The sequence below is a fragment of the Variovorax sp. P4_B10 genome, assembly GCF_056402375.1.
Genome location: NZ_JBFUHN010000015.1, coordinates 1 through 55,482 on the forward strand (window position 1 = coordinate 1; position 55,482 = coordinate 55,482).

51 protein-coding genes (1 of these 51 only partly in view) are annotated in these 55,482 nt (G+C 67.3%); 25 read left to right on the forward strand and 26 right to left on the reverse strand.

The features are described 5' to 3' along the window. From AC1DXX_RS09720 to cydX, 4 genes are all read left to right on the forward strand, one after another. Positions 1-924, forward strand: a 924-nt coding sequence (locus tag AC1DXX_RS09720; protein ID WP_478133973.1) for an ATP-binding cassette domain-containing protein, incomplete at its 5' end; no start/stop codon positions are given. Positions 925-961: 37 nt separating this feature from the next. Next, positions 962-2,578: a cytochrome ubiquinol oxidase subunit I gene (locus AC1DXX_RS09725; RefSeq protein WP_478133974.1), complete on the forward strand. Its 1,617-nt coding sequence runs from the start codon at positions 962-964 to the stop codon at positions 2,576-2,578. Continuing rightward, positions 2,575-3,729: a cytochrome d ubiquinol oxidase subunit II gene (gene cydB, locus AC1DXX_RS09730; protein WP_478133975.1), complete on the forward strand. Its 1,155-nt coding sequence runs from the start codon at positions 2,575-2,577 to the stop codon at positions 3,727-3,729. The genes AC1DXX_RS09725 and cydB overlap by 4 nt, the downstream gene beginning before the upstream one ends. A 14-nt stretch (positions 3,730-3,743) precedes the next feature. Beyond that, a complete protein-coding gene (gene cydX, locus AC1DXX_RS09735; RefSeq protein WP_478133976.1) occupies positions 3,744-3,893 on the forward strand; it encodes a cytochrome bd-I oxidase subunit CydX in 150 nt (49 codons plus the stop codon). Between the two features lie 303 nt (positions 3,894-4,196). Here cydX and AC1DXX_RS09740 read toward each other — a convergent pair whose 3' ends face one another. From AC1DXX_RS09740 to AC1DXX_RS09750, 3 genes are read right to left on the reverse strand one after another with little or no spacing between them, the layout of a single operon-like run. Continuing rightward, the gene (locus tag AC1DXX_RS09740) at positions 4,197-4,781 is read right to left on the reverse strand and encodes a GbsR/MarR family transcriptional regulator (RefSeq protein ID WP_478133977.1); all 585 of its coding nucleotides are present in this window, start codon (positions 4,779-4,781) and stop codon (positions 4,197-4,199) included. Positions 4,782-4,834: 53 nt separating this feature from the next. After that, positions 4,835-5,566 (reverse strand): site-2 protease family protein, encoded by a 732-nt coding sequence (locus AC1DXX_RS09745; RefSeq protein ID WP_478133978.1) that lies wholly within the window; start codon positions 5,564-5,566, stop codon positions 4,835-4,837. A gap of 28 nt (positions 5,567-5,594) precedes the next feature. Next, positions 5,595-6,524 carry a DUF2167 domain-containing protein gene (locus AC1DXX_RS09750; RefSeq protein ID WP_478133979.1) on the reverse strand — a complete coding sequence of 310 codons (930 nt, stop codon included), beginning with the start codon at positions 6,522-6,524 and terminating at the stop codon, positions 5,595-5,597. A 160-nt stretch (positions 6,525-6,684) separates the two neighbouring features. On the opposite strand from AC1DXX_RS09750, the gene AC1DXX_RS09755 reads away from it, so the two are divergent. The 4 genes from AC1DXX_RS09755 (at position 6,685) to AC1DXX_RS09770 (ending at position 13,180) form a co-directional block, all read left to right on the forward strand. After that, the gene (locus AC1DXX_RS09755) at positions 6,685-7,827 is read left to right on the forward strand and encodes an AAA family ATPase (RefSeq protein ID WP_478133980.1); all 1,143 of its coding nucleotides are present in this window, start codon (positions 6,685-6,687) and stop codon (positions 7,825-7,827) included. After that, a complete protein-coding gene (locus AC1DXX_RS09760; RefSeq protein WP_478133981.1) occupies positions 7,824-8,270 on the forward strand; it encodes a bpX5 domain-containing protein in 447 nt (148 codons plus the stop codon). Before AC1DXX_RS09755 ends, AC1DXX_RS09760 begins: the two co-directional genes overlap by 4 nt. A 61-nt stretch (positions 8,271-8,331) precedes the next feature. Next, positions 8,332-10,212 carry a hypothetical protein gene (locus AC1DXX_RS09765; RefSeq protein ID WP_478133982.1) on the forward strand — a complete coding sequence of 627 codons (1,881 nt, stop codon included), beginning with the start codon at positions 8,332-8,334 and terminating at the stop codon, positions 10,210-10,212. Between the two features lie 16 nt (positions 10,213-10,228). Beyond that, complete coding sequence (locus tag AC1DXX_RS09770) at positions 10,229-13,180, forward strand: bpX6 domain-containing protein (protein ID WP_478133983.1); 2,952 nt, start codon at positions 10,229-10,231, stop codon at positions 13,178-13,180. Positions 13,181-13,187: 7 nt separating this feature from the next. Here AC1DXX_RS09770 and AC1DXX_RS09775 read toward each other — a convergent pair whose 3' ends face one another. Further along, positions 13,188-13,610, reverse strand: coding sequence for a cupin domain-containing protein (locus AC1DXX_RS09775; RefSeq protein ID WP_478133984.1), 423 nt, complete (start codon positions 13,608-13,610; stop codon positions 13,188-13,190). 87 nt (positions 13,611-13,697) lie between these two features. Here AC1DXX_RS09775 and AC1DXX_RS09780 point away from each other — a divergent pair, with 87 nt between their 5' ends. The 3 genes from AC1DXX_RS09780 to AC1DXX_RS09790 all read left to right on the forward strand — a co-directional run bounded on the left by AC1DXX_RS09780 (position 13,698) and on the right by AC1DXX_RS09790 (position 14,762). Then, positions 13,698-14,144 (forward strand): ArsR/SmtB family transcription factor, encoded by a 447-nt coding sequence (locus AC1DXX_RS09780; protein WP_478133985.1) that lies wholly within the window; start codon positions 13,698-13,700, stop codon positions 14,142-14,144. Next, complete coding sequence (locus AC1DXX_RS09785) at positions 14,033-14,497, forward strand: SRPBCC family protein (protein ID WP_478133986.1); 465 nt, start codon at positions 14,033-14,035, stop codon at positions 14,495-14,497. The genes AC1DXX_RS09780 and AC1DXX_RS09785 overlap by 112 nt, the downstream gene beginning before the upstream one ends. Positions 14,498-14,576: 79 nt before the next feature. Further along, the gene (locus AC1DXX_RS09790) at positions 14,577-14,762 is read left to right on the forward strand and encodes a hypothetical protein (protein WP_093017646.1); all 186 of its coding nucleotides are present in this window, start codon (positions 14,577-14,579) and stop codon (positions 14,760-14,762) included. Positions 14,763-14,922: 160 nt separating this feature from the next. Here the strand turns inward: AC1DXX_RS09790 and AC1DXX_RS09795 are convergent, their stop codons facing one another. The 3 genes from AC1DXX_RS09795 to AC1DXX_RS09805 are packed head-to-tail and all read right to left on the reverse strand — an operon-like array spanning position 14,923 to position 18,680. Continuing rightward, a complete protein-coding gene (locus AC1DXX_RS09795; protein WP_478133987.1) occupies positions 14,923-17,775 on the reverse strand; it encodes a hypothetical protein in 2,853 nt (950 codons plus the stop codon). A 15-nt stretch (positions 17,776-17,790) separates the two neighbouring features. Then, positions 17,791-18,411, reverse strand: coding sequence for a hypothetical protein (locus AC1DXX_RS09800; RefSeq protein ID WP_478133988.1), 621 nt, complete (start codon positions 18,409-18,411; stop codon positions 17,791-17,793). 53 nt (positions 18,412-18,464) lie between these two features. Then, on the reverse strand, positions 18,465-18,680 hold the full coding sequence (locus tag AC1DXX_RS09805) for a zeta toxin family protein (protein WP_478133989.1): 216 nt from the start codon (positions 18,678-18,680) through the stop codon (positions 18,465-18,467). Positions 18,681-18,772: 92 nt separating this feature from the next. On the opposite strand from AC1DXX_RS09805, the gene AC1DXX_RS09810 reads away from it, so the two are divergent. The 5 genes from AC1DXX_RS09810 to AC1DXX_RS09830 all read left to right on the forward strand — a co-directional run bounded on the left by AC1DXX_RS09810 (position 18,773) and on the right by AC1DXX_RS09830 (position 23,459). Next, positions 18,773-19,474, forward strand: coding sequence for a GntR family transcriptional regulator (locus AC1DXX_RS09810; protein ID WP_478133990.1), 702 nt, complete (start codon positions 18,773-18,775; stop codon positions 19,472-19,474). After that, the gene (locus tag AC1DXX_RS09815) at positions 19,471-20,346 is read left to right on the forward strand and encodes a phytanoyl-CoA dioxygenase family protein (protein WP_478133991.1); all 876 of its coding nucleotides are present in this window, start codon (positions 19,471-19,473) and stop codon (positions 20,344-20,346) included. The genes AC1DXX_RS09810 and AC1DXX_RS09815 overlap by 4 nt, the downstream gene beginning before the upstream one ends. Positions 20,347-20,349: 3 nt before the next feature. Continuing rightward, a complete protein-coding gene (locus AC1DXX_RS09820) occupies positions 20,350-21,711 on the forward strand; it encodes an NAD(P)H-dependent oxidoreductase (RefSeq protein WP_478133992.1) in 1,362 nt (453 codons plus the stop codon). Between the two features lie 141 nt (positions 21,712-21,852). Next, on the forward strand, positions 21,853-22,230 hold the full coding sequence (locus tag AC1DXX_RS09825; protein ID WP_478133993.1) for a YciI family protein: 378 nt from the start codon (positions 21,853-21,855) through the stop codon (positions 22,228-22,230). Next, positions 22,227-23,459 (forward strand): RNA polymerase sigma factor, encoded by a 1,233-nt coding sequence (locus tag AC1DXX_RS09830; protein WP_478133994.1) that lies wholly within the window; start codon positions 22,227-22,229, stop codon positions 23,457-23,459. Before AC1DXX_RS09825 ends, AC1DXX_RS09830 begins: the two co-directional genes overlap by 4 nt. 9 nt (positions 23,460-23,468) lie before the next feature. Here the strand turns inward: AC1DXX_RS09830 and AC1DXX_RS09835 are convergent, their stop codons facing one another. Beyond that, on the reverse strand, positions 23,469-24,122 hold the full coding sequence (locus AC1DXX_RS09835) for an NUDIX hydrolase (protein ID WP_478134056.1): 654 nt from the start codon (positions 24,120-24,122) through the stop codon (positions 23,469-23,471). 189 nt (positions 24,123-24,311) lie between these two features. Between AC1DXX_RS09835 and AC1DXX_RS09840 the strand changes: the two genes are divergently transcribed. Genes AC1DXX_RS09840 through AC1DXX_RS09855 form a run of 4 tightly spaced genes read left to right on the forward strand, consistent with a single transcriptional unit; the run spans position 24,312 to position 27,224 of the window. Next, positions 24,312-25,139 carry a TIGR02452 family protein gene (locus AC1DXX_RS09840; RefSeq protein ID WP_478134057.1) on the forward strand — a complete coding sequence of 276 codons (828 nt, stop codon included), beginning with the start codon at positions 24,312-24,314 and terminating at the stop codon, positions 25,137-25,139. Continuing rightward, positions 25,136-25,747, forward strand: a complete 612-nt coding sequence (locus AC1DXX_RS09845; RefSeq protein ID WP_478133995.1) for a DUF4291 domain-containing protein — start codon at positions 25,136-25,138, stop codon at positions 25,745-25,747. The genes AC1DXX_RS09840 and AC1DXX_RS09845 overlap by 4 nt, the downstream gene beginning before the upstream one ends. A gap of 11 nt (positions 25,748-25,758) precedes the next feature. Next, complete coding sequence (locus tag AC1DXX_RS09850; RefSeq protein WP_478133996.1) at positions 25,759-26,331, forward strand: NADAR family protein; 573 nt, start codon at positions 25,759-25,761, stop codon at positions 26,329-26,331. Next, positions 26,328-27,224, forward strand: coding sequence for an ADP-ribosylglycohydrolase family protein (locus tag AC1DXX_RS09855; RefSeq protein ID WP_478133997.1), 897 nt, complete (start codon positions 26,328-26,330; stop codon positions 27,222-27,224). The genes AC1DXX_RS09850 and AC1DXX_RS09855 overlap by 4 nt, the downstream gene beginning before the upstream one ends. A 15-nt stretch (positions 27,225-27,239) precedes the next feature. Here AC1DXX_RS09855 and AC1DXX_RS09860 read toward each other — a convergent pair whose 3' ends face one another. After that, positions 27,240-28,658 (reverse strand): serine hydrolase domain-containing protein, encoded by a 1,419-nt coding sequence (locus tag AC1DXX_RS09860; protein WP_478133998.1) that lies wholly within the window; start codon positions 28,656-28,658, stop codon positions 27,240-27,242. Positions 28,659-28,742: 84 nt separating this feature from the next. Here AC1DXX_RS09860 and AC1DXX_RS09865 point away from each other — a divergent pair, with 84 nt between their 5' ends. After that, on the forward strand, positions 28,743-31,349 hold the full coding sequence (locus AC1DXX_RS09865) for an FtsX-like permease family protein (RefSeq protein WP_478133999.1): 2,607 nt from the start codon (positions 28,743-28,745) through the stop codon (positions 31,347-31,349). A gap of 10 nt (positions 31,350-31,359) precedes the next feature. Here AC1DXX_RS09865 and AC1DXX_RS09870 read toward each other — a convergent pair whose 3' ends face one another. Next, positions 31,360-33,903, reverse strand: a complete 2,544-nt coding sequence (locus AC1DXX_RS09870) for a penicillin acylase family protein (RefSeq protein WP_478134000.1) — start codon at positions 33,901-33,903, stop codon at positions 31,360-31,362. Between the two features lie 92 nt (positions 33,904-33,995). Here AC1DXX_RS09870 and AC1DXX_RS09875 point away from each other — a divergent pair, with 92 nt between their 5' ends. The 3 genes from AC1DXX_RS09875 to AC1DXX_RS09885 all read left to right on the forward strand — a co-directional run bounded on the left by AC1DXX_RS09875 (position 33,996) and on the right by AC1DXX_RS09885 (position 37,066). Beyond that, on the forward strand, positions 33,996-35,072 hold the full coding sequence (locus AC1DXX_RS09875) for a PLP-dependent cysteine synthase family protein (RefSeq protein ID WP_478134001.1): 1,077 nt from the start codon (positions 33,996-33,998) through the stop codon (positions 35,070-35,072). Continuing rightward, the gene (locus AC1DXX_RS09880; RefSeq protein WP_478134002.1) at positions 35,072-36,139 is read left to right on the forward strand and encodes a lipocalin-like domain-containing protein; all 1,068 of its coding nucleotides are present in this window, start codon (positions 35,072-35,074) and stop codon (positions 36,137-36,139) included. The genes AC1DXX_RS09875 and AC1DXX_RS09880 overlap by 1 nt, the downstream gene beginning before the upstream one ends. Before the next feature lie 384 nt (positions 36,140-36,523). Further along, complete coding sequence (locus AC1DXX_RS09885; protein WP_478134003.1) at positions 36,524-37,066, forward strand: DUF4399 domain-containing protein; 543 nt, start codon at positions 36,524-36,526, stop codon at positions 37,064-37,066. Positions 37,067-37,087: 21 nt separating this feature from the next. Here the strand turns inward: AC1DXX_RS09885 and AC1DXX_RS09890 are convergent, their stop codons facing one another. From AC1DXX_RS09890 to AC1DXX_RS09935, 10 genes are all read right to left on the reverse strand, one after another. Continuing rightward, positions 37,088-38,092, reverse strand: a complete 1,005-nt coding sequence (locus AC1DXX_RS09890) for a branched-chain amino acid ABC transporter permease (RefSeq protein WP_478134004.1) — start codon at positions 38,090-38,092, stop codon at positions 37,088-37,090. 10 nt (positions 38,093-38,102) lie between these two features. Then, positions 38,103-38,978: a branched-chain amino acid ABC transporter permease gene (locus AC1DXX_RS09895; RefSeq protein WP_478134005.1), complete on the reverse strand. Its 876-nt coding sequence runs from the start codon at positions 38,976-38,978 to the stop codon at positions 38,103-38,105. 42 nt (positions 38,979-39,020) lie between these two features. Continuing rightward, a complete protein-coding gene (locus AC1DXX_RS09900; protein ID WP_478134006.1) occupies positions 39,021-40,214 on the reverse strand; it encodes an ABC transporter substrate-binding protein in 1,194 nt (397 codons plus the stop codon). 28 nt (positions 40,215-40,242) lie between these two features. After that, positions 40,243-41,442, reverse strand: coding sequence for an ABC transporter substrate-binding protein (locus AC1DXX_RS09905; RefSeq protein ID WP_478134007.1), 1,200 nt, complete (start codon positions 41,440-41,442; stop codon positions 40,243-40,245). A 37-nt stretch (positions 41,443-41,479) separates the two neighbouring features. Next, positions 41,480-42,199: an ABC transporter ATP-binding protein gene (locus AC1DXX_RS09910; protein WP_478134008.1), complete on the reverse strand. Its 720-nt coding sequence runs from the start codon at positions 42,197-42,199 to the stop codon at positions 41,480-41,482. Continuing rightward, positions 42,199-42,969: an ABC transporter ATP-binding protein gene (locus AC1DXX_RS09915; RefSeq protein WP_478134009.1), complete on the reverse strand. Its 771-nt coding sequence runs from the start codon at positions 42,967-42,969 to the stop codon at positions 42,199-42,201. Before AC1DXX_RS09915 ends, AC1DXX_RS09910 begins: the two co-directional genes overlap by 1 nt. Before the next feature lie 267 nt (positions 42,970-43,236). Next, positions 43,237-44,799: a DHA2 family efflux MFS transporter permease subunit gene (locus tag AC1DXX_RS09920; protein ID WP_478134010.1), complete on the reverse strand. Its 1,563-nt coding sequence runs from the start codon at positions 44,797-44,799 to the stop codon at positions 43,237-43,239. A 29-nt stretch (positions 44,800-44,828) separates the two neighbouring features. Continuing rightward, positions 44,829-46,163 carry an EmrA/EmrK family multidrug efflux transporter periplasmic adaptor subunit gene (locus AC1DXX_RS09925; protein ID WP_478134011.1) on the reverse strand — a complete coding sequence of 445 codons (1,335 nt, stop codon included), beginning with the start codon at positions 46,161-46,163 and terminating at the stop codon, positions 44,829-44,831. Between the two features lie 48 nt (positions 46,164-46,211). Then, the gene (locus AC1DXX_RS09930) at positions 46,212-47,687 is read right to left on the reverse strand and encodes an efflux transporter outer membrane subunit (protein WP_478134012.1); all 1,476 of its coding nucleotides are present in this window, start codon (positions 47,685-47,687) and stop codon (positions 46,212-46,214) included. Next, positions 47,680-48,216: a MarR family winged helix-turn-helix transcriptional regulator gene (locus tag AC1DXX_RS09935; RefSeq protein ID WP_478134013.1), complete on the reverse strand. Its 537-nt coding sequence runs from the start codon at positions 48,214-48,216 to the stop codon at positions 47,680-47,682. The genes AC1DXX_RS09930 and AC1DXX_RS09935 overlap by 8 nt, the downstream gene beginning before the upstream one ends. A 78-nt stretch (positions 48,217-48,294) precedes the next feature. Between AC1DXX_RS09935 and AC1DXX_RS09940 the strand changes: the two genes are divergently transcribed. Continuing rightward, positions 48,295-50,079 (forward strand): ABC transporter transmembrane domain-containing protein, encoded by a 1,785-nt coding sequence (locus AC1DXX_RS09940; RefSeq protein WP_478134014.1) that lies wholly within the window; start codon positions 48,295-48,297, stop codon positions 50,077-50,079. A gap of 40 nt (positions 50,080-50,119) precedes the next feature. Here the strand turns inward: AC1DXX_RS09940 and AC1DXX_RS09945 are convergent, their stop codons facing one another. The 6 genes in view from AC1DXX_RS09945 to nuoL are tightly spaced (at most 27 nt apart) and all read right to left on the reverse strand, a layout consistent with a single transcriptional unit that may run on beyond the window. Further along, positions 50,120-50,569: a DUF1178 family protein gene (locus tag AC1DXX_RS09945; protein WP_478134015.1), complete on the reverse strand. Its 450-nt coding sequence runs from the start codon at positions 50,567-50,569 to the stop codon at positions 50,120-50,122. A gap of 7 nt (positions 50,570-50,576) precedes the next feature. Beyond that, entirely contained in the window at positions 50,577-51,182 is a 606-nt protein-coding gene (locus AC1DXX_RS09950) for an NUDIX domain-containing protein (protein ID WP_478134016.1), read from the reverse strand. A 5-nt stretch (positions 51,183-51,187) separates the two neighbouring features. After that, entirely contained in the window at positions 51,188-51,493 is a 306-nt protein-coding gene (locus AC1DXX_RS09955) for a DUF2818 family protein (protein ID WP_478134017.1), read from the reverse strand. Between the two features lie 15 nt (positions 51,494-51,508). Beyond that, a complete protein-coding gene (gene nuoN / locus AC1DXX_RS09960) occupies positions 51,509-52,996 on the reverse strand; it encodes an NADH-quinone oxidoreductase subunit NuoN (protein WP_478134018.1) in 1,488 nt (495 codons plus the stop codon). Between the two features lie 26 nt (positions 52,997-53,022). Next, positions 53,023-54,501, reverse strand: a complete 1,479-nt coding sequence (locus AC1DXX_RS09965; protein ID WP_478134019.1) for an NADH-quinone oxidoreductase subunit M — start codon at positions 54,499-54,501, stop codon at positions 53,023-53,025. A gap of 27 nt (positions 54,502-54,528) precedes the next feature. Then, positions 54,529-55,482, reverse strand: partial view of an NADH-quinone oxidoreductase subunit L gene (gene nuoL / locus AC1DXX_RS09970; RefSeq protein ID WP_478134020.1) — the 3' end only. The gene runs 1,080 nt beyond the window's last position; the window shows 954 of its 2,034 coding nt (coding positions 1,081-2,034); its start codon lies off the right edge, out of view; the stop codon is at positions 54,529-54,531.

A 55,482-nucleotide genomic window follows, 5' to 3' on the forward strand; every position in this document is an offset into this window, starting at 1 on the left:
GCCTATGGCAGCGCGGGCACCTTGACCCTGGTCGGCGTGTTGCTGGCCGTGGGCGTGCTGGTGGGCGAGGGCGCGATCGGTGCGCCCGCGGCCGCGCTTGCGCTGCTGGTGGCGCTGACGGCCACCGAACCTTTCGCGGCCTTGCGGCGAGGCGCACTCGACGCGGGGCGCACCTGGCTCGCAGTGCGGCGCCTCGCCCCGCGAATGGCGGTGGAAGACGCGCTGCCGGCGACGACCAGGGCCGAAGCGTCCGTCGCAGTGCGCCTGAGCCATGTCACGGTCATGCACCCCGGCAGCCGGATCCCGGTCCTGAGCGATGTCTCGCTGACCCTGGCCGCGGGCGAGCGGGTCGCGTTGATCGGAGCGAGCGGCGCCGGCAAGTCGACCTTGCTCTCGGTGGTCGCCGGAGAAATCGCACCGCAGTCCGGCAACGCGAGCGCGCAGCCACCCTGCCTGCTGACCCAGCGCACCGAGCTCTTCCAGGACAGCCTGCGCGACAACCTCCGGCTCGCCAACCCGGATGCCACCGACGAGCAGCTTTGGGGCGCACTGCGAGCCGCGGGTCTTGAAAGCGATGTGCTCGCGCTGGCAGCAGGCCTCGGCGCCCGCCTCGGCGAAGGCGGCCTCGGCCTCTCCGGCGGGCAATCGCGCCGCCTCGCGCTCGCGCGCCTGCTGCTGCGCCCCGTGCCGCTCTGGCTGCTGGACGAACCCACGGAAGCGCTGGACGCTGCCGTTGCGCACGACGTGCTGCAGCGCCTTGTTCAACAGGCCGGCAGCCGCACGCTGCTCGTCGCCACGCACCTGCGCCGCGAAGCCGCGCTCGCCGACCGCCTGGTGTGCATGCGGCAGGGCCGCATCGTCGCCGACCTGCGGCGCGGCAGCACCGCCTTCGACGCCGCACTGCGCACATTGCGCCCCGATTGAGCCCCACAGAAGAACAGGGAACACAAAGGAAGAACCCATGGACCTCGACATCGTTGCGCTCTCGCGCCTGCAGTTCGCCGTCACGGCGCTCTATCACTTTCTCTTCGTGCCGCTGACGCTCGGGCTGTCGATCATTCTCGCGATCATGGAGACCGTCTACGTCATGACGGGCCGCGTGATCTGGCGCGACATGACGAAGTTCTGGGGCGTTCTCTTCGGCATCAACTTCGCGATGGGCGTGGCGACCGGCGTGGTGATGGAGTTCCAGTTCGGCATGAACTGGAGCTACTACAGCCACTACGTCGGCGACATCTTCGGCGCGCCGCTGGCCATCGAGGGGCTCATGGCCTTCTTCATGGAAGCGACCTTCGTGGGGCTCTTCTTCTTCGGCTGGGACAAGCTCTCGAAGGTGGGCCACCTGGTCACGACCTGGGCCGTGGCTATCGGTTCCAATTTCTCGGCGCTGTGGATCCTGATCGCCAACGGCTGGATGCAGAACCCCGTGGGCGCAGCCTTCAATCCGCAGACCATGCGCATGGAAGTGACAGACTTCTTCGCCGTGCTGACCAACCCGGTGGCGCAGGCCAAGTTCGTGCACACCGTCTCGGCAGGCTATGTGTGCGCGGCCGTGTTCGTGCTCGGCGTGTCGGCCTGGTATGTGCTGAAGGGGCGGCACCTCGAACTCGCCAAGCGCTCGATGACGGTCGCGGCTTCCTTCGGCCTGGCCGCCGCGCTGTCGGTGGCCGTGCTCGGCGACGAAAGCGGCTACCTCTCCGGCGAGCACCAGAAGATGAAGCTGGCCGCCATCGAAGCCATGTGGGAGACGCAGCCCGCACCCGCCGCCTTCACCGTGATCGGCTTCCCCGACCAGGCGGCGCGCGAGACGCACTACGCCATCCACATCCCGGGCGTGATGGGGCTCATCGGCACCCGCTCGCTCGACACGGTGATGCCCGGCATCGACGAACTCGTGAAGCGGGCCGAGGCGCGCATCCGCGAGGGGCTCAAGGCCTACGACGCCTTGCAGAAGATCCGCGAGGCCGGCGGCACCGGCAAGGTGACGCAGGGCGTGCGCGGCGACTTCGAGGACAACGGCATCAACATGGGCTATGCGCTGCTGCTCAAGCGCTACGTCGACGACCCGCGCACTGCGACGGACGAGCAGATCACCAAGGCCGCATGGGACACCGTGCCGCAGGTGGCGCCGCTGTTCTGGCTGTTCCGCGTGATGGTGGGCATCGGCATGCTGCTCATCCTGCTGACCGGCACCTTCTTCGTGCTGTCGGCGCGCCGCAAGCTCGACAGGCACCGCTGGCTGCTCAAGGCCGCGGTGTTCGCGATACCGCTGCCGTGGATCGCCATCGAGGCCGGCTGGCTGGTGGCGGAGTTCGGCCGCCAGCCCTGGGTGATCGAGGGCGTGCTGCCGACGGCGGTGGCCGTGTCGAACCTCGGCGTGAAGACGCTGCTGCTCACGCTCGCAGGCTTCATCGCGATCTACACCACGCTGCTGATCATCGAGATGAAGCTGATGCTCAAGGCCATCCGCAAGGGGCCCGAAGCCGAGCACGCGCCCGACGAGGGCGATGCGCGCTCGCACGTTCCGCCGGCGCACGCCGCCGTTTCTCCTTCTTCCTCGACCGGGAGTGCCGCATGATCCTCCACACACTCCTCGACTACGACACCTTGCGCTTCATCTGGTGGCTCTTGATCGGCGTGCTGCTGGTCGGCTTTGCGGTCACCGACGGCTTCGACCTGGGCAGCGGCATGCTGCTGCCCTTCGTGGCGCGCAACGACATCGAACGCCGCGTCGTCATCAACAGCGTGGGCCCGGTGTGGGAGGGCAACCAGGTGTGGCTGATCCTTGGCGGCGGGGCCATCTTCGCGGCCTGGCCGCAGCTGTACGCGGTGTCGTTCTCGGGCTTCTACCTGGCGATGTTCGTGATCCTTACCGCGCTGATCCTGCGGCCGGTGGCCTTCAAGTTCCGCAGCAAGCGCGAGTCGCCGCAATGGCGCGCGCGCTGGGACGGGGTGCTGTTCTTCAGCGGCTTCGTGCCTGCGCTGATCTTCGGCGTGGCCGTGGGCAACGTGTTGCAGGGCGTGCCGTTCCGCTTCGGGACCGACATGCACATCTTCTACGACGGCAGCTTCTTCGGCCTGCTGAATCCGTTCGCCATTCTCTGCGGGCTGGTGTCGGTGGCGATGCTCGTGATGCACGGTGCGGCGTGGCTGCTGCTCAAGACGGCCGGGCCGGTGGCCGAGCGGGCGCGCACGTACGGCATCGTCGCGGCCGTGCTCACCATCGGGCTGTATGCGCTGGCTGGCGTGCTGCTGGCGACGAGCATCGGCGGCTACCGCATCAGCAGCGCGGTCGACGCGGTGGGGCCGTCGAACCCGATGCTGAAGACGGTCGAGCTGCATGCGGGCGCATGGACCGTCAACTATGCGGCGCACCCGTGGACGCTCGCCGCACCGGTGGCCGGTTTCGTCGGCGCGCTGGGTGCGTTGCTCGGCCTCGTGCTGCGCCGCCCCGTGCTTGCGCTGCTGACGGCGGCGCTCGCCATCGCAGGCATCATCCTGAGCGTAGGCGCGTCGATGTTCCCGTTCATCCTGCCCTCGTCGATCGATCCGCGCGCCAGCCTCACGGTGTGGGATTCGTCGTCGAGCCACCTCACGCTCTTCATCATGCTGGTGGTCACGGGGATCTTCATTCCCCTCATCGTGGCCTACACCACCTGGGTCTACCACGTGCTGTGGGGCAAGGTCGACGAGAAAGCCATCCGCGAAGAGAGCGGACACGCCTACTGAAGGGAGCAAGAAACATGTGGTACTTCGCCTGGATCCTCGGCCTGCCGCTGGCAGCCGCTTTCGCCGTACTCAATGCGATGTGGTACGAACTCATGGACGACGACGCCATCCGCAAGGAGAAGCTCGGGATGCCCGAAGGCCCGGAGGGGCAGGAGCGGCTCTGATTCAATTCGAGGCGCTGTTGTTCAGGGCGCGTGCACAGGCCACCGGGTACTCCCCTCCGCGAATGTCCCCCGCTGCGCTCCTCCTTTATTTCGCTGCGGGGAGCACCCGGTGCCCTGTGCACGAGAGGCGCGGCTGTCGTGCTGGCCGATCAACGACTGCTCTGAGCGATCACGCTGGCGGTGTGCTCTGCGCAGCGAAATAAAGGAGGAGGCCTGCGGCCCTAGGCCGCGCCGGGGGACATTCGCGGAGCAGAGCACACCGTCGGCGGGATCGCGCCCTGAACAGCAGCGCCTCGAACAAAGTCACCCAGCCGCAGGCTTTTTCTTCTTCGCGGCACCGCCCGTGATCCGGTCCTTGAGCGTCAGCACCTTCGTCACCGTCGCGCCCATGCCCATGAGCTGCATCGCGGTTTCGGGGGCGAGCCGCTGCACGTCGTCGAACCACTTCATCAGCCGGTCTATCAGGTCGTGCATCTCGCGCATGCGCTCCTGCGCGTGACGCTCGGCATCGCTGGTGGGTGACTCGAGCAGGGCGTTGCGCAGCATCGAGAGCGTGGGCTCGATCTCGCGGCGGCGCCGTTCCTCGGCCAGCACGCGAAAGATTTCCCACACGTCCGAAGGCGCTTCGAAGTACTCGCGCCTGTCGCCGGCGTGATGCCGCAGCCGCACCAGCCGCCAGGCCTGCAACTCCTTCAATCCCATGCTCACGTTGGAGCGCGAGAACTCCAGCAGCTCGGCGATCTCGTCGGCATTGAGCGCGCGCTCCGACAAAAAGATCAGCGCGTAGATCTGACCGACGGTGCGGTTGATGCCCCACTTGCTGCCCATCTCGCCGAAGTGGGCGACGAACTGGCGGTTGAGGGGGGGGAGGTCGGGTGCGGTGGCCATGCGCGAATTGTCGCGCGAGTTTGCTGGAGTTTCGGTAGCTTCTGAAAACTCGCTCAGTTGCCGCCCAGGCTGCGCGCCGCGCCCAGCATCTCGTGCGTGTCGTGCGCCATCACGGCCAGGAAGGCCAGCAGGCCGATGTAGTACACGCTGTAGGTCACGCGCGTCTCGGTGGACACCGCGTAGTACTGCTGGTTGGCCGGGTCCTTCGGGTCGTACTTCCAGGCTCGCATCACCTGCGGCGCGGCGAGCAGCGCCACCAGGATCAGCATCGGGCTCGGCCGCCAGAAGAACAGGCCCGCGAGCACCGGCACGCCCACGAGCCAGACGCGCGGCGTGAGCACCGCGGTGATCCGCCCGCCGTCGAAGGGCGAGAGCGGGATCAGGTTGAAGAGGTTGATGAAGAAGCCCGCATAGGCCAGCGCCAGCAGCAGCCGGCTGTCCGATTCGCGCGCCAAGAAGTAGCAGGCCAACGCTGCGAGGCTGCCGAGCAGCGGGCCACCGAAGCCGACCCAGGCCTCGGTCTCCACATCGTGCGGCTGGTCCTTGAGCTCGATCCATGCGCCGACGAACGGAATGAAGGTGGGCAGGCCGACATGCAGGCCGCGCTGCTTCGCCGCAAGGTAGTGCCCCATCTCGTGGATGAAGATGAGCGCCACGAAACCCACGGCATAGCGCCAGCCGAAGACGAAGGCATAGGCCACCACCGAGAGCAGCATCGTGCCGCCCGACAGCAGCAGTTTTCCGAGCTTTCCCGCGCTCAGCAGAACCAGCAGCAGCTTCACCATGGCGCCTGTCCTCCGGCTCGCGTTTTCTTCAGGTCTTCTTCTTGAAGAGCTTGGCGACGCCCCAGAGCGCCGCGCCGCCCGCCACGACCGCGATCTTCGCGAACTTGGCCAGGAAGGCCAGGGCGAGCGCGAAGAAGCCCAGCTTCTTCACCGCAACGCCGGCCACCAGCGCGGCCAGGCCATAGGCTGCGACCTTGTCGGTGGACGAATTGAAGTCTGCGTACTTCTTGCCGTCGTCGTACTGCAGCGCGCCGAGCAGCTTGGCCGCGTCGGGTTTGTACTTCTCGAGGTCGTTCGCATTGGTGATGAGGTTCAGGCTCAGGTAACCGTCGCGGCCCAGCGCGTAGGTGTTGTAGTTGACGCCCTGGTTGTCGCCGGTGCCGCCCTTCTTCTTCGAAAGGGCCGACCACACCAGGCGGTGCGTCGAGGCTTCGTACTGCGGCTTCTGCGCCCAGCCCGTGACCTCGATGCCGGGAATGCCGCGCTTGGCGCGTTCCTCGTTCGCGGCCTCGGTGCCTTCCTTCAGGCTCTTGAGCAGGTCGTCGGCGTTCCAGTCCTTCGCGTCGTCGTCCTTGATGTAGCCCTCTTTCACGAACTTGACGACGGCCATCCAGTCGGCGTCGTCGGCGGGGAAGATCGCGCCGATGAAGGTGTCGTCGGTCCGGTTGCCCATGCTGCGCATGAGCTGCGCAGCCGCGGGCGTCGGCACCCAGATGTAGCCGGCCGGCAGGTGCAGGTGGGCCTGGTCGCGCAGGGCGATGTCGGCCGGGCCGGCCTTCTGCACGGCCTTGGCGGCCTTGAAGGCGGCTTCCTGCTCGGCTTCCAGCGTGCTGGCGGTGGAAGCGGCAGGGGCCGTGGAAGTGGCGGGCGGTGCGGCGTTGCCGATGTTGGCGGTCGCCAGGGCACACGCGAACAGCAGGCCGGCCGTCAGGCGGGCGGTATGGGTATGAATGCGCAAGTTCTCTCTCCTCGGTTATTGTCGGTTTTTGTGAGACGCGAGGAGTTTATCGGCGCTCTGCCGCCGATACCTGAGAAGAAATGCGCACTTCGTGGCAAGGCGTCGTCTCGATGCTGCGGCACACTCTCCGAATCTTGACGCGCAGAGAATCCTTTCTTCGATGACCACCCATTCCCTCCAGGCTTCCGCAGAACATGTGCGCCGGGCGATCCGCACCTCCACCGCCGGCCTGATCGGCCGCGAGCAACTGGCCGAGCTGATCGTGCTGGCCGCCGTGGCGCAGGAACACCTGCTTGTGGTCGGTCCGCCCGGCACCGCCAAGAGCGCGGTGGTGCGCCGGGTGGCACAGAGCCTGGGCGGGCGCTACTTCGAATATCTGCTCGGGCGATTCACCGAGCCGTCGGAGCTGTTCGGCCCGGTCGACCTCAACAAGCTGCGCGCGGGCACCGTCGAGACCGACGTGACCGGCATGCTGCCAGAGGCCGACGTGGCTTTTCTCGACGAAGTGTTCCTGGGCTCCACCGCGATTCTCAACACGCTGCTCGGCGTGCTCAACGAGCGCCGCTTCCGTCGCGGCCACACGCAGCTGCACTGTCCGTTGCGCGTGTGCGTGGGCGCGGCCAACGCCTTGCCCGACGACGAGGGGCTGGCCGCCTTCGGCGACCGCTTCCTGCTGCATGTGTTCATCGAGCCGCTGCCCGACCACCAGCTCGAAGCCATGCTCAGCGGCGGCTGGCGCTCCGACCACGCGCCTGCGGGCACGGGGACCGCGCTGGCGGACCTCGACACGCTGTGTCAGCAACTCAAACAGGTCGACCTGGGCGGCGTGCAGCCGGCGCTGGCCAACGCGATCCGCAAGCTGCGCCAGTCCGGCGTGCAGCTGTCGGACCGGCGCATCGTGAAGTCGCAGCGCCTGCTGGCGGCGGCCGCCGTGCTGGCCGGCCGGCTGCACACCACCGAGGCCGACCTCTGGCCGCTGCTGTATGTGCTGCCCACGCAGGAGGCGCAGCAGAGCGCGCGCGACGTGCTGCGCGACGCCTTCGCCAACGCCAACCATCCGCACCTGCTGAGCGCGGTGGAAGAGGCCACGCTGCAGCCGCTGTCGCGCGCCGCGCGGCTGGCAGAGTCGGCGCGCGCCTGCCTCGACGGCGAGCCCGCCGCGGCGCGCGCGCAGACCGAGAGCGTGCTGCGCGAGATCGACGCCAACTTCAGCAGCGAACAACTGCCCGAGGCGTTGACCGGTCTGCGCGGCCAACTCGTCGAACGCCTCGCGTCCTCCGTTTCCGCTCGCGCTGAGGCATGAGCCTGGCGACCCCGTTTGCCTGGCGCTGGCGTCCGCGCGCCGAGGCGCTGCCTGCGCAGGCAGCGGTGGCCTGGGGCGCGGCGGCGCGCGCGCTGCATGCGCGGCTGCAGCAGTTCGAGCCCGAACAGCAGGCCGGCCTCTCGGCCACCGCCAGCCGTGACCTGCTGATCGTGGTGGGCGAGGGCGCCGCCTTGCCGTGGGTCGACGGCATCGCATATGCTGGCCCCTGCGGCGAAGCGCCCGGCCTGTGGCTGCCGGCGCTTGAAGAGCCCGACCTGCCCTTGGACCTGATCGCGCGCGGCCTGGAGCGCCGTCACCAGGGGCGCCAGCCCCTCCTGTTGTGGCCCCGTCCCGAAGCCGTGCTGCCGCTGGACCGGCTGCTGCCGCTGTCGCAGCCCTTGCTCGCACGCATCGCGGCGCATTGGCAGGAAGTGCGCGCATGAGAGCCGCGCCGGGCCGTCTCAAGCAAGCTCGCACCGCAGCGCGCAGCGCAGAGGTTGCCTTGTGAGCACTGCCGCCACCGTCACCGAACTGCCCGACGCGCTCAAGCCCTGGCATCCCTGGCTCGAATGGTTCGGCGCCGAGTTGGCGGCCGAGGTCGGCACGCTGATCCAGCGCATGCAACCGCTCCTGGGCCGCTTCCAGGGCGAGGTGCGCGGCGGGCAGCCCGAGCCCGACGGCCTCGACGACCTGCGCCGGCGCGGCCGCTACGAGCGACTACTGTCCACCGAGTGGCTGCTGGCCGATGAACTGCCCGACGAGTTCCTGCGCCGCGCGGCTTCGAGCGAGCATCTCTTCCTGGCGCCGCGCCCCCGCGCCCGCGAGGCGGAGAAAGGCATCGTCGCGATCTTCGATGCCGGCCCGCTGCAGTTCGGCGCGCCGCGCCTCGGGCAGCTCGCGCTCTGGATCCTGCTGGCGCGCCGCGCCGCGCAGACCGGCGGCGCGCTCCGGTGGGGCGTGTTGCAGGCGCCCGGCAAGCTGCACGATGCGCAGGATGTACGCCAGCTCAAGGCCCTGATGAAGAGCCGCAGCTTCGTCGTCGGCGATCCTGAGCAGGCCCAGGCCTGGCAGGCTACGCTCGCCGAACTTCCGCACCCGCCCGGCGAAAGCTGGCTGATCGGCGCCGCGCCGGTGGAGCAGCCCACGGCCGAGCGCTGGACCAGTCACCGCATCCGCCTGGGCCGCGCGGTGCAGGGCGACGTGCTCGAGGTGTCGCTGAGCGGGCGTGTCGGGCTGCGCCACGCGGCGTTGCCGCTGCCATCGGTGAAGACGGCGGTACCGCTGCTGAAGGGCGAATTCACGACGTTGGCGCCGGCCACCCTGCACCAGCGCCACCGCGGCCGCATTTCGCTGCAGCGGCCGCCGTTGATCTCGGCGCACGGCGCGCATGTGGCGGTGCAACTGCTCGACGAACCGGGGGTGGTGGTGTTCCCCGTCGCCAGCCTCGCGCAGCGCAAGCCCGGCAAGCCGAGGTACCAGCGCTGGGGCGACCGGCTGGAGCCAGTGACGGCCATGTTCGCGGGGAAACGTTTCGGCGCTTTGCTGAGCTTCGAACGCTCGATGTATTTCTGGCAGATCCAGGGGCTGGGCAGCTTCATCGCGCCGGAAGTCGAGGTGTTCCGCGCACCACCCGGGCTGGGCGTGTGGTTGCCTTCCGCCTGGCTGCACAACGCGCAGAAGCAGTGCGTGTGCGTGCTCGACAAGGACGGCCGGCTCGTGGCATGGGAGGCATCCAGAAACAATACGCCGTCCCCCGAGCCCGGGCCACCGAAGCTGATCGACCGCCAAGTGGTGGGCATGCTCCAGTGGTCCGATGCCGACATGGTCTACGCCACCATCCGTTCCAACCAGCTGGTGCTGTGCCGTCTGGACGTGGGCGGGTCCCCGTCGACCGCACTCACGGTCTGCACGAGAGTGGACGACACCGTCGTTCTCTTCGGCGGCGGCACGCAATGGCGGCGCGGCATCGGCGGTTGCGCAGTGCGCATTGCCGCTGTGACCAGCGGGAACGAAACCTGGCGCGTCTACGAGCCCACCCCGCTTGCCGTCACCGTGGGCATGCGGCAGGTCGAGACCTCGAAGGCCTGGACGAGCTTCGAATTGAACATTCATCGCGGCATCGCTCTGGTCCACGACACCAAGAACGAACGCTTCGCCATGCTGAGCCTGTCGCCCGACCGGACCGCACTGGTGTTGCACGCGAAGGACACGCATGCCGAAGTCGTCTACACCGCGCCCGAGCGCATCGAGAAGATCAGCGTCTGTCCGAACACCGGGCTGGCCGTCATGCTGACCGTGCACAAGAAGGTCATCTTCTATGTCGTGCCCGAGCGGGCCTTGCGCGCCGTGCTGCATGGGGAAGGGGCGGGCGATGCAGCGGCCTGAGCACGAAGGCGTGCGCATGCCAGCGGCCGAGGTTCGCCACCCCGTGCTCAAGGGGTGGCAGCAAGTGGCAGCGCTGTGGTTCTCCTCCGACTGGCTGGCCGAGCCGCTGCGTGCGCCGCGCATCGTCGAAGCCTGGCGCGCAGGCGCGCAGCTGTTCCGCTTCACCCAGGGCGACCTGCTGCGGTTCGCGGCGCCGATCTCGCTCGACTGCGACCGGCTCGCCGGCTGGCCGCTGCGGCGCGAAGGCGCCACGCTGTGCTCGGCCGAGCTCGATGCGTCCGAACGCGCCGCACTGCCCCTCGCCGACATCTGGCTGGTGCAGGGCGGCGAGGTGCTCGCGCTGCGGCTCTCGCAGGCGGCCCACTTCGACGTGTCGACGTGGTTCGACGCCGGCCCGGCCCTGCTCGACACCTTCGACTGCCGCGAGACCCTGTCCGAGCCGGTGGTGCTCGATGCCGACGGGCGCTCGGTGCGCGACGTGCTGGGCGATGCGATTCCGCCGGCCAGCAGCGAGCAGTTGGAATTCCTCAAGACCATGGCCGAGCGTGCGCGCGACATGGAAGCCCGCCGCAGCGTCATGGCGCCAGGGGCGCCGGCGCCAGCGCCGCGTCCGGGCGGCAACGCGGACAACGGCTACAGGTGGTGGGGTTGGGCGCTGGCGGCGCTGGTCCTGCTCGGGTTCTTCTTTTTCGGGGGAAACCAGGCCCCGCCGCCGGTGGATCTGGCGAAGCCGGGCGCCTCGCGCCACGAGCCCTCCGCGCAACTCGACGCGTCGTCGATCCGGGTCGCGATCGTCACGCTGCTGATCGTGGCCCTGGTGATCTGGGCGATGACCCGCGTGGAGGCGCGCCGGGCGCGTCAATCGAAGGGTGGTCGCCCCGTGCCCGCGGCCAAGCCTGCGTCCGTGCGGCCTGCCCTGGCGCCATCGCCGTCATCGTCTTCATTGAAGCCGCGCGGCAATGCAAGGCCGCTGCGTTCCCGCTGGCGCGACTGGCTGGCGCGCATGGCCATCGCTTCGCAGATCTCGAAGCTGCTGGGCCGCCAGCAGGCCGCCTACATGCGGCGAATGCTCAAGATGTTCGACGACGGCGATCTCATGGAGGCCTTGCGCCACGCAATTCCGCTGGGCGGCGAGGCCCATGACGTCGGGCAGGCCTTCGGTACGCCCGGCCGACGCGACAGCCTGTCGCTCAACGGGTCGACGGGGCCGCGTTCGAGCATCTACCTCGACGACAACTTTCAGGACCATCTGCGGCAGCTCTACCGCAAGAGTTTCGAAAAGCTGAACCGCGACGGCCGCATCGACGAGGCGGTGTTCGTGCTGGCCGAGCTGCTGCAGTCGCGGCAGGAGGCGCTGGACTACCTCGAGAAGCACCAGCGCTACGCGCAGGCTGCCGAACTCGCGCTCGGCTGGGACCGCCCGCCCGAAGTCATCGTGCGCCTCTTGTGCCTGGCCGGGGACTGGCGCCGCGCCATCGCGGTCGCGCGCCGCGACAACGCCTTCGCCAACGCGGTGATGCAGTTACAGGCCAAGTGGCCTGAAATGGCGAACCGGCTGCGCGAGGAATGGGGCCAGTCGCTGGCGCAGCGCGGCGAGTGGCTGCGTGCGGTGGATGCCGTCTGGCCCGTGGCCGCTGCGCGCGAGCAGGCGATCGCGTGGCTCCTGGCCGCAGAGGCCGCCGATGGCCGGCTCGCGGCGCGGGCGCTGGTGCAGCGCGCGCTGCTGTTGCCGGACACGCTGGATGCCTGCTCGGAGCGCCTGCGGGCCTTGCGCGACGCGCCGCTCCTGCACCGCGAACGCGCCGCACTCGCGAGCGAGCTGCTGGCCGCGGCTGACCATAACGCCACCTCGCGCGGGCTGGTCGCCGTTCTGGCGCCGGCGCTGATTGCCGATCACGCGGGCGGTCATGGACGCATGGACAAGCGCTCCTTCCAGTCGCTGTTGCGCATCCACGGCGACCAGATGCTGCGCGCCGACATGCCCGGCGGCGAGATGCCGGGGTTCGAGGCCCGCCCGCTCTCCGCGCGTTCCACCGTGCTGCCGCTCGACGCGCCCTCGGCGGGCGTGCATGCGGTGCACGACGCGGTGCTGCTCGACGACGGCCGCTACCTGCTGGCGCTCGGCGAGGCCGGTGCGGTCATGACCGACAGTGCCGGCCACGTGCTGGCCCGCTTCGCTGTGCCGGCCTATCGGCTGGTGCCGGCCCACAGCGGGCAGGTCGCGCTGGCACTGGCGCAACGCGACGGCCTGTGGCGCGTGAGCCGGCTCGACCTGGTGCAGCGCCAGATCGACGACCTAGGCCACTTCGCGATCGCGCATTTCGCCGGCGAGTTCGACGGCATCGGCTGGACCGTGGCGCGCGGCAACCGCATCCAGGTGCTGGACACGGGCCGCTCGCTGCAGGACGTGCTCTGGCAGGTGGCCGACCTGCCGGGGGAGGTGGTCGAACTCACGGCCACGCGCCACATCGAGCGCTTCGTCGTGCACGACGATGTGCTGGGTCCGAGCCTGTGGAGCTACCAGTGCCAGCCGCGGCGCCTGCTGAGCCGCGCGGCAATGGACTTCTCTGCGATCCCCATGTCCAAGCACATGCTGCATCCGCAGTTCGGCGCATTTCGCCTGCTGGGCGAGATCGACGACAACGGTGCGTTGTGCCTGCGATGGCGGGTGATGCAGAACATGGAAGGTGAAATCCGCCTGCCCGATCACAAGGATGCGCCCGAGGGCACGACGCTGGGCTTCTGGGTCGAGCACGACTGGCTGGTGATGGTGCGCTCCATGCCCGGCAATTGCTCCGTGCAATGGCACAACCTGCGCGGAGGCCGCGTGGCCGCGGCGATGACCTGGCCCGGCGCCGAGGTCGGCGTGCGCGCGGTCGCCGACGGCTGGCTGCTGTTCGATGCGCAGGGGCGGGTTCTGCACCTGGATACCGGGCGCAGCGTGACGACCGGTTTCTCTGTCCGCTGAAGAAGGATTACTTCCAGGGCGTGGACGGCGGAATTTCGCACACCGGCTCGACGTCGATGCTCTTGAAGTCGGCCGGCGAGACGATTTCCAGGTACTCCATGTCGGGCGAGTAGTCGAACAGGAAATGCCGGATGCCGGGCCGCTGGTGCACCACGTCGCCGGCCTCGACCAGGGTTTCCTTGTCCTCGTACATGAAGCGGGCCCAGCCCTTGACCATGATGACGATCTGGAAGTCCGCCTCGTGGCGGTGCCAGCCGGTGCCCGTTTCCGGTGCCATGTTGGCCTTGACCAGATGCGCGATGACCTTGCCGTTGGTGGCTTCTGCGATGCCGAGGTCGCGATACAGGAAAAAATCGCGCAGGCCACCCGAGACGAACTCTGTGTCACCGGGCTTGACGTGGGAGAACTGGGTGGCGGGCCGGTCCAGCATGGGGCGCTCCTTCGCAGGTGGTGGGTGTTGCGGCGCAGCACGCATAAAGCGTTCCCAAACGGCGCCTGCTGCGAGATACTCAACCACATGGTTCACTTAGATGCTGCCGCGCTCGACGCCGTGTTCGCCGCGCTTTCAGACCCGACGCGCCGCACCGTGCTCGAAACGCTGGGCGAGCGCAGCCTCAGCGTGACCGAGCTCGCCGAGCCGCACGGCATGTCGCTTACCGGCTTCATGAAGCACCTGCGGGTGCTCGAAGACGCCGGCCTTATTTCGCGCACGAAAGAGGGCCGGGTCGTGCAGTGCGAACTCTCGCCGTGGCCCATGCAGGAGGCTGCCGTGTGGCTATCCCGTTACGAGAAATTCTGGACCGGGCGCCTCGATGCACTGGCGCGCCATCTCTATCACCAAGAGGAGACCGAATGGCAAAACCTGCCGCCCCCGCCAAAGAGCGACCCTCGCTCACCCTCCGCAGGCACTACCCCGTCGCCGCCGAAAAAGTCTGGCGCGCGTGGACCGACCCGCAAGCGCTGAAAGCCTGGTTCGGCCCGGAAGAAATCGTTTCCGTTCCACTGGCCGAGGTCGACCTGCGCGTGGGCGGCCGCTTTCGCGTGACCATGCTCGCCGCCGATGGAGAGACGCATGACGTGAGCGGTGTCTACCAGGAACTCGTGCCCAACCGGAAGCTGGTTTTCAGCTGGGCCTGGCGCAGCACGCCGGAGCGCGAGTCGCGCGTCACGGTTCGCATCGAACCCGACGGCAACGGCTGCGAGCTGGTCCTGATGCATGAGCAGTTCTTCGACGAGGCAGCGCGCGACGGGCACAACCACGGCTGGACCGGCGCCATGGTCAAGCTTGAGCAATGGCTGGTGCAGCCGGCCGCATAACCGGCTTGCACGCATTGCCTGGCCGCTGGCGAAGACCCATACTGGGGGCTCCACGACCAGACGATGAACGGAGCCTCCCATGAGCAACGAACTTCGCAAGAAGCTGCATGACCTGGCGGAACTGGCCGACAACACCACCGATCCGCAGACCAAGGCCATCGTCGAGGCCATACGGCTCCAGACCGCCGTGCTGAACGAGCGGCTCTTCTCGATCGAGCTGCAGCTGGGCACGCTCACCAAGCGCATGGAAAACACGACTGACTGACTGGCAGGACGCCCCCCGACTATCCGGTTCCATTGGTCCGATGCCTCGAACATATGTTGGTTGGAGCGCTTGCCCGCATCCATCCCTGCCATGGCCGTCATGGGGTTGTTCAGGTCGAGCACGATCATGGATTGCGCTGGCACCCGGAGAGCAGGGGCGGTCAGCCCAGCGTCGGCCCCTGCTGCTGGTTGGCTTGCGCTGTGGCCTGTGCCTGAGATCGGGCGCGATCATTCGTGCGCTGCTGGTCGAACTGCTGCACTTCCTGCATGGTCTGCTGCACGCTGGGCGCGGGCTGCGTGACGTCGACGGTGGTGCCGAGGCTGAACAATGAGTTGGAAAGAAAGTGAAGCTTTCCTTCCCTGCCCACTACATGGCCCAGATCATCGGGCTGCTTGATGCCTGACTTGTAGCAGGCTGCCGTCAGATGCGAGAGCAACTCCGGAGCCGTGCGTTGTGGAAGCCCGTCTTTGAGGGTGTTGTACAACGCATTCTGGGGATGACTCGGGTCGCTGAAATTGCGCAGAAGCGGGCGGCTCGTGTCAGCCGCGGCAGTTGTGGCAGTTGCGGATATCGGATCCCTCTCATCTCGCCGCTCCAGGCCGTCTGGCCTGCGCTGCCCGGCCATGCGCGCCATCTGCTGCCGCATCTCGGCCAGTTCGGCCTGCGCCGCAGCCGCCTGGGCCTGCGCTGCCGCAATCGCTGCTGCAGCGGGTTGGGCCATCGGCGGCGAAGGTGGGGGCGTGGCGATTCGCTCCTCGGCGGCGCTTTGACGGTTCGGCACATGCTCTCCTCGGCTTGGGGCCGGCGCCTGCTCCTGCGTGCGTTCCTGCACGCGCTCCGGCGCACGCTCCTGCGTGCGCTCCACCGAGGGCTGCAGCGTCCTTTGAGGGCTCGGCTCGTTCTTGAACCGCTCCCTGGCCTGCGCCTGGGCAATCCCCAGGTCACGCATCAGGGCCTGCTCCTGCGCCTGGTGCACCCGGTACAGCGGGCTGCCTTTGGCCCGGTGGATTTCATCGAGCTTGCCCACCGGCTGCAACGAGCCCGCAGAAATCTGCTCGGATTCGTCGCGGCGCCGGTGCGCCTCGGCGAAGCTCATGCCGCCGGGCGTGCGAGTCACGCGCTGTTCGTGCGTGGTGATGCGTTCGATCTGCTGCGCTGTCAGGTGGCCGCTCGCGGGCTGCGGCTGTGCAGGCATCTGTTGGCGCGCGGCATTGAGTTCCTCGCGCGCATGGCTTTGGGTGGCGTTGGTCGCGGCTCCCGACCTTGATGCCGGCGTGTTCTGCTGCTGCCCGTGCGGCGTCGTTTGCTGGGGCGGTTGTTGGTGCTTTAGCTGTTGCTGCTGCATCTCCTGGAACTTCTGCTCCACCAAGGCCGCGCCATACTGGCGGTTGGTCTGCACGTGGCCTTGATGTTCCTTGTCCAGCCGTGCCAGCTCTTCTCCCTTGGCGGTCAGCGTCCGGGGGATGTAGTCCTTGCCCTCGAGGCCAGACATTTCCAGATATTCGGTGCGGGTGAACGCCCCCTGGGGGCTCCGCTCCCAGGTCTGGCCGGTGGCCGGGTCTTTCACATGGATTTCGCTGGGCAAGCGCAAGAGCTGTGTCACGGATTCGGGCACGGGTCTGTCATCCTGCGCAAAGCCTCTGCCGACGTAGTCGGTCATGTAAGCCTTGGCGAGGTTTTCCGAATAGTGCGCRTTGGCATCGCGGCGCACCGCCGAAATCTGATCGAGCTGCTTGCTCAGGGCCGGGCCGGCGYGTTCYTGATGCGTCTGAACGGCACCAAAGTCTCCYGCGGGGATGGCAGTKCCGTAGGGCCCCTGGTCGGTGACCTCGGTCACCCAGCCGTCTTTGGTCAGGCGATAGTCGCTCTTTTGCCCCCGGGGTTCTTGCAGGGTAATGTTCTGCGGATCGAGATGCTGAGGCCGAGCCAGTGCGAGTTCGGTGATGGCGCTGGTGCGCTTGTATTCGAGGGTGTTGATCTGGTCCGCGGMAGCGGGCTGGTTCTTGTGAATCCAGTTGGACTGCTCCCAATGGCCGTGGGTGTGAACGTAGGTGTTGCCRTCGTCGCCYACCTGGTGRTTCATYTGGTACTTGGTGTACGCGCGGCCAATGGCTTCGCCACCAAAAGCACCGATGACGCCGCCAACCGCGCCGGTGGCCAGGGCGCCGGGACCGCTCCAGGAGCCTGTGGCTGCGCCGTAGGCCGCGCCTGCGGCAAAGCCCGCGGCCAAGCCGCCACCGGTGCGGCCGAGGTATTCGTGCAGAAGGGCGTCGGCGCCGAATTGGTTGCCCTGGGCGATCAGGGCTTTGTATTGGGTGTGGGTGGCGGCGGCGTCGTAGCCCATCAAGGCACCGCCTGCGAGGCCGGTGGCCTTGGCGAAGTTTTGAAAGCCCGGCTTGGCGGCAATGCTGGCGTCGGCCACACCCAGGTGGTCCAGCACTCGGGGTGCGGGGCCATCGAAGGCGGCAAGGCGCTGGCTGTGGCTGGCGCTGGCGGGTTTGAATTCGGGAACGGCTGCCTGGTAGCGGGCCTGGGTTCTGCGGTATTCGGCGTCGGTGATGAACTGTCCATCGCGCATCTGGTCGAGCAGTTGCGAGGTCTTGACGGGCTCGGCGCCTTGCGCGCCGCGCATCTGTTGCGGGTTTTCGAAGAATTTGTCTTCGGACCAGATGCGGGTGCTGCGGCCTTTGGTGTGCTCCTTCGCGACGACTTCGAGCATGGAGGCTTCGCCGGCGTTCTTGCCGGAAACTCGGCCGGTCTCCAGTTGTCGTTCGAGTTTTGGGGTTGGGAGAACTTTGATGTCTTTGTCGGCGATGTAGCGGCCGAGTTCCTCTTTGAGCGGTCCTACTCGAATCTCCTTTGCAACTGTTTCTGTGATGGCGAGTTCACGACCTTGCTCTTTTGCAAACTTGAAATAGGTATCGAGCTGCCGGGTGCCGCCCGCGCGGTAGGCGTACACGAGGCTGTTGGTGTCGGCAAGGAAGTAACCGTTGGGCGAGGTGGGGGTGGACATGGTGCGGCCTCGCGGTCAGATCAAGTGGGCGTGGGTGTAGTCACGGACTTTGCTGATCAACTCGTCCCAATCGTCCCGGTCAAGACCGGGGTGCCACTCTCTTGCAAGGGTACTCATCACGAGCGAGAGTTCCACATTGATCTGTCGGCCGTTGCGCTCCTGCCGGAGGTATTCGTCATAGACGAATCGGACGTCATTTTCGAGGTAGTGAATAAACGCGATCACCTCGTCTTCGCGCCATTTGTACAGACGCTCTTCCCGAAGCACTCGCCTCGCCCTGGCCTCCAAGCGGCCGAGCGCGGAAAAGTCAAAAAGATCCTCAGGCGTGAAGGGGAACCTTTCGGAGTAGTTGTGAAGAAAGCGGACGACGTCCGACTTGAAATTCTTGTCAGTCAACGCATCGATCCTGGCCAGCAGTTCCGGGGTGACGTTTTCTCGCCATTGGAGCGGGTTGGCATCCCACTGAGCGTCTTTTTCTTTCAAGGGGAGCGAGTTGCTTCCCAAGCAGTAGAAGAAGACATCCTCGTCGTCGGGGCGCTGCTCTCTGGGGAGTGAGAGCACGTCCATGATTCTTTTTTTCAGGGGGTCATAAGCCAGTGAATCAATCTTGGCTTGCAGTTCGGGGCTGATAGGCATGGCGTTTCCCTTTGCTTGTTGTGTTTATGTCTTGAACGGGCGAGCTCGGCCATTTAGCAGGCACCGCCCTGATGCATCGATTCGCGTTCGACGCCGCCCATGGTCCGGCTCTTGCTGGCCCCGGGCTGGCCCCCAATGACGACCATTGTGGGGCGCTCGACCGGATGAAGATGAGGGCCCGCCCTTTCCAATCGCTCTGGGAGAACTTGTTCACGAAAAATCCGCTCGTTCTCCACCTCCGAGAGGCGATACGAATTGGTTTCAGCCACGGAAGACTCCCTTATGCCCGGATGAGTGAAAACCCGGGATGCGCAGCAGCTCGGATTTTGTATTCTGTATACAGAGTTCAAAGAAAGCCGTCATGCCAGCCCAGCTCGTCAGCATCGCAACCGCCCCCGACCTCGTCGACCAGGTCTACCGCGCCCTCCTCGGCGCCATCAGCAGCGGCTCGCTGGCGCCCGGCGAGCGGATCACGCAGGAAGACATTGCGCAGCGTCTCTCGGTGTCGCGCCAGCCGGTGCTGCAGGCGCTGCGCCTGCTTAAGAAAGACGGCTTCGTGCACGACGCGCCCGGCCGCGGCGTGCTGGTGGCGCCGCTCGATGCCGAGGGCATGCGCCAGATCTACCAGGTGCGCGGCGCGCTCGACGTGCTGGCCGCGCGGCTCGCGGCACAGCAGCGCTTTCGCATCGACCCCAAGCTCATCGAACGCGGCCGCCGCGCCGCGCGCGGGCGCAACGTCGAGGCCATGATCGATGCCGACGTGGCCTTCCACCAAGCCATCTACGAGGCCTCGGGCAATCCGCTGATCGGCCAGAGCGCCGACCCGCACTGGCGCCACCTGCGCCGCGCCATGGGCGCGGTGCTGCAGGCCGAGCCGCAGCGCGAATCGCTGTGGGACGAGCACGAAGCCATCGCCACGGCCATCGCCGCCGGCAACGCCGATCGCGCGGCGCGCCTGAGCGAAGCGCATGTCGCGCAGGCCAGCGAGGCATTGGGCCGGCGGCTGGCACGGCAGCTGTCGCGCGCCGCATCCACCCCCACCCGCAAAGGAGACAAGGCATGAAATTGCCCCCCGCGCAACGCGCGCAGTTCGAGCGCGACGGCTACCTGTTCTTCCCCGGCCATTTTTCGCCCGAAGAGACCAAGACGCTGACCGATGCCGTGCCCGAGCTCTATAGCCGGCGCGAGGCCTTCAACGTGCGCGAGAAAGGCTCCGACGCAGTGCGCACGAACTTTGCCGCGCACCTGATCAGCGAGCCCTTCGCGCGGCTGGCGCGCCATCCGCGCATGGTCGGCCCGGTGATGGATCTCTTCGAGGAAGAGGTCTACATGCACCAGTTCAAGATCAACGGCAAGATGGCCTTCGAAGGCCAGGTGTGGCAGTGGCACCAGGACTACGGCACCTGGCTCAACGACGACCTGATGCCGACCGAGCGCGCGATGAACGTCGCGATCTTTCTCGACGACGTGAACGAGCACAACGGCCCGCTGATGTTCATTCCGGGCAGCCACCGCAAGGGCGTGGTCGATGCCAGGCATGACCTCACGACCACCAGCTACCCGCTCTGGACGGTCGACAACGAACTGATCTCCCAGCTGGTGGACCGCGCGGGCGGCCGAAACGGCGGCATCGTCTCGCCCAAGGGTCCGGCCGGTTCGATGATCCTGTTCCACAGCTGCCTCGTGCATGCCTCGGGCAGCAACCTCTCGCCGTTCAACCGCGTGGCGGTGTACCTGAGCCTGTGCGCCGTCAGCAACCACATCCGCCGCCACAAGCGGCCCGAGTACATCGCGCACAGGAACTTCACGCCCATCGAGATGCTGCCCGACGACTGCCTGCTGAAGCCCTACCCGGTCGACCTGCCCTGGAAGAACGGGCTGCCCGAGAGCGCGCTGCAGACCTCGCTCGACGTGCGCGACACCGCGGAGGCCTGAACCATGAGCCTTCACACCCGCCTGCAACAGCGTGCCGCCGAAGGCCGCCCCATCCGCATCGGCCTGATCGGCGCCGGCAAGTTCGGCTCGATGTACCTCGCGCAGATTCCGCGCACGCCCGGCGTGCAACTGGTCGCGATTGCCGACCTCTCGCCCGACGCGGCCCGCGTCAACCTCGAACGCGTCGGCTGGAATCCGGCCCGCGCCGCAGCGGGCTCGGTGCAGGAAGCCCTCGGGAGCGGCAACACCTGGATCACGGACGACTGGCAGGCCGTGACGCGCGAGCCATCCATCGACATCGTGGTCGAGTGCACCGGCAACCCGGTGGCCGCCGTCGATCACTGCCTCGACGCCTTCGCGCACGGCAAGCACGTGGTCAACGTCACCGTCGAGGCCGATGCCTTCTGCGGCCCGCTGCTTGCGCACAGGGCGCGGCAGGCCGGCGTGATCTATTCGCTGGCCTTCGGCGACCAGCCCGCGCTGATCTGCGACCTGGTCGACTGGGCGCGCACCTGCGGCTTCCCGGTGGTGGCCGCCGGGCGCGGCCACAAGTGGCTGCCGCACTTCACCGAATCGACGCCCGAGACCGTGTGGGGCAACTACGGCCTCACGCCCGAGCAGGCGCTGCGCGGCGGGCTCAACCCGAAGATGTTCAACAGCTTCCTCGACGGCTCCAAGCCGTCCATCGAAAGCTCTGCGGTGGCCAACGCCACCGGCCTCACCGTGCCTTCGGACGGACTGCTCTACCCGCCCGCCAGCGTGGAAGACATTCCTTTCGTCACCCGCCCGCAAAGCGAAGGCGGCGTGCTGGAGCGCAAGGGCATGGTCGAGGTGATCTCCTCGCTCGAAGCCGACGGCCGGAAGATTCCCTACGACATCCGCATGGGCGTGTGGGTCACGGTCGAGGCCGAGACCGACTACATCAAGAACTGCTTCGAGGAATACAACGCCCACACCGACCCGAGCGGCCGCTACTTCACGCTCTACAAGCGCTGGCACCTGATCGGCCTCGAGGTCGGCATGTCGGTGGCCAGCGTGGCGCTGCGCGGCGAAGCCACCGGCGTCGCCACCTGCTGGAAAGCCGACGTGGTCGCCACCGCCAAGCGCGACCTCGCGCCCGGCGAGATGCTCGACGGCGAAGGCGGCTACACCGTCTGGGGCAAGCTGCTGCCGGCCGAGCGCTCGCTGCGCCTGGGCGGCCTGCCGCTCGGACTGGCCCACAACGTCAAGCTGCTGCACGCGGTCAGGAAAGGGCAAAGCCTGAGCTGGGCCGACGTGGCGATCGACACCTCGACCGCCGCCTACAGGCTGCGCAGCGAAATGGAGAGCATGTTCGCGCCCTCCGTCAAGTCCAAGGCGGCTTAGGTAGCCCAACCGTTGCGCCAAACGGCAATCGCGTAAAAAATAATCTGCTCGGCACGGACCTCCGTGTCGAAATGACCGCCGGCGAGCCGTCATTGTGGTGAGCGATCCTGCTCAGCCTCTTTTCCACGACGGAGAGACACCATGCAATACATGTTGATGTTCTATCAACCCGCGGCCGAATTCGAACAGCGCAACGACGCGTCCTCGCAGGCCTACCGGGCCAGCTGGGTCGCATACGCCGATGCCGTGCGCGCATCGGGCATTTCGCTGGGCGGCCACGGCCTGTTCCCCCCCATGACCGGCACCACGCTGCGCGTGCGCGGCGACAAGCGCCAGGTGCAGGACGGCCCCTTCGCCGACACCAAGGAGCAGCTCGGCGGCTACTTCGTGGTGGACGTGCCCGACCTCGATGCCGCGCTCGAATGGGCGGCGCGTGCGCCCTGCGCAGCCAGCGGGGGCGTGGAGGTGCGGCCCGTCTTCACGGCGACAGCCGCCGCGGCTGCTGCTGCAACCCCGTGAACGACCCGGCGGCGCATCGGGCCGCCGAGCGGGCGGCGCGCGAATCGTACGGCCGTCTGCTGGCGATCCTGTCGGCGCGCACGCACGACATCGCCGCGTCGGAAGACGCGCTCGCCGATGCCTTTGCACGCGCGCTCGAACGCTGGCCCGCCGACGGCATTCCGGCGCAACCCGACGCCTGGCTGCTGAGCGTGGCGCGGCACCGCAAGCTGGACGCCTGGCGCCACACCCGCGTGCAGGACCAGGCCACGCAGACCCTCCTGTTGCTCGCCGGCGAAATGGACGAGGCCACCACCGACGGCGCGGCCGTGCCCGACGAGCGGCTGCGCCTGCTCTTCGTCTGCGCCCACCCCGCCATCGATGCCGCGGCGCGCGCGCCATTGATGCTGCAGACCGTGCTCGGGCTCGATGCGGCCCGCATGGCCGGCGCCTTTCTCACCGCGCCTTCCACGCTCGGCCAGCGGCTGGTGCGGGCCAAGGCGCGCATCCGCGCTGCGGGCATTCCCTTCGAATACCCGCAGGCGCGCGACCTGCCGCAGCGGCTGCAGGACGTCCTCGACGGCATCTACGCCGCCTACGGCACCGGCTGGGACGACGTGGACGGCGCCGACGCCCTGCCGCGCGGCCTCACGTCCGAAGCCATCGACCTCTGCCGCATCCTCTGCCGCCTGATGCCGCACGAGCCCGAGCCATTGGGGCTGCTCGCGCTGATGCTGTTCTGCGAAAGCCGCGCCGCAGCACGGCGCAGCGAAACCGGGGCGTACGTGCCGCTCGACCAGCAGGACCCGTTGCGCTGGGACCCCGACCTGCTCGCAGAAGCCGAACGTTGTCTGCGGCAGGCTTCGGACATGAAGTCCCTCGGCGCCTACCAGCTGGAGGCGGCCATCCAGTCGGCGCATTGCGAGCGCCGCGTGGGTGCCCCGGTGCCGCCTGAAGTGCTGGTGTCGCTGTACGAGGGCCTGCTGGCCTTGCGGCCCAGCATCGGCGCACAGGTCAGCCGCGCCTGCGCCCTGGCGAACGCACGCGGTCCGGACATCGGCCTGCGGGCGCTCGAGGCCATCCCGGCGGACGAGGTGGCGAACTACCAGCCCTTCTGGGCGGCACGCGCGCACCTGCTTGCGGCCGGCGGCGCGCGCGCTGCTGCACGGCAGGCCTACGACCGGGCGATCGGCCTGAGCGCCAATGCGGCTGTTCGTGCCTATCTGAATGCGATGTCGCAGCGGCTCTGACCGGGCCGCCTACCTGGCGTTGAAGGTGCGGGGAAACAGCGCCGCCTGCGAGCGGTCGCGCAAGCGGTAGCTCATGGCCGGTCGGCCGAGGCTGCCGGTGACCATGCCCGCCTCTTCCATGAACTCGCCGTCGAGCATGCGCTTGCGAAAGGCACTCTTGTCCATGCCGCGGCCCAGCACGACCTCGTAGGTGTGTTGCAGCGCCGGCAGTGTGAAAGGCTCTTCGAGCAGGAAGGCGGGCAGCGAGGTGTATTCGACCTTGCTGCGCAGCCGGGCAATGGCCGCGTCGAGCAGCTCGCCATGGTCGAAAGCCAGCCGCTTGCGCGAGGCGGCATCGACCTCGAACCACGCCACCTCTGCGGCGTTCGCACCGCTGCGCAGTTGCATCGCCTGCACCGGGATCAAGGCGTAGAAACAATGCGTGGCCGACCAGCCCCGCGGATCGCGCCCAGCATCGCCCCAACTGCCGAGCTGTTCGAGGTAGGGCGTCACCACACCGGTCTTCTCACGCAGCTTGCGCAGCGCGCAATCGAGCAGCGTGGCATCTTCGTCGATGTTCACAAAGCCCCCCGGCAGTGCCCACTTTCCCGGAAACGGCTCGGCGGTGCCGGACGGGCGCCGCACCAGCAAGACCTGCAATGCGTCGTCGAGCACGGTGAACATCACCACGTCGACCGTGACCAGCGGGCGGGGAAAGTCCAGGGCAGGAAAGTTCGGTTTGGGTGTGCTCACAACGGTGGCTTGACTCCGGATTGATTAGTTGTACTATACAACCTTTAATTAGTTGCACAGAGCAACCAATGACCTCTTCAAATCGATGACAACAAGAAAAAAATGAACCGCCACCAAAGAATGACTGTCGCACACGAAACCTTGGCCATCCTGGACCAGGGTCGATACACACTCGCGAACCACCACACCGTCGAGATGTCCGTGCAGATCGACGCCTGCCTGCGCTCGACACGGTACATCGGCGCCGAGGAAACCCATGCACTCCTGTCGCAGGCCGCGACGCGGCGCCGACGGAACCTTGCAGCAGCCGTCGAGGTCGTCAATCAGACAACGCTCGCCTGCATCTCCCGTGTGCTGAACGAGACGAATGGCCCCGTTGCGGCGCTGAACTTCGCATCCGCCAGAAATCCGGGGGGCGGTTTCCTCGGAGGCAGTCTCGCGCAAGAAGAGTCGCTCGCAACCAGTTCGGCGTTGTATGCATCGCTCTTGCGCGCGCCTCAGTTCCATGAGGGCCATCGCGCCTCCACCTCGTCCCTGTATTCGGACGCGATGATTGTTTCGCCGGATTGCCCTGTCTTCCGTCGGGACGACGGCAGCCTGATGCGCACGCCAGAACTGGTCACCTTCATCACATGTGCCGCCCCCAACGCCGGTGCCGTCGCGAAGAACCATCCGGAGGAGCTTGCGCTGGTACCCGATGTTCTTCGTACACGATCGGAGCGGGTGCTTGCATTGGCGGCGCTCCAGGGCTGTGCCACGCTGGTACTCGGAGCATGGGGCTGCGGCGTATTCCGCAACGATCCGGCGATGGTGGCGCATGCCTTCCGATCCCATCTGTACGGCGATGCCGCCTGGGCGAATCATTTCGAGCGGATCGTGTTCGCAGTGCTCGACACCTCGATACAGCAAGACGTCTACAGGGCGTTCCTGAAAACCTTCACACGATGAAAACCCCTCTTCCCATCGAACTGCACCTCGCCCAGCGCGAACGCTGGCCGCAGAGCGGAAAGCACATCCTGGCGCACTACGATGCGCAGTCCGTCGTCGTCTACCAGGCCTACCGCCCCGCCATCGGCGAATACGCGATCCGGCACGGCCGCCTGGACGGGCCGGACTTCAGCCTTTCGCGCATGAGCTGGGTCAAGCCCAACTTCCTCTGGATGATGTATCGCTCCGGCTGGGGCACCAAGGAAGGCCAGGAGGTCACGCTCGGCCTGCGGCTGCGCCGCGCATTCTTCGAGCGGGTGGTGCGGGAGGCCGTGCCTTCGACCTTCGACTCCGTGCGCTACCCGATCCGCGAGGCGTGGCAAGAGGCGGTCGGACGATCCGAGGTGCGCCTGCAATGGGACCCGGACCATGCGCCGAGCGGCAACAAGCTGGAGCGCCGTGCGATCCAGCTCGGCCTGCGCGGGCGTACGCTTGCGGCGTTCGCAAGAGAAGAACTGCTCGAAGTGATCGACATGCGCGCCTTTGTGGAGGCACAGCGCCCGATGGCGCAAGACGACAACCCCGAACTGCAATTGCCAGTGGAGCATCCGCTCGATATCGAGCCCTGAGGAAAAGAAAAATGACAACGAACCCACCCATGACGCCGCGCAGTACCAAGGACCTGCCGGCGTACTTCGCACAGGGCCATCGCCCCGAGTACCTGCTGTTCTGGGGCCACCAGGCGCCGAAGAGCGGCGTGAACAAGAGCTGCTTCAGCCAGTGGTTCGAGGCCGGATTCACGGTCGACGGCGTGGGGTATCGCACGGCGGAGCATTTCATGATGGCCGGCAAGGCACGCGTGTTCGGCGACACCGCAACCTGCGAACGCATCGTCGCGGCGCGCACACCCGGCGAAGCCAAGAAGCTCGGCCGCGAGATCCGCAACTTCGACGAAGCGGCGTGGGTCGAAGCGCGTTTCGACATCGTCACGCGCGGCAATGTCGAGAAGTTCTCGCAGAACGCCGCGCTCGGCGCCTTCCTGCTGGGCACCGGCCATCAAGTGCTGGTGGAAGCCAGTCCGGTCGACGCCATCTGGGGCATCGGCCGGGCCGCCACCGATCCCGCGGCCCAGGACCCTCGCGAATGGCGCGGCCTCAACCTGCTGGGCTTCGCGCTCATGGCGGCGCGCGATGTGCTGAGGGCCGCACGATGAGCGCCGCGCGCTACCAGGGCTGCCTGCTCGGCCTGGCCTGCGGCGATGCCGTGGGCACGAGCGTCGAGTTCAGCCCGCGCGGCAGCTTCGCGCCGGTGACCGGCATGCACGGCGGCGGCCCCTTCGACCTGGAACCCGGTGAATGGACCGACGACACCTCGATGGCGCTGTGCCTCGCGGCGAGCCTGATCCATTGCCAGGGCTTCAATGCAGCCGACCAGATGAACCGCTATTGCAACTGGCGCAACGTGGGCTACATGAGCAGCAACGGGCGCTGCTTCGACATCGGCGGCACCGTGTCGGCCGCCCTCACCCGCTACCTCGCATCGGGAGATCCTTTCTCCGGCAACCCCGATCCGCGCACCGCGGGCAACGGCGCGTTGATGCGGCTCGCGCCGGTGCCGATGTTCTTCGCATCGAGCGTCGCAGCCGCCTGGCAGCAGGCTGGCGAGAGCACCCGCACCACGCACGGCGCACTGGAGGCCATCGAATGCTCACGGCTCTTTGCCCTGCAACTGCGCGCGGCGCTGCAGGGCGGGGGCAAGGCGGCGATTCTTGCCACCGCGCCGCTGGAGCCCTTGAGCGAGAAGGTTGCCGCACTGGGGCGCGGCGACTACGCATCGAAACCGCGGGAGCGCATCAAGGGCTCGGGCTACTGCGTCGAATCGCTCGAGGCGGCACTCTGGTGCTTCGCGCACACCGACTCGTTCGAAGCGGCCGTGCTGGCCGCAGTCAATCTTGGCGATGACGCCGACACCACCGCCGCGATCTGCGGGCAGTTGGCGGGAGCCTTCTACGGCATCGACGGCATTCCGCCGGGCTGGCTGCGTCAGCTCGCGATGCGCAGCGAGATCGAGCAGATGGCGAACCAGCTGCTGGCACTGGCGCGCTGAGCAGAAGCCCCTGCATCACTCCTGCGGCACCGCGACAGCCTCGCCCAGGCGCCGCGCGTCGAGCTGGCTCCCGCCCTGTGCCAGCGTCACCCCCACCACCGCATTGCCTTCGTCGCGCCTGAAGACGAACTGCGCCCCGATGGCGGTCACCGCAAAGCGGTCGTTGCCGGTGGGCGTGAGCGCGTTGTAGCCCCGCCCCGTCTCGCGCACCAGCAGCTTCGAGCCGCGCACCGTGAAGCTCAGCGCCTGGGTCTGCGTGATGCGGAACTCGCCCTTGTAGTCGTCCAGACGTTTCGGATCGATCGGCATCTCGGCCGTCGGCACCGGATAGCGGCTCTTGCCGATGGCCAGCATCACCGGCTGCAGCGGCGCGCGCGCATTGCTGCTGAGCACGATCAGCGCCTCGCCGGTGTCGGGTGCGAGCAGCCAGAGCGTGCGGTAGCCCTCGGTCACGCCTGCGTGGTAGTAGGTGCGCCGGCCACCGCCGGGGCCGCGCACCATCACCGCATAGCCGATCTCCGCGCCCTCGTAGCGCGCCAGCGGCGTGAGCATGCGCGCAGCGGCCGGGCCCAGCGGGCCGTTGGCGCCCGCGAGGATCGCACGGCTCAGCACCAGCATGTCGGCGGCGGTGGAGCGCAGCGCGCTGGCCGGCGCGTAGGCCGTCATGTCGAGCAGCGGCTGGCGCCGGTCGCCGGCGAAGCACGGGGCCATGCGCGAAGCCTTGTCGCCGAGCGGGATCACGGTGTCGTTCATGCCCAGCGGCTCGGTGATGCGCGCACGCACCAGCTCGCCCCACGAGGTGCCGTAGCGCTCAGCCAGCAGTTGCCCGAGCAGCGCCATGCCGAAGTTGCTGTAGCTGCCCTCGCAAGGCGGCGCGGCGGCCGTGAGCTTGATGCGCGACAGCGCCGCCCAGAACATCGGCTTGTCGAAGGTGCGGAACTGCTCCGCCAGCGCTGGGCCGCCCGTCACGCCATCGGCCATCACGGGCATGCAGCCGGTGTGCGTGACGAGCTGCTTCAAGGTCACCGAAGCCACCGCGGGCGGCACCCCTTCGACCTTGCCCGCAAGCAGCTTGCCCACCGTGTCGTCGAGCGTCACGTCGCCGCGCTCCACCGCCTGCGCCAGCAGCAGGCCCGTGAAGACCTTGGTGACGGAGCCGATCTCGAACATGGGCTGCTCGGCACTGTTCGGCTCGACAGGGCGCGGGGTCGATGGCGGCTCGGGGTTGTAGGCCGCACCGTACGAGGCCTTGCCGTTGCGCAGGATGCCGACCACCAGCGTTCCCCGCTCGGCGGCAAGGGCCGCCCTGGCCAGCACGGCGGGGTCGCTCGCCAGCGTCAGCGGTTGCTGCTGTGCGACCGCGCTGCCCGCCAGCGCTGCAAGAAGCCAGGCCGCGAACCAGCGGCGGTACAGGGCGGGGGGCAGGAGCCGCATCGTCGAATTCCTCGGGCGTCGTCGTCGAACAGGCGCCATCGTGCCATGCCGATGTAACGCGCGGGCCCCGGCCACAATCGGTGCATGCGTGCATTGCTCACCACCTTCTCCTGGCAGGAACTGCGCCACCACCCCTGGCGCAACGCGGCGGCCGTGCTGGCCGTGATGCTGGGCGTGGCGCTCGCGTTCTCGGTGCAGCTCATCAATGCCTCGGCACTCGACGAGTTCTCGAGCGCCGTGCGCTCGGTCAATGGCCAGCCGGACCTCGAAGTGCGCGCCGTGCAGGGCGGCTTCGACGAGGCCGTGTTCGCGCGGCTGGCCCGGCATCCGCAGGTGACGCTGGCGAGCCCGGTGCTCGAACTCCAGGGCCTGTCGCTGGCCGGCGGCGAGCGACAGGTGCCGATGCGGGTGATCGGCGTCGATGCGCTGGTGCTCCCCACGATCGCGCCCGCGCTGATGCCGCAGCCCGCGGCCGGCGCCGATCGCTTTGCGCTGTTCGCGCCGGGCCATGTGTTTCTCAACGCCGCGGCGCGCAACGTGCTGGGCCTGCCGACGCAGGCGAGTGTCGGTACCACCGAGACGGTGCAATTGCGCAGCGGCGCGGCATGGCATCGGCTCGATGTGGCAGGCCATGTCGCCGCCAGCGGCGCCGCGCTCGCGGTGATGGACATCGCGGCTGCGCAGGATCTTTTCGACCAGACCGGCCGGCTCAGCCGCATCGATCTGCGGCTCGCGCCCGGCACCGACCGCGCGGCCTTCATCGCTTCGCTGCAGAAGTCGCCCGGCTGGCCCGCGGGCGTGCAGTTCGCAGAACCCGGCGATGCGGCGGAGCGCGTGAGCAACCTGTCGCGCGCCTACCGCGTCAACCTGACGGTGCTGGCGCTGGTGGCGCTGTTCACCGGCGCGTTCCTGGTGTTCTCGGTGCTGGCGCTCAGCGTCGCCAAGCGCGCGCAGCAGTTCGCGCTGCTCGGCGTGCTGGGCCTCACACCCCGCGAGCGGCTGCGGCTGGTGCTGGCCGAATCGCTGGTGCTGGGCCTGATCGGCAGTGCGGCCGGCCTCGCGTTGGGCACCGCGCTCGCCGCTTTTGCGCTGCGGGTGCTGGGCGGCGACCTGGGCGGCGGGTATTTCGAGGGCGTTGCGCCCAAGCTGCACTGGAGCGGCAGTGCCGCGCTGCTGTACGGTGGGCTCGGCGTGCTGGCGGCACTGGTGGGCGGCTGGTGGCCCGCGCGTGCGGCGCAGGCGCTGCCCGAGGCGCAAACGCTCAAGGGGCTGGGCGCCGCGCCGACGCAGGGCAGGAGCCACTGGCTGGCGCTCGCGCTGATCGCGGTCGGCGCGGCGCTGGCGAACATCCCGGCCATCGGCGGCATTCCGGTGGCGGCGTATCTCTCGGTGGGCTGCCTGCTGGTGGGCGGCATCACCGCCCTGCCCTGGCTGATCGCACTGCTGTACGACCGCATCGCGCCGGTGTTCGCGCGGCGCGTGCTGCCGATGCTGGCCATCGAACGCGCCAGGCGCATGCGCGGCACGGCCGCCGTGGCGGTCAGCGGCGTGGTCGCAAGCCTGAGCCTGGCGGTCGCGCTGACGGTGATGGTCGCGAGCTTTCGCGAATCGGTGACGCACTGGCTCGACGTGGTGTTGCCGGCCGACCTGTACGTGCGCGCCACCTCGGGCGGACGCGGCAGCAACAGCGGCAGCACCAGCAGCACCGACACGGCGACCTTCTCGCCAGCGTTCGTGCAGGCGCTGGCCCAATTGCCCGGCGTGGCGCGCACGGGCACGCTGCGGACCCAGTCGCTGCAGCTCGATGCCTCGCAGCCGGCCGTGGCGCTGATCGCGCGGAGCCTGGAAGGGAGCGCGTCGCAGTCGCTGCCGCTGGTGGGCACTGCACTGGCCGTGCCCGAAGGGCAGATCGGCATCTACGTGAGCGAGCCGATGGTGGAGCTGTATGGGGCAAAGCCCGGGACAGTGTTCAAGCCACTGTCGGATGCGCTGGGTGTCGCCACATCGTCGACAACTGCGCACAGCTTCTTCGTGGCGGGCGTGTGGCGCGACTACGCCCGGCAGTTCGGTGCGATCACGATGGATGCGCGGGACTACGAGCGCATCACCGGGCGGCGCGATGTGAGCGACATTTCCCTGTGGCTCGCACCGGGCGCGGCGGAGGGCACCGTGCAGGCGGCGGTGCGTGCGCTGGCGGCGCGCCAGGGCGATGCATCGCCGCAGTCAGTCGAGATCGCGTCAGTGGGCCAGATCCGCGCGACCTCGCTGCGCATCTTCGACCGCAGCTTCGCGGTGACCTACTGGCTGCAGGCCGTCGCCATCGCCATCGGCCTGTTCGGCATCGCAGCGAGCTTCAGCGCGCAGGTGCTGGCGCGGCGCAAGGAGTTCGGGTTGCTCGCGCACCTGGGGTTCACGCGGCGGCAGGTGCTGGCGGTGGTGGCGGGCGAAGGCGCTGCGTGGACGGCCATCGGCGCCGTGGCGGGGCTGGTGCTCGGGCTGGCCGTGTCGGTGGTGCTCGTGAAGGTGGTCAACCCGCAGAGTTTTCACTGGACGATGGACCTGCTGGTGCCGTGGGTGCGATTGCTCGCGCTGTGCGGCGCAGTGGTGGTGGCCGGCACCGTCACCGCCTGGCTGGCGGGGCGGGCCGCCGCGGGCAAGGATGTGGTGCTGGCCGTGAAGGAAGACTGGTAGGCCCCGACGCCTACTTTGCCGGTGTCAGCTGGATCCGCTCCACCGTTTCCTTTTCCACCGCCCCGCGGCTGTAGACCAGCGGCACGTACTTGCCTTCGAGCCACAGCGGCGCGAGATCGCGGTAGTTGGGGCTGTCGGGGTTGCCCGACTGGCCCGGCGTGTTGATCACGCGCGAAGCGTCCCAGTTGCCCACGTCGAGCACCATGCGAAACGAGGCCCCCGACGTCAGCTTGTAGTCGCTCGCCCGATAGCTCGCCGCCATCGGCGTGAAGCCGGAGCCGGACATCGGCCAGTCGCCCACGTCGAGCTTCTTTCGCGTGGCGGCATCGACCACGTTGCCGAGCGGATGGCGGAACTCGGCGCGGTGCAGCGCTCCCCACTTCCAGGCCTTCATGTCGGGCCCCAGCTTGGCGGTCAGCTCCTGCATCGCGGTCGGCAAGGTCTGCAGCAGCAAGGCATCGCGCTGCGCATTGCTGACCCAGCCGAACGGGTTCTCGAGCAACAGCACCGTGCGCGTGTTGTCACCAGGTGCAGCCAATGACGAAGCCGTATCGCCCGCCCCCGCCTTGAGCACGGCCGCACGCAAGGCCTTGCTGCTCCACACCTCGTACAACGCAGCCGCCGCACTGTCCCGGTCCATCGTCCCGTCCCACCCCTGCAGCAGACTCAGGCCGGCAGCTGTCTGTGCATCGTCGCTGCGCAATCCGGCCAGCAGCTTGAGCAGCCGCTGCGCAGGCGTCGCCACGATGTCGTTCTGCATGCGCTCCGAGTCCTCGAGGGTGAAGCGCGAGCCTGCCGACACCTTCGCCGCGAACAGTTCCTTGAGACGGCGCGCGCGAGCGGCATCGCTCCATTCGTAGCCGATGCCCTTCTTCGCAGCGGGATGGTCGGGCGGAATGTTGTTCTCGTTCGCGGTCACCACATAGCCGCGCGCAGGGTTGAACTCCGAAGGCAGCTCGTCGCCGTTGCGGAAGCCCGACCATTCGTAGCGCCCGTCGCCCGGCACGGGCATCAACCCGTCCCAGTTGGGGCGGATGGGCGTCAACCCGCCCGGAATCCAGCCGACGTTGCCGCTGCTGTCGGCGTAGACCTGGTTCTCGCCCGGCGCGCCCCAACGGTTCATCGCGGCACGGAACTGGTCCCAGTTGCGTGCGCGCATGTAGTCCATGGAACCGAAGTACGGCGCCATGCCGGGCTCCAGCCAGGCGGCGCGCAGCGCATAGGCGCGCTGCTTGCCGGGCTCCGACAGCAGCACCGGGCCGTGGCGCGTGAAAGTATTGACCACCTCGCGCGGCGCACTCTCGCCGCGCACCGCGATGCGCTCGGTGACGCGCGTCATCGGCTCCCAGCGGCCCTGGTAGCGGTACTCGTTGGGGTTGCGCGGATTGAGCTGGTACACGTACAGGTCTTCCTGGTCCATGTAGAAGCGCGTGAGGCCGAAGGCGATGGTTCCGTTGTGCCCGATCGACAGGCCCGGCAGGAAGGGCTCGCCCGCGCCGATGGCGTCCATGCCGGGCGCGCTCAGGTGCGTCATGTAGCGCAGGCTCGGCGCACCGTGCGAGCGGTGCGGGTCGTTGGCCAGGATGGGGCGTCCCGTGGACGTGAGCTTCGGCGAAATGACCCAGTTGTTGCTGCCGTAGGCGCTCGTGGGGTCGCCTTGCGTGGCYTGTTGCGGCTCCTGCTCTGCCCTCGCCGCAGCCGATTCGGGGCTGCCGGGCAGCAGGGCGACCGGCGTGGAGGCCGCACCCGCATTCATTCCAACCCGCGTGTTGGCCTTGGTGAACTGCGGCGACTCGGTGGCGCGCATGTAGGCCGCGCGCAGTTCGGTCGCCGGAATGTTGCAAGGGTCGAGCCCGACCGGCACTTTGGGCGTGACCGGCGGATCGAGCTCGCGGCGCAGCCAGTCGGCCTTGATGCCCGGCCCGCCCGCGCAGAAGGCGCGAGCGCGGTCGACTTCGGAGGTGAAGTTGAGCGTGAGGCCGTGGTGCCGGATGCGCACCACGTCTTCAGGCGACCAGGCGGCCGGCTGGTAGCCGAGCAGCGCGAACTCGGTCGGCAGCAGCGCGGGCTGTGCGCGTACCTGCGCGACATAGGCATTGACGCCAGCCGTGAAGGCCTCGGCCACGCGCTTGGCATCCGAGCCGTAGGCCAGCCATTCGCGGTACATGTCGCCGCGGTAGAGCACGGCGCGCGCGGCGCGGTCGCTCTCGACCCAGGCGGGACCGAAGTCCTTGGCCATTTCGCCGAGGCCGCGCTTGCGCCACAGGTCCATCTGCCACAGCCGGTCGCGTGCGGCGATGAAGCCCTGCGCCACGAAGGCGTCGTAGAGCGTGCCGGCGTACAGGTGCGGCACGCCCCAGCGGTCGACCAGCACCTCGGCGGGCTTCTCGAGGCCCGGCACGGCGAAGGATGAAGAGGGGCGTGTCGCCGTTTCTCCATTCGGGGGGCCTGACGCGCAGCCGGCAAGTGCGATGGCCGCGAACGCCACGACGCCGATGGAAAGCCGATGGCTCGGCATGCGCCGCGATGCGGGGCGCAGGTTCTTTCTTTTCATGTGTCTCGTCTCCTGCCTGTTGGTGGCAGCGCACAGTATCCCGATTTATGCGCCCGCCGGGTTGCAAGGCATGACTTGTAGACTGGCACGCTATGCAGCAACCACTTTCTTCCTCCTCCTGCAGCGGCTGGCTCGGCGGCGCGATCCGCCGCATCGAGGCCGACTACCAGCGCAGCGCCGACACCCACCTGATCCCGCTGCCCCTGCCCGCGCTCGCCGCGCAGGGCATCGACCTGTACCTGAAGGACGAATCGACCCACCCGACCGGCAGCCTCAAGCACCGGCTCGCGCGCTCGCTCTTTCTCTATGCGCTGTGCAACGGCTGGGTGCGCGAGGGCACGACCATCGTCGAGGCGTCGAGCGGCTCGACGGCGGTGAGCGAGGCCTACTTCGCGCGGCTGCTGGGCCTGCCCTTCATCGCGGTGATGCCGCGCAGCACCTCGCCCGAGAAGATCGCGCAGATCGCCTTCTACGGCGCGAGCTGCCACTTCGTCGACCACGCGGCGCAGGTGTACGAGGAGGCCCGGGCGCTGGCCGAACGCACCGGCGGCCACTACATGGACCAGTTCACCTACGCCGAGCGCGCCACCGACTGGCGCGGCAACAACAACATCGCCGAGAGCATGTTCCAGCAGATGGCGCGCGAGCGGCATCCGGTGCCGGCCTGGATCGTGGTGGGCGCGGGCACGGGCGGCACCAGCGCCACCATCGGCCGCTACCTGCGCTTTCGCTGCCACGACACGCAGGTGTGCGTGCCCGACCCCGAAGGCTCGGTGTTCTCGGCCTACCACCGCACGGGCGACGCCGCGCTGACGGCCGTCGGCTCGCGCATCGAAGGCATCGGCCGGCCGCGGGTGGAGCCGAGCTTCATTCGCACGCTGGTCGACCGCATGATCGAAGTGCCCAACCTCGATTCGGTGGCGGCCATGCATGCGCTGTCGGCGCTGCTGGGGCGCAAGGTCGGGCCTTCGACCGGCACCAACTTCGTCGGCATGCTGGCCATTGCGCAGGAGATGCGCGCGGCCGGGCGGCAAGGCTCCATCCTTTCGCTGCTGTGCGACGCGGGCGAGCGCTACCTGCCGAGCTACCACGATGCGGCGTGGGTGCAGAACGCATTCGGCGACATCGGACCGGCGCAACAGCGCATCGACGCGCTGGTTGCGGGGTGATGCTGTCGCCCTCGCTCCGCCTGTCGCGGCGCAGCCTGCTGCTCGCCGCGCTGGCCGCCGGGCCCGCGGCCTGGGCCTTGCCCCCGCGCACGCTGCAGTTCCCGCGCGACTTCGGCAGCCATCCCGATCTGCGCACCGAGTGGTGGTACATCACGGGCCACGCGAAGAACGCGGCGGGACGCGAGTTCGGCTTCCAGGTAACCTTCTTCCGTTCGCGCGTCGAAGCCACGCAGGACATGCGCTCGGCCTTTGCGGCGAAGAATCTCGTCTTCGCGCACGCGGCCGTCACCGATCTCGAAGGCCGCGTGCTGCTGCACGACCAGCGCATCGCACGCGCCGGCTTCGGCATCGCATCGGCCGGCGAGACCGACACCGACGTGCGCCTGCGCGACTGGTCGCTGATGCGCAAGGACGGCGGCTATTCGGCGCGCATTCCGGCCGGCGAGTTCACGCTCGACCTGCGCTTCACGCCGACGCAGCAGGTTCTCCTGCAAGGCAACGCCGGCCTCTCGCGCAAGGGGCCCGAGGAAGCGCAGGCGAGCTACTACTACAGCGAGCCCCAGCTGAAGACGCAAGGAAGGCTCACGCTCAAGGGCCAGGCCTTCGAGGTCGGCGGCGTCGCCTGGCTCGACCACGAATGGAGCGAGGCGCTGATGCACCCCGACGCCGTGGGCTGGGACTGGATCGGCATGAACCTGGACGACGGCAGCGCCCTCACCGCCTTTCACTTGCGCCGCAAGGACGGCAGCGCTTTGTGGAGTGGCGGCTCGTTCCGCACAGGCGACGGTGCGCTGCGTGTCTTCAAGAACGACGAAGTGCGCTTCGAGAGCGTCAACGCGTGGACCAGCCCGCGCACGCGGGCGTTGTACCCGACGCAGTGGCGCGTGCAGACGCCATCCGGCAATTTCGAGGTGCGCGCCCTGCTCGACGACCAGGAACTGGACAGCCGCGGTTCGACTGGCGGCGTGTACTGGGAAGGCCTCAGCGACCTGCTCGATACCCAGGGGCTCCGTGTGGGACGCGGCTATCTGGAGATGACGGGCTACGCTGCGCCGCTGCGGTTGTAGTCCTGTGCGGGGCGCAGCTCAGTTGCTCTGCTGCGCGTTGTGTCCGGGGCGCGTGCACAGGCCACCGGGTACTCCCCTCCGCGAATGTCCCCCGCTTCGCTCCTCCTTTATTTCGCTGCGGGGAGCACCCGGTGCCCTGTGCACGATGAGCGCTGCTCTCGTGCTGGCCGATCAACCGCTGCGCTGAGCGATCACGCCGACGGTGTGCTCTGCGCAGCGAAATAAAGGAGGAGGCATGCGGCCCTAGGCCGCGCCGGGGGACATTCGCTTCGCTGCGCACACTGTCGGCGGGATCGCGCCCTGAACAGCGCCTTTCAAATACAACATTGCCGAAAAAGAAGGCGAGGTATGCATCCGTTTTAGGGTCGGAAGCGTAAGTCCCCCATGAACATCCATCACCACCTGAGAACGCTGGTCATCGCCAGCGCCCTGCTGTCGATCAGCGCCTCCTTCGCCGTCGCGGCGCCACCCGACGTCGCAATCAAGCCGCTGGAGACCACGGACTCCGTCATCAGCGACATCAGCGCGAGCGACCGCACGCGTCCTTTCCTGCCCGGAGAAAAACTGCTGTACTTCACGAACATCAAGAACGGGGACCAGGTGAAGTCACCGTTTCGCGTCGCGTTCGTGGCTTCGGGCATGGGTGTCGCGCCCGTGGTCGCCGGTGAAATCAAGAACACCGGCCACCACCACATCCTGATCGACATGCCGCTGCCGGTCGACATCAAGGCGGCGATTCCCTTCGACAAGCCCGGCGAGTACCTGCACCAGCACTACAAGCACTACGGCAACGGCGAGACGGAAGCCGTGCTCGACTTGCCGCCCGGCAAGCACAAGCTGCGCCTGCTGTTCGCCAACCACGCGCATGTGCCGTACTACGTGGCCAGCCGGGAGATCGAGATCACCGTGCTTCCGAAGGCCAACTAGCAGCCCTCGCGACAGGCGCGTTCAGTGCGACGAGCCTGGCCCGCGCCCCTTGCGCCGGTCGATGAACGCAATGATCTCGCCCATGATCCCCTTGCGGAAGGCCAGCACGCAGATCACGAAGATCAGGCCCGTGACCATGGTCACCGACTCGCCCAGCGTGTTGAACCAGTCCACCGTCGTGATGCGCGCGAGGAAGTTGCCCAGTTCGCCGATCTTGTTCTCGAGCAGCACCACCACCGCCGAACCCACCAGCGGCCCCGACAGCGTGCCCAGACCGCCCACCAGCGTCATCAGGATGACCTGGCCCGAAGCGGTCCAGTGCACGTCCGACAGCGTGGCAAAGCCCAGCACCAGCGTCTTGAGCGAGCCGGCCAGCCCCGACAGCGCGGCCGAGATCACGAAGGCCAGCAGCTTGAAGCGGCTCACGTCGTAGCCGAGCGAGAGCGCGCGCGGCTCGTTTTCCTTGATGCCCTTCAACACCTGCCCGAACGGCGAATGGATGGTGCGCACGATCAAGAGGAACGCGGCCACGACGATGACCAGCGCGACGTAGTACATCGTGAGGTCGTTCGCGAGGTCGACAACGCCGAAGAGCTTGCCGCGCGGCACGCCCTGCAGGCCGTCTTCGCCGCCCGTGAACTTGGCCTGCAGCGCAACGAAGAACATCATCTGCGCGAGCGCCAGCGTGATCATCGCGAAGTAGATGCCCTGGCGCCGGATGGCCAGCACACCGAACAGCCAGCCCAGCAAGGCGCCGGTGAGCGTGCCCGCGATCAGGCCCAGCTCGGGCGTCAGGCCCCAGACCTTCATCGCATGCCCCGCGACGTACGCGGAGCCGCCCAGGAAGGCCGCGTGCCCGAAGGACAGCAGGCCGGTGAAGCCCAGCAGCAGGTTGAAGGCCGCGGCGAACAGTGCGAAGCACATGAGCTTCATCACGAACACCGGGTAGGCGCCGAGGAACGGCGCCGCGATCAGTGCGACCAGCAGCAAGGCGTAGACGACGGTAGAGATCTTTTTCATGTTCATGCCGCTCGCCTTACTTCTCTTTGCCGAACAGGCCGGCGGGGCGAATCAACAGCACGATGACCATGATCACAAACACAACCGTAGACGAAGCCTCGGGATAGAAAACCTTGGTGAGCCCCTCGATCACACCGAGCCCCAGGCCCGTGAGGATGGCGCCCATGATGGAGCCCATGCCACCGATCACGACCACCGCGAACACCACGATGATCAGGTTCTGCCCCATCAGCGGCGACACCTGCATCACGGGTGCGGCCAGCACGCCGGCGAAGGCCGCGAGCGCGCAGCCGAAGGCGTAGGTCAGCGTGATCATCAGCGGCACGTTGACACCGAAGGCTTCCACCAGGCGCGGGTTCTCGGTGCCGGCGCGCAGATAAGCGCCCAGGCGGGTCTTCTCGATCACATACCAGGTGGCGAAACAGATCACCAGCGATGCAACGACCACCCAGGCCCGGTAGTTGGGCAGCACCATGAAGCCCAGGTCGGTGGCGCTCGACAGCGCATCGGGCGCATCGTAGGGCAGCCCCGAGACGCCGTAGACCGAGCGGAACACGCCTTCGATCAGCAGCGTGAGGCCGAGCGTGAGCAAGAGGCCGTAGAGGTGGTCGAGCTTGTAGATCCAGCGCAGCAGGAGCCGTTCGATCACCACGCCGAAGAGGCCGATCAGGATCGGCGCCGCAATCAGCATCACCCAGTAGTTGATGCCCAGATATTCCATCGCCATCCAGGTCAGGACGGCGCCCAGCATGAACAGCGCGCCATGCGCGAAGTTGATGACGTTGAGCAGGCCGAAGATCACCGCCAGCCCGAGGCTCAGGATGGCGTAGAAGGAGCCGTTGACCAGCCCCAAAAGGAGCTGGCTCAACAGAGCGGGAAGGGAAATGGTCATAAGCGTTTCAACGAACCCGGGCGCCGGGGCGCCCGCGGGAGATCACTTCCAGAGGGCGCACTTGCTCTCGGCCTTGGTCGTGAAGACGTCTTCACCCTTGAGCTTCTGGATCACCTTGTAGTAGTCCCACGGCTGCTTGGATTCGGCCGGCGACTTGACCTGCACCAGGTACATGTCGTGCACGAAGCGGCCATCGGCGCGGATGGAACCCTTGGCGTAGAAGTCGTCGATCGGCGTCTTCTTGAGCGTCTCCATCACCTTGTCGGCATCGACCGTCTTGGCGGCCTGCACGGCCTTCAGGTAGGTCATGGTGGCCGAGTAGTCGGCCGCCTGGATGTCGGTGGGCATGCGCTTGGTCTTCTCGAAGAAGCGCTTGCCGAAGGCGCGCGTCTTGTCGTCCAGGTTCCAGTCCCAGCTGGTAGTGAGCAGCAGGCCTTCGGTGTTCTTCAGGCCCAGGCTGTGCACGTCGGTCACGAACACCAGCAGGCCGACCATCTTCATGGTCTTGGTGATGCCGAATTCCTTGGCGGCCTTGATCGAGTTGATGGTGTCGCCGCCCGCATTGGCCAGCGCCAGCACCTGGGCCTTGGAGTTCTGTGCCTGCAGCAGGAACGACGAGAAGTCCGAGGTGTTGAGCGGATGCTTGACGCTGCCGAGCACCGTGCCGCCCTTCTCCTTCACGACCTTGGTGGCATCGCCTTCGAGGGCCTGGCCGAAGGCGTAGTCGGCCGTGAGGAAATACCAGCYCTTGTCGCCGCGCTCGATCACCGCGCTGCCGGTGCCCTTGGCCAGCGCCACGGTGTCGTAGGCGTAGTGCACGGTGTACGGGGTGCACTGGTCGTTGGTGAGCGCCGAGCTGCCGGCGCCGTTGACGATGAAGACGCGCTTCTTCTCCTGTGCCACCTTGGCCATGGCCAGTGCGGTGCCCGAGCTGGTGCCGCCGAACAGCATCGTCAGGCCTTGCGTGTCGATCCACTCGCGTGCCTTGGAGGCAGCGATGTCRGCCTTGTTCTGGTGGTCGGCCTGCAGCAGCTCGATGGGCATGCCGTTGACCTTGCCGCCGAAGTCGTCGATGGCCATCTGGATCGCGAGGGCGCCGTTCTTGCCCTCCACGTCCGCATAGAGGCTCGACATGTCGGTGATGAAGCCGATCTTGACCTTGTCCTGGGCCTGGGCGGCGCCGGCGGCCAGTGCTGCGGCGGCAAAAACGGCGGTGAAGGCAAACGCTTTTTTCATGGGAGGTCCTCAGTGGGATATCGGTCGGTTATTTCCAGAGCGCGCACTTGGACTCGGCCTTGGTGGTGAACACCGTGTCGCCGGGCAGCTTCTTCACGAGCTTGTAGTAGTCCCAAGGGGTCTTCGATTCGGCGGGCGACTTGACCTGCATCAGGTACATGTCGTGCACGTAGCGGCCATCCGCGCGGATCTGGCCGGAGCCGAAGAAGTCGTTGAGCTTCATCTGCTTGAGCTCGGCCATGACCTTGTCGGCGTCGTCCGACTTGGCTGCATCCACCGCCTTCAGGTAGGTCATGGTGGCGGAGTAGTCGGCCGCCTGGATCTCGGTCGGCATGCGCTTGGCCTTGTCGAAGAAGCGCTTGGCGAACTTGCGGGTGTCGTCGTTCAGGTCCCAGTACCAGCTGGTGGTGAACTGCAGGCCTTCGGTGTTCTTCAGGCCCAGGCTGTGCACGTCGCTCAGGAAGATCAGCAGGCCGGCCAGCTTCATGGTCTTGCCGATGCCGAATTCCTTGGCGGCCTTGATGCTGTTGACGGTGTCGCCGCCCGCATTGGCCAGGCCGAGGATCTGGGCCTTGGAGTTCTGCGCCTGCAGCAGGAACGACGAGAAGTCGGACGCGTTGAGCGGATGGCGCACCGCACCGACGATCGTGCCGCCCTTGGCCTTCACGACGGTGGAGGTATCGGCCTCGAGCGCATGGCCGAAGGCGTAGTCGGCCGTCAGGAAGAACCAGGTCTTGCCACCGCCGTCGACCACGGCCGCGCCGGTGCCCTTGGCCAGCGCCACGGTGTCGTACGCATAGTGCACGGTGTAGGGCGAGCACTGGTCGTTGGTCAGCGCCGACGATGCGGCGCCGTTGTTGAAGTACACCCGCTTCTTCTCGGCCGCCACCTTGGCCAGCGCCAGGCCGACGCCGGAGTTGGTGCCGCCGAACAGCATCGTCAGGCCCTGCGTGTCGATCCACTCGCGCGCCTTGGAGGCGGCGATGTCGGGCTTGTTCTGGTGGTCCACCGTCAGCAGCTCCACGGGCTTGCCGGCCGCCTTGCCGCCGAAGTCGTCGATCGCCATCTGGATCGCCAGCGCGCCGTTCTTGCCTTCGAGGTCGGCATACAGGCTCGACATGTCGGTGACGAAGCCGATCTTGATCTTGTCTTGAGCCTGCGCCTGGGCGGCTGTAGCCAGCGCCAGCGCGCCGAAAGCCAGGGCGAATGCGGTGAGCTTGTTTTTCATGTGTGTCTCCAGCAGAAGCAACGAACGGTGAATGAACCTAGACGCCGAGCAACTCGGTGAGCACGGGCATCTTGGCTTCGAGTTCGGCAGCGCCGAACTTCTCCACGATGCGGCCGTGTTCCATGACGTAGAAGCGGTCGGCCAGCGGTGCCGCGAAGCGGAAGTTCTGCTCGACCATGACGATGGTGTAGCCCTTGGCGCGCAGCATGGTGATCATGCGGGCCAGCGCCTGCACGATGACGGGCGCCAGGCCTTCGGAGATCTCGTCGAGCAGCAGCAGCTTGGCGCCGGTGCGCAGGATGCGCGCCACCGCCAGCATCTGCTGCTCGCCGCCCGACAGGCGCGTGCCCTGGCTGTGACGCCGCTCGGCCAGGTTGGGGAACATGGCGTAGATCTCTTCGACCGACATGCCCTGCGACACGCCCGATCCCGTGCCCTTCAGCTCGGGCGGCAGCATCAGGTTTTCCTCGCACGAGAGGCTGGCGAAGATGCCGCGCTCTTCCGGGCAGTAGCCGATGCCCAGGTGGGCGATGCGGTGCGTCGGCATGCCGATGGTCTCTTTGCCGTTGACCTCGATGCTGCCCTTGCGGGCGCCCGTGAGCCCCATGATGGCGCGCAGCGTGGTGGTGCGGCCCGCGCCGTTGCGGCCCAGCAGCGTGACGACCTCGCCGGGCTGCACGACCATGTCGACACCGTGCAGCACGTGCGATTCGCCGTACCAGGCTTGCAGCCCCTTGATTTCCAGTGCCGCTGTCATCAGTGGGCGCCCTGCAGTTGGCCGTCGGTGGTGCCCATGTAGGCTTCCATGACCTGGGGGTTGTTCGAAACCTCGGCGTAGGGGCCTTCGGCCAGCACGGCGCCGCGCTGCAGCACGGTGATGGTGTCGGCGATGGTCGAGACCACGCTCATGTTGTGTTCGACCATCAGGATGGTGCGTCCGGCCGACACGCGCTTGATGAGTTCGGCCACGCGGTGTACGTCTTCGTGGCCCATACCCTGCGTGGGTTCGTCGAGCAGCATCAGCTCAGGCTCCATGGCCAGCGTGGTGGCGATCTCGAGCGCGCGCTTGCGGCCGTAGGGCAGGTTCACGGTCTGCTCGTCGGCGAGTTCCTCGAGGCCCACCTCGGCCAGCAGCTCGCGCGCACGCGCGTCGAGCGGCTTGAGCGACTTCTCGCTCTTCCAGAAGTGGTACGAGGTGCCGAGCCGGCGCTGCAGGCCCAGCCGCACGTTCTCCAGCAGCGTCAGGTGCGGGAACACCGCCGAGATCTGGAACGAGCGGATGATGCCGCGCCGCGCGATCTGTGCGGGACGCTCGCCCGTGATGTCATGCCCGTTGAACAGGATCGTGCCGGTGGTCGGCTCCAGGAACTTGGTGAGCAGGTTGAAGCAGGTGGTCTTGCCGGCGCCATTGGGGCCGATGAGCGCGTGGATCGAGCCGCGCACCACCGAGAGGTCGACCTTGCTGACCGCAGTGAACCCCTTGAATTCCTTGGTGAGCTGCCGTGTTTCGAGGATGACGTCGCTCATCTCGCGAGGTCGCCCGGGGTCGGAAAAAAGTAGTCGGTCATGCAGTCCATCTCGGCGCGCCACCATGGAGCGCGGACCGATTGTTCGTGCGCGACTCACACTTGGATACTGGGGCAAATGCCTATGCTGCACTGCAACCTGCATGCAGCGGAGAAGTTATGCACGATCACCGACTGTCGTCGCAGTGACAATGGCGCCTTCCGCCCGGGCAAACAAAAACCCCCAGGTCTTCGCGACGAAGCCTGGGGGTGATGAGGATGCGCGCAATCAGTGCGCGCCGGCTGCGGCGTCTCCGCCGGCCCCGCCGCGTTGCGGCCGCGCCAGCCACACCAGCGGGATCAGCAACAGGAACAAAATCGCCGATGCATAGAAGATGTCGTTCGTGGCCAGCATGAACGACTGCTGGTCGACGATGCGGTTGAGCTGCCCCAGCACCTGCTCGGTGCTGAAACCGCTGCTGGCCAGGCCCGACATTGCGCTGGTCGCCGCGTTGTTGCCCTGGTTCACCGTCTCGGCCAACTGGGAGTGATGCAGCGCCGCGCGGTTCTCCCACAGCGTGGTGGTGATCGACGTACCCATCGCGCCCGCCGTGATCCGCAGGAAGTTCGACAACCCCGACGCGGCCGGGATGCGGTCCGGCGTCAGGCCCGACAGCGTGATCGTCACGAGCGGGATGAAGAAGAACGCCATCGCGATGCCCTGGATGATCGTCGGGATGATGATCGTCACGAAGTCGGCCTGCGTGTTGAAGTTCGACCGCATCCACAGCACCAGCGCGAACACCAGGAACGAGAAGGTCGCATAGCGGCGCGGGTCGATCTTCGCCACCGTGAGCCCCACCACCGGCGAGAAGAAGATCGCCAGCAGCCCCACCGGCGCCATGATCATCCCCGCCTGCGTCGCGGTGTAGCCCATCCACTGCTGCAGCCACAGCGGCAGCAGCACCACGTTGCCGAAGAACAGGCCGTAGGCCACGGCGGTTGCCACGGCGCCCGACCAGAAGTTGCGGCGCTTGAAGAGCGACAGGTCGACCACCGGGTGCTTGTCGGTCAGCTCCCAGATCAGGAAGAACGCGAAGCCGACCACGGCCACCACCGCCATCGTGACGATCTGCGGCGAATGGAACCAGTCGAGCTCCTTGCCCTTGTCGAGCATCAGCTGCATCGAGCCGACCCACAGCACCAGCAGCGCGAGCCCGATGGCGTCGATCGGCACCTTGCGCGTGGTGCTCTCGCGCTTGCGGTAGAGCGCCCAGGTGATCGCGGCCGCGACGATGCCGACGGGGATGTTGATGTAGAAGATCCACGGCCACGAGATGTTGTCGGTGATCCAGCCGCCGAGCAGCGGCCCCATCACCGGCGCCACCAGCGTCGTCATCGACCACATGGCCATCGCGAGGCCAGCCTTGGCGCGCGGGTAGCTCGACAGCAGCAGCGTCTGCGACAGCGGAATCATCGGACCGGCAACGAAGCCCTGCAGCGCGCGGAACAGGATCAGCGTCGTCATGTTCGGCGCGAGGCCGCACAGCAGCGAAGCGATCATGAACAGGATCACGCTGGCCATGAACAGGCGCACCTGGCCGAAGCGCTGGGTCATGAAGCCCGTGAGCGGCACCGCGATGGCGTTGGCCACCGCGAAGCTGGTGATGACCCAGGTGCCTTGCGTGGTGCTCACGCCCAGGTCGCCCGAGATGGCCGGCAACGACACGTTCGCGATCGACGAGTCGAGCACGTTCATGAAGGTTGCCGCAGAAAGCGCGATCGTGCCCCAGACGCGGGCAGAGCCCTCGAGCGGCGGATGCGCTACGTAAGCGGGAGCGGCGGTGGCCATTGCGCGTGCTGTTTAAAGAGATCGCGCGATCAACCGGGCTGGCCTTGCGCTGCCACCTGGGCACCGACAGCTGGCGTCGCCGAGGCCGGGCGGTGTGCCGGTGCGACAGCAGCGGTGGCCGGCGTGCCGCGGCCGAGGTTGGCCGCGACGATGCGGTCCACTTCGGCATCGGCGCCGCGGTCGAGCTGGCTGTAGACCTGCGTCTGCGTCAGCGCACTGCCGCGCGGCGCGTCGGCGAGCATCTTGCCGGTCTTCTTCGTGATGTCGATCTCGGCGTCCATCGAGAGGCCGATGCGCAGCGGGTTGGCCTTGAGCTGCTCGGGGTCGAGCGCGATGCGCACGGGCACGCGCTGCACCACCTTGATCCAGTTGCCGGTGGCGTTCTGTGCCGGCAGCAGTGCGAACGCACTGCCGGTGCCGACGCCGAGGCCCGCGACCTTGCCGCTGTATTCGACCTTCTTGCCGTAGACGTCGGCCGTGAGCTTCACGGGCTGGTCGATGCGGATGTTGCGCAGCTGCACTTCCTTGAAGTTGGCGTCGACCCACAGCTGGTTGAGCGGCACGATCGACATCATCGGCGTGCCGGCGGCCACGCGCTGGCCGAGCTGTACGGTGCGCTTGGCCACATAGCCGTCGACCGGGGCAGGCATCGCGACGCGCTGCGTGGCGAGATAGGCCTCGCGCACCTTGGCGGCGGCGGCCAGCACGCTCGGGTGCTGCGCCACGCTGGTGCCGTCGGTCAGCGATTGGTTGCTGACGAGTGCTTCGCGTGCGGCGACCACACCGGCCTGCGCCGCCGCGAGCTGGCTCTTGGCCGTATCGAGCTGCGTTTCGGCGTGGTTGAGTTCTTCCTTCGACACCGCGCCATTGCCCGACAGCGCACGGCGGCGCTGCAGGTCGTCCTGTGCCTTAGCGATGTCGCTCTGCGCCTTGACGATGTCGGACTGGCGCAGCGTGACCTGCGCGGCCAGCGAGCCGTTGTTGGCGTACAGCGTGCGCACCTGGCGCACCGCCTGCGCGAGCGCGGCTTCGGCCTGCTCGAGCGAGACCTTGGCATCGGCCGGGTCGAGCTGCACCAGCGGCTGGCCGGCCTTCACGAAGTCGGTGTCGTCGGCGTTGATGGCCATGACGGTGCCGCCGATCTGCGGCGTGATCTGGATGACGTTGCCCTGCACGTAGGCGTTGTCGGTGTCCTCGTAGTGGCTGGCGACCAGCCATTCGTAGAGGCCCCAGCCGCCGCCGGCGACGATCACCACGGCCGCCAGTGCGGTCAGCGCGCGGCGGCGCTTGCCGTTGCCGGCGGGCGCTTCAGGTGCAACAGAGGCTGCGGCAGCAGCGGGCGTCGGAGTGTTGTTGTCGCTCATGGTGAAGTTCTTTCCGAAGACGAAGAAGTCGAGTCAGTTCAGTTCAGTTCAGTTCAGTGCGGCCGACGGGGCCGAAGCCGTGGCCGTGGCCGGGGGCTGCCAGCCGCCGCCCAGCGCGCGCGCCAGGGCCACCTGCGTGTCGAGCGCGCGCGCGGCGAGATCGACAGCCAGCCGGCGTTGCGCGAGCACGGCGGTTTCTGCCGTCAGCACATTGAGGTAATTGCCCAGACCGGCGCGATAGCGCTGCACGGCGATGTCGTAGGCGCCTTCGGCGGCCGTTTGCGCGGCGCGCTGTTCGGTCTGCTGGCGGATGATCGACTGGGCGCTGGAGACCTGGTCGGCCGCGTCGCGCACCGCATCGATGACGCTGGCGTTGTAGCTTTCGATCGCCACGTCGAGATCGGCCGACTTGCCGCGCAGGTTGGCGCGCAGCTTGCCGCCTTCGAAGATCGGCAGGCTGATCGCCGGACCCACGCCCCACTGCTCGCTGCCCGACTTGAGCAGCTTGCCGAAGCCGAGGCTCTGGAAACCGACGAAGGCCGTGAGGTTCACGTTGGGATAGAACAGGGTCTTGGCGTTGGCCACGTCGCTGGTGGCCGCTTCGACGCGCCAGCGCGCAGCGGCGATGTCGGCGCGGCGGCCCAGCAGGTCTGCCGGGATGTTCGCCTGCAAGGCCATCGGCTTGACGGCCGCCAGCACCGGCGGCTTGAGGGATGCCGACACGTCGGGCTGGCCCACGAGCGCATCGAGTGCATGCTGCTGCAGCGCGATCTGTTCGTTGAGCGCCTCGATCTGCTGGCGCGCTTCAGGCAGGCCGCCCTCGCTCTGGCGCAGTTCCAGGCGGGTGTCGAGGCCGGCGGACACGCGGTCGCGCACGAGCTTCAGCGTTTCATCGCGTTGCGCCAAGGTGCGCTGGGCCACGGTGAGCTGGTCGTTCAGGCGCGCCCACTGGAAGTAGCTGCGCGCCACGTTGCTGGCGAGCAGCACGCGTGCGGCATCGGCATCGGCCGCCGCTGCATTGGCGGCGCCGATGGCGGTGTCGAGCGCGGTGCGGTTCTTGCCGAAGAAGTCGAGCTCCCAGCTCGCGCCGAGCTGCAGCAGGCCGATGTTCTGCGTCGAGCCGCCGAGCGGTGCCGGGTAGATGTAGTTGCTGTTGAACTTCTGGCGATTGAGGCTGAGTTCGCCTTCGACCTTGGGCTTGAGGGCCGATTCGGCAATGTCGCTCGATGCCTGCGCCCGCACGAGCCGCGCACGCGCGACCTGCAGGTTGGGGTTGCCGGCCACGGCCTGGTCGATCAGCGTGTCGAGCTGCGCATCGCCGAAGGCCAGCCACCACTGGCTGTCGAGGCTCGGCGCGGTGGCAGTGCCGGTGTTCGCGGCAATGCCCAGCGAAGAAGCATCGCGCAGCCTGGCCTGCGAGCCGATGCCGGCCATGTCGGCGCAACCGGCCAGTGCGACCACCAGCAGTGCGGCGGCCACGACGGGAGTGCGACGCACAGCGCGCACGGCGAGGGAATCATTCATTTTTATCTCCACGGGCCGCGAGGGCCTGCGCGTTGTCGAGGATGCGGCGCAGGTAGCCCTTGAGCTGCTCCCATTCCTCGGTGGTGAAACCTGCAAGGTGCTCGTTCTGCACGCGGCTCAGCACGTACGGCACTTCCTTGGCGGCGGCACGGCCTTCTTCGGTGAGTTCGATGTTGACCACGCGCCGGTCCTCGAGCGAGCGCACGCGGCGGCACAGGCCCTTGGCCTCGAGGCGATCGAGCAGCCGGGTCATGGCGCCGGTGTCGAGTTCGCAAGCCCGGGCCAGTTCGGCCACCGTGGTGGCCGCGCCCACGTGCAGCTTGTACAGCGGCACCCACTGCGGGTAGGTTGGACTGCCGGGTTCGCACATGCGGGTTTCCACCGACTGCCCCACCGCCGACACGATGCGGCGCATCAGATAGCCAATGCTCTCCTCGGCCTTGTAGGTCTCCGCCCGGTAGAAAACAGGCGGCTGACGCACAGCGCCATCGGGGACCGACGAGCCTTTGGGGATCTTTGCATCGCTCATGGACTGAATATTAGCTGCCATGACAGTTATTGTCAAGGCTGCCTTTGTAGGGGCAGCGGTTCGGTAGAATCCGCCCCCATGGCTTCTTCCCCACCGTCTTCCATGGCCAAGGGCTCGCCCCGGTCGCTGTCGGGCCTGAGCCCCTTTCTTCGGCCCTACCGCGTGCAGATCGTTCTGGCGGGCCTTTTCCTGGTGATGGCGGCTGTCACGACGCTGGTGTTTCCGCTCGCACTGCGCAGCCTGATCGACGGCGGACTGATCAGCGCCGACAAGGGCGCCCAGACCATGGCGCTGCGCGAGCATTTCGGCGCCCTCTTCGCGGTGGCCGTCGCCCTGGGTGTTTTTTCGGCCGCCCGCTTCTATACGGTGAGCTGGCTGGGCGAACGCGTCACGGCGGATTTGCGCAACGCGGTGTACGGCCATGTGCTGCGCCAGAGCCCGGCCTTCTTCGAGACGACGCAGACCGGCGAGGTGCTCTCCCGCCTGACGGCCGACACCACGCTCGTGCAGACCGTCGTCGGCTCGTCCCTGAGCATGGGCCTTCGCAACGCGGTGATGGGCGTGGGCGCACTGGCGGTGCTGGTCTGGACCAATCCCTATGTGATGGTGCAGGTGCTGGGCATCCTGGTGCTGGTGGTGCTGCCGAGCATGTGGTTCGGCCGGCGGGTGCGCAAGCTCTCGCGCGCCAGCCAGGACCGCGTGGCCGATTCGAGCGCCATTGCCGCCGAAGTGCTGAATGCGATCCCGGTGGTGCAGAGCTACACGGCCGAGGCGCGCGAGGCGGCCCGCTTCGACGCTTCGACCGAGAACGCCTTCCGCACCGCCGTGCGCCGCACCAAGGCGCGCTCGGTGCTGGTGGCCTTCATCATCATCGCCACCTCGGCGGCGCTGCTCTGGGGCCTCTACCAGGGCACGCAGGCCGTGCTGCGCGGCGACATCACGGCGGGCCACCTCGGCCAGACCGTGGTCTACGTGGCCATCCTCGCGAGCGCAACGGCCGTGCTCGGAGAGGTGTACGGCGACCTGCTGCGCGCCGCAGGGGCCACCGAGCGCCTGATGGAACTGCTGCATGCGCCGGCCGTCATCTTTTCGCCGCCGAATCCGGCGGTCACGCCGATCCCGGCGGCGGGCAGCGCGATCAGGTTCGATGGCGTGACTTTCCATTACCCCTCGCGGCCAGGTACGCCGGCACTGCGCGACTTCAGCCTCGACATCGCGCCGGGCGAGACGGTGGCACTGGTCGGCTCCAGCGGCGCAGGCAAGAGCACGGTGTTCCAGCTGCTGCTGCGCTACTACGACCCGCAGTCGGGCCAGCTGCTGCTCGACGGCACACCGCTCGCGTCGCTCGCCCTGCCCGATCTGCGCACCCGCATCGGCCTCGTGCCGCAGGACGCCGTGATCTTCTCGGCCAGCGCCTTCGAGAACATCCGCTACGGCCGGCCCGAAGCCACCGCCGACGAAGTGCATGCCGCGGCCCGCGCCGCCTTCGCGCACGACTTCCTGCAGGCGCTGCCCGAGGGCTACGACACCTTCCTCGGCGAGCGCGGCGTGCGCCTGTCGGGTGGACAGCGCCAGCGCATCGCCATTGCGCGCGCGATTCTCAAGAACCCGCCGTTGCTGCTGCTGGACGAAGCCACCAGCGCACTCGACGCGGAAAGCGAACGCATGGTGCAGGCAGCCCTCGAATCGGCCATGGAAGGCCGCACGACGCTGGTCATTGCGCACCGCCTGGCGACCGTGCAGAAGGCCGACCGCATCATCGTGCTCGACCACGGCGGCATCGTCGAACACGGAACGCACGCGACGCTGGTGGCGCAGGGCGGCGTCTACGCCCGCCTGGCCGCCCTTCAGTTCACGGCCTGAACCGCCTGAACCTGCCTGCTGCAGCAATTGCAGCAGCGGCTTACTGCAGCGTTTCCTTGAGCGCGGCCGGGATCGGCAGCGGCATCACCGCGATGCCTTCGTCCAGCAGCGCCTCGGTCTGCTCGGGGGTCGCGTGGCCGCGGATGCCGCGCTCTTCGGCTTCCCCGTAGTGCATCTTCCGGGCTTCTTCGGCAAAGCGGTCGCCGACGTCCTCGGTTTTCGCGATGACCTCGCGCACGGCACGCATCCAGCGGGCCTCGAGCGAAAGCTCGGCTGGCACTTGCGAAGGGACAGCGGGTGCGGCTTCTGCCGGCGCCTTGGGGTTGCCGAGATTGAGGCGCGGCGCGCTCAGCAGCTTGACGATGGCGGTGTCGCCGCAGACCGGGCATTCGACCAACCCGGCCGCGAGCTGGGTGTCGAAGGCCTCGTTGGACGCAAACCAGCCCTCGAAGCCGTGGCCGTGCGCGCAGCGGAGATTGAGGACCTTCATGCGCGGATTATCCCGCGCCGCCCTGCGAAGCCGCCACTTGCCAGTCGAGTTCCCATGCGCCCGAAAGGACGTTTTGCAGCCAGAGGGTGCAGGTCAGCGTCTTGGCGTCGGTCACGGTGCCGTCGCGGCACCAGTCGGCCAGCGCCTGCGGCGTGGCGGTGAACACGTCGAGGAACTCGCCGTGGTCGAGCTGGCGCTCGCCGAGCGAAAGGCCGCGCGCGAAATAGATGTGGATGATCTCGGTCGAATACGCCACGGCCAGGTGCATGGCGCCCGCATGCGCCCATTCGCGCGCGGTGTAGCCGGTTTCCTCGAGCAGTTCGCGCTGGCCGCAGACGAACGGGTCTTCGCCCGCATCGAGCTTGCCGGCCGGAAACTCGACCATCACATGGCCGACCGGGTAGCGGAACTGGCGCTCCAGCACCACGCGACCGTCGTCCAGCATCGGGATCACCACCACGGCGCCGGGATGCACCACGTATTCACGGGTGGCGCTGTGGCCGTCGGGCAGGCGGATGGTGTCGCGCTTGGCCTGCAGGAAATTGCCCTTAAAGAGCTCCTCGCTGCCGATGAGCTCTTCCTTCAGGTGCGAATCGGCGATGGGAGAAGTCATGTGAGTCAGTGCCTGTGCTTCATGAGATAGCGCCAGGTGAACCCTGGGAAGGCCAGCACGATGAAGAGCGCGCCGGTCACCGCATAGAACTCCCAGCCCTGCGAGGCGATCTGCCCTGCCCTGCGCTCGAACAGCAGGCCGATGCCGCCGGCAATGAAGTACAGCACCACCAATTCGGCAAAGCGTATTGCGAGCGACTTGGGCTTCGTCGGCAGCGGCGCGACACCGAACAGGCGGTCGTTGAAGAACGGCAGGTTGGCAGCCACCAGCGCCACCAGCAGCACGACCCAGACCGACGCGGTTTGCGACACCGGGGGCCGGCCGCGTCAGTGGGCCAGCGTGGCCGCGATCGCGTCGTAGCACAGCGTCATCAGACCGCCGGGCAGGACGCCGAGAACCAGGATCAGTGCGCCGTTGATCGTGAGCACGGTGCGCACGTCGAACGAAGCCGAGACGGTGGTCGCCGTGACGGGTGCGTCGAAGTACATGACCTTGACCACGCGCAGGTAGTAGAAGGCGCCGACCAGCGACATCATCACGGCGAACACCGCGAGGCCGATGTAGATCGCCTGGCCCGATGCGATCAGTGCCTGCAGCACGGCCAGCTTCGCGTAGAAGCCGACCAGCGGCGGCAGGCCGGCCAGAGAGAACATCGCGACCGCCATCACGCCGGCATACAGCGGGCTGCGCTGGTTGAGACCGGCGAGGTCGGTGATCTCTTCGCTTTCGAAGCCTTCGCGCGCCAGCAGCAGGATGATGCCGAAGCTCGCCAGCGTGGTCAGCACGTAGGTCACGATATAGAACATCGAGGCGCTGTAGGCGGCCTGTGCGTTCTGCGTGCCCTGCAGGTCCGAACCGGCGACCAGGCCCAGCAGCATGAAGCCCATCTGCGAGATGGTCGAGTAGGCCAGCATGCGCTTGAGGTTGCTCTGCGCAATGGCGGCGAGGTTGCCGATCAGCAGCGAAGCCACGGCCAGCACGGCCAGCATCTGCTGCCAGTCGATCGCGAGCGGCTGCAGGCCGTCGACCAGCAGGCGGATGATGATGCCGAAGGCCGCCAGTTCGGGCGCCGCGCCGATCAGCAGCGTGACGGCCGTCGGGGCGCCCTGGTAGACGTCGGGCACCCACATGTGGAAAGGCGCTGCCCCCACCTTGAACGCCAGGCCGGCCACGATGAACACCAGGCCGAACACCAGCACCTGGTGGTTGACCTTGCCGGTGGAGATCGCCTTGAACACTTCGTTGAGGTCGAGCGAGCCGGTGGCACCGTACATCATCGAGAGGCCGTAGAGCAGGAAGCCGCTGGCCATCGCGCCGAGCACGAAGTACTTCATGGCCGCCTCGCTGGCCACCGCGTTGTCGCGGCGCAGCGCCACGAGCGCATAGCTCGACAGCGTGAGCAGTTCGAGGCCCAGGTAGATCAGCAGGAAGTTGCTGCCCGAGATCATCACGAACATGCCCAGCAGCGCGAACATGCTCACGGTGAACAGTTCGCCGCCGCGCAGCATCTCGCGGTCGGCCGCATAGGGACGGCCGTAGACCAGCGTGACCATCAGGGCAAGCGTGGAGAAGCACTTGAGCCAGTTGCCCATCGAGTCGCTCACGACCATGCCGCCGAAGCCGTAGGACGTCTTGCCGTCGAGCGCGGCCATGCCGGTGAGCACGGCCACCACGGCCAGCGTGAGCAGCGTCAGCACGTAGGTGCGGGTGCGGCGCGGGCTCGTGTCCGACAGGTCGACCAGCGCAATGATGCAGGCCATGACCAGCAACACGATTTCGGGGTAGATCGTGACCCAGCTGAGTTTGTCAATCATCTCGTTCTCTTGTCTTCAGCGTGGCATCAGAGGGGCAGCTTCGAAATCGCCACGTGGCGAAGAAGCTCGGCCACGGAAGCGTTCATCACATCGGTGAAGGGCTTCGGATACAGGCCCATCCACAGCACGGCGATTGCCAGCAGCGACAGCATCAGGAACTCGCGGGCATTGATGTCGCTGAGTTCCTTGACGTGGTCGTTGCCGACCGGGCCGAGGTACACGCGCTTGTACATCCAGAGGGTGTAGGCCGCACCGAAGATCAGCGCGGTGGCTGCGCCCATGCCGAGCCAGAAGTTGGCCTTCACGGCGCCCAGGATGACCATCCACTCGCCCACGAAACCGGCGGTGCCCGGCAGGCCGCAATTGGCCATGGCGAACAGCAGCGCGAACGCGGCGAACTTGGGCATGGTGTTGACCACGCCGCCGTAGTCGGCGATCTGGCGCGAATGCACGCGGTCGTACAGCACGCCGATGCCGAGGAACATGGCGCCCGAAACGAAGCCGTGCGCAATCATCTGCACGATGCCGCCGGACACGCCGAGTTCGTTGAAGATGAAGAAGCCGAGCGTCACGAAGCCCATGTGGGCGACCGACGAGTAAGCCACCAGCTTCTTCATGTCTTCCTGCACCAGCGCCACCAGGCCGACGTAGATCACCGCGATCAGCGACAGCGCGATCATGAGCCAGGCCCATTCGTGCGAGGCATCGGGCGCGATCGGCATCGAGAAGCGCAGGAAGCCGTAGGCGCCCAGCTTCAGCATGATCGCGGCCAGCACGGCCGAGCCGCCGGTGGGCGCCTCGACGTGCACGTCCGGCAGCCAGGTGTGGACCGGCCACATCGGCACCTTGACGGCAAAGGCTGCGAAGAAGGCAAAGAACAGGAAGGTCTGCGCCGTCGAACCCAGCGGCAGCTTGTGCCAGGCCAGGATGTCGAAGCTGCCACCCGACTTGTTGTACAGGAAGATCAGCGCCACCAGCATCAGCAGCGAGCCGAGCAAGGTGTAGATGAAGAACTTGAACGCCGCGTAGATCTTGTTCGGGCCGCCCCAGATACCGATGATCAGGTACATCGGGATCAGCGTGGCTTCGAAGAACACGTAGAACAGCACGCCGTCGAGCGCGGCGAACACGCCGATCATGAAGCCCGACAGGATCAGGAACGCGCCCATGTACTGGTTCACGCGCTCGGTGATCACTTCCCAGGCCGAGATCACGACCACGACCGTGATGAACGACGTCAGCAGCACCAGCCAGAGCGACAAGCCGTCAAGACCGATGTGGTAATTGACGTTGAAGCGAGAGATCCAGCCCGTCTTTTCGACGAACTGCATCGCGGCGGTGCCGGCCTGGAAGCGCGTGTACAGCGGCACCGTGACCAGGAAGCTCACGATGGCACCGACGAGCGCGACCCAGCGCACGCCCTTGGCATGCTCGTCGCGGCCAAACGCCAGCAGCACGGCGCCGAATGCGATCGGCACCCAGATGGCAAGGCTCAACAAACCCATTTTTCTTTTTCTCCAGCGCTTGAGGACTCAGCGTTTGAACCAGACGAAGTACGTCATCAGGATGAAGATGCCGAGCAGCATCGCGAAGGCGTAGTGGTAGATGTAGCCCGACTGCACCCAGCGAACCACGCTCGAGACACGGCCGACCACTTTCCAGGAACCGTTGACCATGGCGCCGTCGATCAGGCCCTGGTCGCCGCCCTTCCACAGGCCGGTGCCGAGCAGGCGCGCGCCGCGGGCGAGGATGTTCTCGTTGATCCAGTCGAAGTAGTACTTGTTCTCGAGCAGGCGGTAGACCGGACCGAAGGCGCGCTTGATCGCGGCCGGCAGCGCCGGGTTGACCATGTACATGTAGAACGAGAGCACCACCCCTGCCAGCGCCAGCCAGAACGGCGCGGCCTGCAGGCCGTGGATCGCCATCGCCACCGGGCCGTGGAAGGCTTCTTCCAGCTCCTTCATGGCGTGGTGCTTGTTGGCATCGACAAAGATCGCGCTCTTGAAGAACTCGCCGAAGAGCATCGGCTCGATCGTCATGAAGCCGATCACCACGGACGGGATGGCCAGCAGAACCAGCGGCAGCCACACCACCCAGGGCGATTCGTGCGGCTTCTGGCCGTGATGGCCATGGTTCTCGTCGTGCTCAGCATGTTCGTCGTGATGGTGCGCGTCGGGATTCTGGTCGTAGCGCTCCTTGCCGTGGAACACCAGGAAGTACATGCGGAACGAGTAGAACGCCGTCACGAACACGCCGGCCAGCACCGCGTAGTAGGCGAACTGCGCGCCCCACAGGTGGCTTTCGTGCACCGCTTCGATGATGCTGTCCTTCGAATAGAAACCGGCGAAGAACGGCGTGCCGATCAGCGCGAGCGAACCCAGCAGCGAGGTGATCCAGGTGATCGGCATGTACTTGCGCACGCCGCCCATCCAGCGGATGTCCTGGTTGTGGTGCATGCCGATGATCACCGAGCCGGCGCCGAGGAA

Bases quoted from the DNA above. Each gene is read 5' to 3' on its own strand.
- AC1DXX_RS09855 (WP_478133997.1), top strand. From the start codon at position 26,328: ATGAGCGCCGCGCGCTACCAGGGCTGCCTGCTCGGCCTGGCCTGCGGC.
- cydB (WP_478133975.1), top strand. From the start codon at position 2,575: ATGATCCTCCACACACTCCTCGACTACGACACCTTGCGCTTCATCTGG.
- AC1DXX_RS09745 (WP_478133978.1), bottom strand. From the start codon at position 5,566: ATGGTGAAGCTGCTGCTGGTTCTGCTGAGCGCGGGAAAGCTCGGAAAA.
- AC1DXX_RS09840 (WP_478134057.1), top strand. From the start codon at position 24,312: ATGACTGTCGCACACGAAACCTTGGCCATCCTGGACCAGGGTCGATAC.
- AC1DXX_RS09875 (WP_478134001.1), top strand. From the start codon at position 33,996: ATGCAGCAACCACTTTCTTCCTCCTCCTGCAGCGGCTGGCTCGGCGGC.
- AC1DXX_RS09740 (WP_478133977.1), bottom strand. From the start codon at position 4,781: ATGGCCACCGCACCCGACCTCCCCCCCCTCAACCGCCAGTTCGTCGCC.
- AC1DXX_RS09915 (WP_478134009.1), bottom strand. From the start codon at position 42,969: ATGAGCGACGTCATCCTCGAAACACGGCAGCTCACCAAGGAATTCAAG.
- AC1DXX_RS09850 (WP_478133996.1), top strand. From the start codon at position 25,759: ATGACAACGAACCCACCCATGACGCCGCGCAGTACCAAGGACCTGCCG.
- AC1DXX_RS09770 (WP_478133983.1), top strand. From the start codon at position 10,229: ATGCCAGCGGCCGAGGTTCGCCACCCCGTGCTCAAGGGGTGGCAGCAA.
- AC1DXX_RS09755 (WP_478133980.1), top strand. From the start codon at position 6,685: ATGACCACCCATTCCCTCCAGGCTTCCGCAGAACATGTGCGCCGGGCG.
- AC1DXX_RS09950 (WP_478134016.1), bottom strand. From the start codon at position 51,182: ATGACTTCTCCCATCGCCGATTCGCACCTGAAGGAAGAGCTCATCGGC.
- AC1DXX_RS09860 (WP_478133998.1), bottom strand. From the start codon at position 28,658: ATGCGGCTCCTGCCCCCCGCCCTGTACCGCCGCTGGTTCGCGGCCTGG.
- AC1DXX_RS09920 (WP_478134010.1), bottom strand. From the start codon at position 44,799: ATGGCCACCGCCGCTCCCGCTTACGTAGCGCATCCGCCGCTCGAGGGC.
- AC1DXX_RS09800 (WP_478133988.1), bottom strand. From the start codon at position 18,411: ATGCCTATCAGCCCCGAACTGCAAGCCAAGATTGATTCACTGGCTTAT.
- AC1DXX_RS09760 (WP_478133981.1), top strand. From the start codon at position 7,824: ATGAGCCTGGCGACCCCGTTTGCCTGGCGCTGGCGTCCGCGCGCCGAG.
- AC1DXX_RS09725 (WP_478133974.1), top strand. From the start codon at position 962: ATGGACCTCGACATCGTTGCGCTCTCGCGCCTGCAGTTCGCCGTCACG.
- AC1DXX_RS09935 (WP_478134013.1), bottom strand. From the start codon at position 48,216: ATGAGCGATGCAAAGATCCCCAAAGGCTCGTCGGTCCCCGATGGCGCT.
- AC1DXX_RS09890 (WP_478134004.1), bottom strand. From the start codon at position 38,092: ATGAACATGAAAAAGATCTCTACCGTCGTCTACGCCTTGCTGCTGGTC.
- AC1DXX_RS09880 (WP_478134002.1), top strand. From the start codon at position 35,072: ATGCTGTCGCCCTCGCTCCGCCTGTCGCGGCGCAGCCTGCTGCTCGCC.
- AC1DXX_RS09895 (WP_478134005.1), bottom strand. From the start codon at position 38,978: ATGACCATTTCCCTTCCCGCTCTGTTGAGCCAGCTCCTTTTGGGGCTG.
- AC1DXX_RS09815 (WP_478133991.1), top strand. From the start codon at position 19,471: ATGAAATTGCCCCCCGCGCAACGCGCGCAGTTCGAGCGCGACGGCTAC.
- AC1DXX_RS09885 (WP_478134003.1), top strand. From the start codon at position 36,524: ATGAACATCCATCACCACCTGAGAACGCTGGTCATCGCCAGCGCCCTG.
- AC1DXX_RS09925 (WP_478134011.1), bottom strand. From the start codon at position 46,163: ATGAGCGACAACAACACTCCGACGCCCGCTGCTGCCGCAGCCTCTGTT.
- AC1DXX_RS09825 (WP_478133993.1), top strand. From the start codon at position 21,853: ATGCAATACATGTTGATGTTCTATCAACCCGCGGCCGAATTCGAACAG.
- AC1DXX_RS09790 (WP_093017646.1), top strand. From the start codon at position 14,577: ATGAGCAACGAACTTCGCAAGAAGCTGCATGACCTGGCGGAACTGGCC.
- AC1DXX_RS09930 (WP_478134012.1), bottom strand. From the start codon at position 47,687: ATGAATGATTCCCTCGCCGTGCGCGCTGTGCGTCGCACTCCCGTCGTG.
- AC1DXX_RS09845 (WP_478133995.1), top strand. From the start codon at position 25,136: ATGAAAACCCCTCTTCCCATCGAACTGCACCTCGCCCAGCGCGAACGC.
- AC1DXX_RS09785 (WP_478133986.1), top strand. From the start codon at position 14,033: ATGGCAAAACCTGCCGCCCCCGCCAAAGAGCGACCCTCGCTCACCCTC.
- AC1DXX_RS09865 (WP_478133999.1), top strand. From the start codon at position 28,743: ATGCGTGCATTGCTCACCACCTTCTCCTGGCAGGAACTGCGCCACCAC.
- AC1DXX_RS09945 (WP_478134015.1), bottom strand. From the start codon at position 50,569: ATGAAGGTCCTCAATCTCCGCTGCGCGCACGGCCACGGCTTCGAGGGC.
- AC1DXX_RS09940 (WP_478134014.1), top strand. From the start codon at position 48,295: ATGGCTTCTTCCCCACCGTCTTCCATGGCCAAGGGCTCGCCCCGGTCG.
- cydX (WP_478133976.1), top strand. From the start codon at position 3,744: ATGTGGTACTTCGCCTGGATCCTCGGCCTGCCGCTGGCAGCCGCTTTC.
- AC1DXX_RS09775 (WP_478133984.1), bottom strand. From the start codon at position 13,610: ATGCTGGACCGGCCCGCCACCCAGTTCTCCCACGTCAAGCCCGGTGAC.
- nuoN (WP_478134018.1), bottom strand. From the start codon at position 52,996: ATGATTGACAAACTCAGCTGGGTCACGATCTACCCCGAAATCGTGTTG.
- AC1DXX_RS09910 (WP_478134008.1), bottom strand. From the start codon at position 42,199: ATGACAGCGGCACTGGAAATCAAGGGGCTGCAAGCCTGGTACGGCGAA.
- AC1DXX_RS09835 (WP_478134056.1), bottom strand. From the start codon at position 24,122: ATGTTCACCGTGCTCGACGACGCATTGCAGGTCTTGCTGGTGCGGCGC.
- AC1DXX_RS09780 (WP_478133985.1), top strand. From the start codon at position 13,698: ATGGTTCACTTAGATGCTGCCGCGCTCGACGCCGTGTTCGCCGCGCTT.
- AC1DXX_RS09820 (WP_478133992.1), top strand. From the start codon at position 20,350: ATGAGCCTTCACACCCGCCTGCAACAGCGTGCCGCCGAAGGCCGCCCC.
- AC1DXX_RS09810 (WP_478133990.1), top strand. From the start codon at position 18,773: ATGCCAGCCCAGCTCGTCAGCATCGCAACCGCCCCCGACCTCGTCGAC.
- AC1DXX_RS09905 (WP_478134007.1), bottom strand. From the start codon at position 41,442: ATGAAAAACAAGCTCACCGCATTCGCCCTGGCTTTCGGCGCGCTGGCG.
- AC1DXX_RS09965 (WP_478134019.1), bottom strand. From the start codon at position 54,501: ATGGGTTTGTTGAGCCTTGCCATCTGGGTGCCGATCGCATTCGGCGCC.